Source organism: Microbacterium sp., from assembly GCF_017305435.1.
Classification (GTDB): domain Bacteria; phylum Actinomycetota; class Actinomycetes; order Actinomycetales; family Microbacteriaceae; genus Microbacterium.
On the sequence record NZ_JAFKIP010000004.1, the window covers coordinates 400,431 to 456,266 of the forward strand.

The window sequence follows — 55,836 nt, forward strand, 5'->3', positions numbered from 1 at the left end:
CAACGTCATCGCCGGCAACGTCATCGGCTACGGTGCGACGCAGGGGAGCCTCTTCCTGCGCGGTGTCGTGGGGGAGCGGTTCCTCGTGCGCAACTCGGGAGCGACGGCGGTGGTCGAGGGCGTGGGAGACCACGCGCTCGAGTACATGACCGGCGGTCTCGCCGTGATCCTCGGACCCACGGGGCGCAACCTCGGCGCCGGCATGTCCGGCGGCGCGGCGTACGTCTACCGGCTCGATCGCGACCTCGTCAACCGCGAGGCGCTCGCGTCGGGCGAGCTCGATCTGCTGGGACTCGGCTCCGGTGACGCAGAGATGCTGCGCGACCTCCTCGAGCGCCACGTCGCCGAGACCGGGTCGACGCTCGCCGCCGCCCTGCTGGAGGACTTCGAGACGGAGGCCGACAACTTCGTCCGTGTCGTGCCGCGCGACTATGCCGCGGTGCTCAAGACCCGTACCGACGCCGCCGCCGAGGGGCTCGACCCCGACGGCGACGTCGTCTGGACCCGCATCCTGGAGGTGACCGGTGGCTGACCCGAAGGGCTTCCTGAAGACCACTGAGCGCGAGCTCCCGGCGCGCCGGCCGGTTCCCGTGCGCATCATGGACTGGAAAGAGGTGTACGAGCCGGGCGACTCGGCCGTACTCCGTCGTCAGGCGGGGCGCTGCATGGACTGCGGCATCCCGTTCTGCCACAAGGGATGCCCCCTGGGCAACCTCATTCCGGAGTGGAACGACCTCATGTGGCGGGGCGAGGGCCGCGCCGCGATCGAGCGCCTGCACGCGACGAACAACTTCCCGGAGTTCACCGGGCGGTTGTGCCCCGCTCCGTGCGAGTCGTCGTGCGTCCTGGGGATCAACCAGCCCGCCGTCACGATCAAGCAGATCGAGGTCACGACGATCGACGACGCCTTCGCGAACGGCTGGGTCGAAGCGGAGCCGCCGGCGCGCCTGACCGGCAAGACCGTCGCCGTCGTCGGTTCGGGCCCTGCGGGTCTCGCCGCCGCTCAGCAGCTCACGCGCGCGGGGCACACCGTCGCCGTCTTCGAGCGGGACGACCGCATCGGCGGCCTCCTTCGCTACGGCATCCCCGACTTCAAGATGGAGAAGCGTCACCTCGAGGCGCGGCTGCGCCAGATGCAGGACGAGGGCACGCGCTTCCGCGCCGGCGTCGAGATCGGCCGCGACATCACATGGGCCGACCTGCGCGCGCGATACGACGCCGTCGTCATCGCGACCGGCGCGACGGTGCCGCGCGAGATCGCCATCCCGGGGCGTGACCTCGAAGGCGTGCACTTCGCGATGGAGTACCTCGTCGAGTCGAACAAGGCCGTCGCCGGCGACCAGGTTCCGCACCAGATCCACGCCGAGGGCAAGCACGTCATCGTGATCGGCGGCGGCGACACGGGTGCCGACTGCATCGGCACGGCGCACCGTCAGGGCGCGCTCAGCGTGACCAACCTCGCGATCGGCAAGCAGCCGCCCACGGCGCGACCCGATCACCAGCCGTGGCCGACCATGCCGACGCTGTTCGAGGTGTCCTCTGCACACGAGGAAGGCGGCGATCGGACCTACCTGGCGTCCACGGTCGAGTTCCTCGGCAACGACGCGGGCGAGGTCCGCGCGCTGCGCCTCGCGGAGACGGAGTACCTGCCCGACGGCCGGCGTGTGCCCAAGAGCGGCACCGAGCGGGAGATCCCCGCCGACCTCGTCCTCATCGCGATGGGTTTCACCGGCCCGGAGCGCAGCGCGCTCGAAGACCAACTGGGTACCGTGTTCACGGGCCGCGGCAACGTCGAACGCGGCGACGACTACCAGTCGACCGCTCCCGGTGTGTTCGTGGCCGGCGACGCCGGTCGCGGACAGTCCCTGATCGTCTGGGCGATCGCCGAGGGGCGGGCCGCGGCGGCCGCCGTGGACGAGTACCTCATGGGCCGGACGGCTCTCCCGTCGCCGGTGCGCCCGACGGACATGGCCATCGGCCTGCAGCCCGCGTAGGCTGAAAACACCCCCGAAAAACCGAAGACAGACCGGAGAACAGTCAGTGAGACGCGCGAAGATCGTCGCCACCCTGGGCCCCGCCACCGAGTCGTACGAGATGATCCGCGCGATCATCGACGCCGGCGTCGACGTGGCCCGCCTGAACCTGAGCCACGGCTCGTATGCCGAGCACGAAGTCCGTTTCGCCAACGTGCGCAAGGCGGCCGACGACGCCGGCCGCGCCGTCGCGATCCTCGTCGACCTGCAGGGCCCCAAGATCCGCCTCGGAAAGTTCAGCGACGGCCCGCACGACCTCGCCGTGGGCGACATCCTGCGGATCACCACCGAGGACGTCGTGGGAACGCGCGACCTCGTCGGCACGACGTTCAAGGGCCTCGCCGGCGACGTCAAGGCGGGCGATTTCCTCCTGATAGACGACGGCAAGGTACGCGTCCAGGTCGAGAGCGTCGACGGGCCGGTCGTGACGACCCGCACCGTGGTCGCGGGAACGGTGTCCAACAACAAGGGCATCAACCTTCCCGGCGTAGCCGTGAGCGTCCCCGCCCTTTCCGAGAAGGACGAGGAGGACCTGCGCTGGGGCCTCAAGGCCGGCGCGGATCTCATCGCGCTCTCGTTCGTGCGGGATGCCGCGGACATCACCCGCGTGCACGAGATCATGGCGGAGGAGGGGCGCAAGGTCCCCGTCATCGCGAAGATCGAGAAGCCGCAGGCCGTCGACAACCTCGAAGAGATCATCGACGCGTTCGACGGCATCATGGTCGCTCGTGGCGACCTCGCGGTCGAGCTGCCGCTCGAGGCGGTCCCGGTCGTGCAGAAGCACGCCGTCGAGATGTGCCGTCGCATGGCGAAGCCCGTCATCGTCGCGACGCAGATGCTCGAGTCGATGACGCACGCACCGGTGCCCACGCGCGCCGAGGCATCCGACGTCGCCAACGCGGTCCTCGACGGCGCCGACGCGGTCATGCTGTCGGGCGAGACGAGCGTCGGCGACTACCCGGTCGTCACGGTGCAGACCATGGCGCGCATCGTCGAGTCGACCGAGGAGCACGGTCTCGAGCGCATCCGGCCGTTCAGCGCCAAGCCGCGCACGCAGGGCGGCGTCATGACGCTCGCCGCCAACGAGGTGGCGGAGTTCATCGAGGCGAAGTACATCGCGATCTTCACCGAGTCGGGGGACACGGCGCGACGGATGTCGCGCCTGCGGCCCGGCATCCCCATGATGGCCTTCGCCGTCGACCCCGCGATCCGTCGGCGGATGGCGCTCACCTGGGGTGTGCAGTCGACACTCGTGGAGCACGTCGCGCACACCGACCTCATGTTCATCCAGGTGGACGAGTTCTTCCTCGGCAAGGGTCTGGCGAAGGAAGGCGACAAGGTGGTGGTGATCTCGGGCTCCCCTCCGGGAATCATCGGCGGCACGAACGATATCCGCGTCCACCGGATCGGCGACGCCGTGCACGGCAACGCGCCGATCTATCAGGCCGAGAAGTAGGCCGAAGCCGCGGAAAGGGCGGATGCCGGGGTGTGAACCCCGGCATCCGCCCTTCGTCGTGCCGGTGGTGGGAGTCGTCCCCACGCCCCCTCCACCCGCCGCTGCGCGGCGCGCGGAGCCTCCGGCCGCGTGGGCCCACCCACACGTGGGTTCTCCGCCGCACCGCCGTGACGACCGAAGCGCCGCCCCTTGAGAAGCAGGGGACGGCGCTTCGCTCGTGCCGGTGGTGGGAGTCGAACCCACACGTCCGAAGACAACCGAGTTTGAGTCGGTCGCGTCTGCCATTCCGCCACACCGGCGCACGCGCATTCGAGACTATCGCAGGTGCGCCTCTCTCCTGGCTCTAGGATGGACGGGTGACTGAGCAGGAACTGAGCCCCGCGTCGAACCCGACCTCCCCGCGCCGCGTCGTCGTGGCCGAGGACGAGTCGTTGATCCGTCTCGACATCGTGGAGATCCTCCGTGACAACGGCTTCGACGTGGTCGGCGAGGCGGGCGACGGCGAGACCGCCGTCCAGCTCGCGACCGAGCTGCGGCCCGATCTCGTCATCATGGACGTGAAGATGCCCGTCCTCGACGGCATCTCCGCCGCGGAGAAGCTCAGCAAGAACCACGTCGCCCCCGTCGTGCTGCTGACGGCCTTCAGCCAGAAGGAGCTCGTCGAGCGGGCGAGCGAGGCCGGCGCCCTCGCGTACGTCGTGAAGCCCTTCACCCCCAACGACCTGCTGCCGGCGATCGAGATCGCCCTGGCCCGCTACGAGCAGATCATCACGCTCGAAGCCGAGGTCGCCGACATGGTCGAGCGCTTCGAGACCCGCAAGCTCGTCGACCGCGCCAAGGGGCTCCTGAACGAGAAGATGGGCCTGTCCGAGCCGGAGGCGTTCCGCTGGATCCAGAAGGCATCCATGGATCGTCGCCTCACGATGCAGGACGTCGCCAAGGCCATCATCGAGCAGCTCTCGCCGAAGAAGGCCTGACCGCGCCGTCCACTCCGCGTCGAGCTCTCAGCGGTCCTTGATCATGTTGGTGATGCGGATCGTGGAGCAGCGGCGGCCCTGATCGTCGGTCACGGCGATCTCGTGCACGGCGAGCGAGCGGCCGAGGTGCACGGGCGTGCAGACGCCGGTGACGAGGCCGCTCGTCGCCGATCGGGTGTGCGTCGCGTTGATGTCGACGCCGACGGCGAGGCGGCCGGGACCGGCGTGCAGATTCGCCGCCATCGATCCCAGCGACTCGCCGAGGACGACGTACGCGCCGCCGTGCAGCAGACCCACGGGCTGCGTGTTGCCCTCCACGGGCATCGTCGCAACGGCCCGCTCGATCGTGAACTCGGTGAACACGATCCCCATCTTCGTGGCGAGCGCGCCCATGCCGCGTTCGCGTACCCAGGCCATCCCGTCGATCTCGGTGGGGGAGGGTTCAGCGGTCATCGTCCACCTTCGGATGCCATCGGATGCAGGGAGGTCCGTGTCTCACCCCGCGTCTAGGCTGGCAGGGTGACGGACACCTCGAAGCCTACCCTTCTCGTCGTCGACGGCCATTCGCTGGCGTACCGCGCCTTCTTCGCGCTGCCGGTCGACAACTTCTCCACGAAGGACGGGCAGCACACGAACGGGATCTACGGGTTCCTCTCCATGTTCGTGAATCTCGTGAAGGCCGAGCAGCCGACACATCTGGCGGTCGCCTTCGACACGTCCCGGCACTCGTTCCGCACCGATGAGTACCCCGAGTACAAGGCGAATCGATCCGAGTCGCCGGCGGAGTTCTCGGGGCAGATCCCGCTGTTGCAGGAGTGCCTGGCCGCGATGAACGTGCGCGTCCTCACGAAAGAGGGCATCGAGGCCGACGACATCTTGGCGACCCTCGCGACGGAGGGCGCGGCTCAGGGCTTCGACGTCCTCGTCTGCTCGGGGGATCGCGACACGATCCAGCTCGTCACGGACGACGTGACGCTTCTCTATCCGAGCGTGCAGGGCGTCTCGCAGCTGAAGCGCTACACGCCCGATGCCGTCGTCGAGAAGTACGGTCTGCCCCCCGCCAACTATCCCGACATCGCCGCCCTCGTCGGTGAGACGAGCGACAACCTGCCGGGCGTTCCGAAGGTGGGGGAGAAGACCGCCGTCAAGTGGCTGACGCAGTGGGGCAGCCTCGACGCGCTCATGCAGAATGCCGACAAGATCACAGGCGTCGTGGGGGGGAACCTCCGCGACCACCTCGACGACGTCCGCCGCAACCGCTCGCTCAACGCTCTCCTGCGTGACGTCGAGTTGCCCGTCGGGCCTGCCGACCTCGCGCTGCAGCCGATCGACGCGCAAGCGGTCCGCGATATCTTCGCGCGGCTCGAGTTCCGCACGCTGCTGCCGCGGGTCTTCGACGCCATGGCGGCGGATGCCGAGGACATCGCCGCCGCGTCCGCCCCGGCGGTCACCGCTCCGACACCCGCCGAACTCGAGGCCAACACCTTCGCCGCGTGGCTCGACGACCATCAGGGCGAGCTCGCCCTGCATGTGACCATCGAGGGCGGCCTGCCCGCACGCATCGGGGTCGCCGCGCCCGATGCCGCTGCGGAGGTCACCTGGTCCGACGACGTCCGGGCGGCCCTGCGCCCGTGGCTCGAGGGTGAGAGCGCCAAGATCGTCACCGATGCGAAACCCCAGGTCAAAGCCCTGCGCCGTGCAGGCGTGCGCCTCGGCGGGCTCGCGTTCGACCCGATCCTCGCCGGTTGGCTCCTGCGGCCGAGTTTCCCCGACAAGGGGCTCGGAGATCTCGTCGACCGCTACCTCGACGAGAAGCTCCCCGAAGCCGACCCCACTCAGCTCGTGCCGGAGACCGAGGGGGCGACCCCCGCGCAGCTCGCGTGGTACGCGCTGCGGGTGAGCGCCGAGATCCGCGAGGAGATGCCGGAGTCCGTGGCATCCGTGCTCGCCGACATCGAGCTGCCGACGCTCGACACCCTCGCCGACATGGAGCTCGCGGGTGTCGCGATCTCGCACGCGAAGTTGTCGGAGTTCTCCAGCGAGCTCGCCGCCCGCGCCGACGACATCGCGCAGCGCGCCTACGCCGAGATCGACCGCGAGGTGAACCTCGGCTCGCCCAAGCAGCTGCAGGAGGTGCTGTTCGAGCAGCTGCAGCTGCCGAAGACGCGCAAGACGAAGACCGGCTACTCGACGGACGCCGCGGTGCTGGCGGATCTGCAGGAGTCGAACCCGCATCCGTTCCTGGATCTTCTCCTCCAGCACCGCGAGGCGACGAAGCTGCGTCAGATCATCGAATCGCTGGACGTGTCGATCGCGGCCGACGGCCGAACCCGCACGACGTACCTGCAGACGGGCAGCCAGACGGGGCGTCTGTCGAGCACGGATCCGAACCTGCAGAACATCCCGATCCGCAACGAGGAGTCGCACCGCATCCGTGCGGCCTTCGAGGTGGGCGAGGGGTACGAGACGCTCCTCACGGCGGACTACTCGCAGATCGAGATGCGCATCATGGCGCATCTCTCCGGCGATGCGGGCCTCGTCGAGGCCTTCAACTCGGGCGAGGATCTGCACCGCTTCGTCGGTGCGCGGGTCTTCGGCGTCGAACCGACCGATGTCACACCCGCGATGCGGACGAAGGTCAAGGCGATGAGCTACGGCCTCGTCTACGGCCTTTCGGCCTTCGGGTTGTCGAAGCAGCTGCGCATCGAGCAATCCGAGGCGAAGCAGCTCATGATGGAGTACTTCGCCCGGTTCGGCGCGGTCCGCGACTACCTGCGCGAATCGGTGCAGCAGGCGCGTGTCGACGGCTACACCGAGACGATCTTCGGCCGCCGCCGCCCGTTCCCGGATCTCGGCAGCCCGAATCGGGTCCTGCGCGAGAACGCGGAACGCGCGGCGCTCAACGCTCCGATCCAAGGGTCGGCCGCCGACATCATGAAGATCGCCCTGTTCCACATCCACGACGAGCTGCGCGCGCACGAGCTGCGCTCGCGCGTGTTGCTGCAGATCCACGACGAGCTCGTCGTCGAGGTGGCACCGGGGGAGTGGGACGCGGTGGAGAAGATCGTCACGGAGCGGATGGGCGACGCCGCGGACCTCACGGTGCCCCTCGACGTGCAGATCGGCCGCGGGCCGGACTGGGATGTCGCGGGCCACTGACACCCGCACGTGCCGGCGCCGGGGGTGACCGGCGCCGGCACGCGGTCTCACCGCCCCTGGGATTAGGCTCGAGGAATGACTGACGCACAGCGCACCCCGACGCCGATCGATCAGATCGCCGAGGCGTGGGTCGACACCGTCGCCGAGCTCTCGCCGTCGACGGCCACCTACATCGGGCGCAGCGAGCACAATCGCCGCCTGGACGATCTTTCGCCGGCCGGCCACGAAGCGCGCCGCGCCGCTGCGGCGGCGACGCTCGAGGCGCTGGAGGCCACGGAGCCGATCGACGACGTCGATCACGTCACCCGGGCCGACCTCGCCGCCGACCTCCGCCTGCAGCTCGCCCTTCACGACGCCGGGGCACACCTGCGTGACGTCAACGTGATCGCCTCGCCCGTCCAGGAGGTGCGGAGCGTCTTCGACCTCATGCCCACCGACACGGTGGACGACTGGGATGTCATCTCCGACCGCCTGCGCGCCGTGCCGGCGGCGCTCGGCGGCTACGTGCAGACCCTGCGCGAAGGCATCCGGACCGGTGTCGTCCCCGCGCGCCGCCAGGTCCGCGAGGCCGTCACGCAGATCGGCCGCTACACCGCCGACAGCGGCTTCTTCGCAGAGTTCGCCCGCGAGGCCGCTCCCGCCGAGGGTCACCTCCCGGCGTCCCTCGCTCGCGCGCTCTCCGAGCACGCCGGTGCCGCACGCGTCGCCTATGACGAGCTCGCGGACGTCCTTCGCGATGAGCTGCTTCCCGCGGCGAGCGAAGCGGATGCCGTCGGCCGTGAGCTGTACGCGCTGCACTCCCGCCGCTTCCTCGGCGCGGAGATCGATCTCGACGAGACGTACGAATGGGGTGTCGCCGAGCTCGCGCGCATGGTCGCCGAGCAGGAAGCCATCGCGAACGAGATCCTCCCCGGCGCGAGCGTCGAAGAGGCCGTCGCGTTCCTCGAACAGGATGAGAGCCGCAAGCTCCACGGCACCGCGGCGCTCCAGGCGTGGATGCAGGAGACGAGCGACCGCGCGGTCGCCGAGCTCGGTGAGACCCACTTCGACATCCCGGCCCAGATCCGTCGCCTCGAGTGCATGATCGCGCCGACCAACGAGGGCGGCATCTACTACACCGGGCCGACCGACGACTTCTCCCGTCCGGGCCGGATGTGGTGGTCCGTGCCCGAGGGCGTCGACTCGTTCGACACGTGGCGCGAGCTCACGACGGTGTACCACGAGGGCGTCCCCGGTCACCACCTGCAGATCGCGCAGGCCGTCTACAATCGCGCCGAGCTCAACTCCTGGCGCCGACTGCTCGCGGGGTCGAGCGGCCACGCGGAGGGATGGGCGCTGTACGCCGAGCGCCTCATGGAGCAGCTCGGCTACCTCGATGACCCGGCCGATCGGCTCGGCATGCTCGACGGCCAGCGCATGCGGGCGGCCCGCGTCGTCCTGGACATCGGCGTGCACCTCGGCAAGCCGCGCCTCGACGGCGAAGGGACGTGGGACGCGGAGTACGCGCTCGAGTTCATGCGACGGAATGTCAACATGTCGGACGAGTTCATCCAGTTCGAGGTGAACCGCTATCTCGGGTGGCCGGGGCAGGCCCCGTCGTACAAGGTGGGGCAGCGCATCTGGGAACAGATCCGCGACGACGCCGCCGCGCGGGAAGGCGGCGACTTCGACATCAAGCGCTTCCACATGCGCGCATTGCGCCTCGGCGGTGTCGGGCTCGACACCCTTCGGATGGCGCTGGCCGAATGAGCCGGGGATGCCGGGAATGCGGCATCCGTCTCGGTGGTTCCCATTCACATGCATGAAGTGAAACTGGGCCTGCACACGTTCGGCGACATCACCCTGAACGATGACGGCACGCGCACGAGCGATGCGCAGACGATCCGCAACATCGTCGATGAAGCCGTGCTCGGCGATGAGCTCGGGCTCGCGTACTTCGGCGTGGGGGAGCATCACCGGCACGAGTTCGCGGTGTCGAGCCCCGAGATCGTCCTCGCGGCGGCTGCGTCGCGCACTCGGAACATCCACCTCGGCACGGCCGTCACGGTGCTCTCCAGCGATGACCCGGTGCGCGCGTACGAGCGCTTCGCGACGCTCGATGCGGTCTCCGGAGGCCGCGCGGAGGCGATCGTCGGGCGCGGCTCGTTCACGGAGTCCTTCCCCCTGTTCGGCTACGACCTGCGTGACTACGAGGTCCTCTTCGAGGAGAAGCTCGACCTCTTCGCGCGGCTTCGCGACGAGCGGCCGGTGACCTGGGAGGGTACGACGCGCGCCGCGCTCGCGGACGCCGACGTGTACCCGAAGACGGAGAACGGCTTCCCGGTATGGGTCGGCGTCGGCGGCACTCCGGCGTCGGTCGTGCGGACGGCGCGGTACGGCTTCAACCTCATGCTCGCCATCATCGGCGGCGCACCGGCACGGTTCCGCCCCTTCGTCGACCTCTACCATCGCTCGCTCGAAGAGTTCGGACGGGACCGCCTTCCGATCGGCGTGCACTCACCGGGGCACATCGCCGACACCGACGAGCAGGCGTGGGAAGAGCTCTACCCGGCGATGGAGGCGAACCGCAATGCGATCGGCGCCGAGCGCGGCTGGCCGCCCTACAGCCGACTGCAGTTCCAGCACGATGTCGGTCCCGACGGCGCGCTGTTCGCCGGTTCGCCCGAGACCGTGGCACGTAAGATCGCCGCGGCCGTCCGCGTGCTCGACGTCGACCGGTTCGACCTCAAGTACGCGAACGGAACGATGCCCCACGCGATGCTGATGCGCTCGATCGAGCTCTACGGCACGACGGTCGCGCCGATGGTGCAGGACCTGCTGCGGGACGCCTGAGTAGCATTCCCTCATGACGGATGCTCCGACCCGCGCCGACGCCTCGATCGGCGTGCGCCTGGACGCGCTGCCTTTCACGCGCGCACACGCGAAGGTGCTGACCGGCTCCGGCCTCGGCTGGGCGCTCGACGCGATGGACGTCGGCCTCATCTCGTTCGTCATCACGGTGCTCATCGCGCAGTGGTCGCTGACGGGGGAGCAGGCGTCGTGGATCGCGTCGGCGGGCTTCGTCGGCATGGCGGTCGGCGCGAGTGTCGGCGGCCTCCTCGCCGATCGGTTCGGCAGACGCTCGGTGTTCGCCGTCACACTGCTCGTGTACGGCGTCGCGACGGGTGCGAGTGCGCTCGTCGGCGGTCTGGCGGCGCTCATCGCGCTGCGCGTCGTCGTGGGGCTCGGACTCGGAGCGGAGCTTCCCGTCGCGAGCACGTATGTGAGCGAACTGGCGCCGGCGCGGATCCGAGGCCGGGTCATCGTGATCCTGGAGGCGTTCTGGGCCGTGGGGTGGACCGCGGCGGCGCTCATCGGCTACCTCGTGATCCCCGCCGGCGCGGAGGGGTGGCGGTGGGCATTCGCGCTCGGCGCGATCCCCGCGGTCTACGCCCTCATCGTGCGCTGGGGTCTGCCGGAGTCGCCGCGCTGGCTCGCGCGGCGCGGGCGTCTCGCCGAGGCCGACCAGGTCGTGGCCCGGTTCGAGGCGGCGGCGCTCGGGACGCCGGCTTCGGCCACGCCGCCCCCGTCGCTGCGACCCGCGGCGCCCGCGCCGCGACCGGATGCCGCGACGACCACGACCGCCCGGCGACTCGTCTCGTTGTGGACGCCGGAGTTCCGCGTCCGCACCGCATCGCTCTGGATCGTCTGGTTCTGCGTCAACTTCGCGTACTACGGGGCCTTCATCTGGATCCCCTCGATCCTGTTCGCGCAGGGCTACGACCTCGTGAAGTCGTTCGGGTTCACCCTGGTGATCACGCTCGCGCAGCTGCCCGGGTACGCCGTCGCGGCGTGGCTCATCGAGGTATTGGGACGCCGTACGACGCTGTCGGTGTTCCTCGCGGGTGCAACTGCGTCAGCCGTGCTCTTCGGCACGTCGGTAGGGGAGGGTGCCGTCATCGGCGCGGGCATGGCGCTGTCGTTCTTCACACTCGGCGCCTGGGGCGCGCTCTATGCCGTCACGCCGGAGAACTATCCGACCTCCACCCGGGCAACGGGTGCGGGTTGGGCCGCCGGGGTCGGACGCATCGCGTCGATCATCGCACCGCTCACGGTTCCCGGTCTCCTTGCGCTCGGCGGCACGCCGCTGCTGTTCACGGTGTTCGCCGCGTTCTTCCTCGTGGCGGCAGGGGCGGCCTGGGGGCTCGCCGACCCGCGCGGCCTGGCCCTCGACGAGCGCTGAGACGACGTGATCCGTTCCCGCCGGCACCGCGCGTAGGCTCGTCGGGTGGCATCCATTCGTTTCGTCGCCATCGGCGACTCGTTCACCGAGGGCGTCGGGGATGAGCTTCCCGACGGCACCGTCCGAGGCTGGGCCGACCTCGCCGCGCAAGGATGGGCCGACGCGCGCGGAGAGGCGATCGCCTACGCGAACCTCGCGATCCGCGGCAAGCTCGTGTGGCCGATCGTGACCCAGCAGCTGGAGCGCGCCCTCGCACTGAAGCCGACGCATCTGTCGTTCAACGGCGGCGGAAACGACATGCTGCGCCCCCGCACCTCGATCGCGCACATCGCGGATGCCTTCAGCCAGGTCCTGCGTCGGTGCGACGAAGAGGGCGTGCGCCTCATCCTCCTCTCCGGCGCGAACCCGTCCGCGCAGCTGCCGCTCAGCCGTGTGATCCAGCGGCGCGGCGACCTCATGTCGGCCGCCGTCGTCGCGCGGATGGAGGAGCGCGAGGACGTCGTCCAGGCGCTCAACTGGCCGGATGCCGAGCTGTCGGACCCGTCGTACTGGTCCGAGGATCGCCTGCACATGAACAGCCGCGGACATCACCGCGTGGCCGCGCGCGTGCTCGAAGCGCTCGGTGAGCGGGTTCCCGACGGCTGGTGGTCGCTGCCGGAGCTTCCTGAACCCATCCGTCTCGCACAGCGCGACTACTTCCGCGAGCACCTCGGACCGTGGGTGCGACGCCGGCTCACCGGCACGTCGTCAGGCGACGGCCGGGAGCCCAAGTTCGGCGGGGAGTGGATCGAGGTCGCGCCGCGCTGAGGGTCGGCCGGTGCTCAGCGCGGATGCCGCGGCGGGTCGATCCCCAGGAGGACGCGTGTCTTGCGGCGTTCGATCACGATGAACGTCCAGCCCAGTGCCCACAGCGGGAACTGCGTGAGGAAGGCGATGCGGAAGGCCTCCAGGCGGTAGGTGTCCGGCGTGCCCGCGCCCTGCAGGTCGAGTGCGAGTCCGATCGCGAAGATCGCGATGAGCGCAGCGAGGAAGCCGCCCACGTTCGTGATCCCGGTGGCGGTCGACAGGCGATGGGCCGGGTTGTGCGTGCGCGCATGGTCGAACGCGATCATCGACGCGGGGCCGCCCATCGCGAGTGCGAAGGCGAGCCCGTACAGCAGCCACAGCGGAGCGGCGCCGGGCCACAGCAGGACGGCCGTCCACCCGACGGCCTGCGTCGCGACGGCGGGAAGCACGAGCGCGCGTGAGCGCCGGTGGGGGATGCGGCGGGAGAGGTCGCCCATCACGGGGCCGAGAACCATGCCGACGACGACGTAGACGGACAGCACGCCGGCGGCCTGGCCCTTCTCGAGCCCTTCGCCGGCGGTGAGGAACGGCATGCCCCAGAGGAGCACGAAGGCGGTCCCTGCGAACGGTGTCGTGAAATGCGACCAGAAGGCGAGCCGGGTGCCGGGGTGCGCCCAGGCGGCCCGGATGCCGACGCCGGTGTCCATCGCGGAGCGGACGACACGAATCGCACCGGTGTCGGTGTCGACCGAGACGTCCGCCGGCAGCTCCGGCGGATGATTGCGGATGCACGCGTAGACCAGCACGGCGAACAGGACGCAGAGGGCCGCGATGCCGCCGAAGACGATCTCCCAACTTGTGGCGTGCAAGAGGGCTGCGAGCGGGGCGAGCGCGAGGAGCTGCCCGGACTGGCCCACGAGACCGGTGAGCTGGCTCATGAGCGGACCGCGCTGCGCCGGGAACCAGGTCGCGATCAGACGGAGCACGCCGGGGAACACGGCGGCGTCGCCGGCGCCGAGGAGGACGCGTGCGAAGATCGCGACGCCGACGCTGGGGGAGACGGCGAGAGTGAGCTGTCCGACGGCCATGAGGAGCATTCCGATCGCCATGATCGGGCGCGCACCATAGCGATCGAGGAGGAGTCCGACCGGGATCTGCATGCCGCCGTATACCGCGAGCTGGACGACGGCGAACATCGACAGCGTCGCGGCATCCGCGCCGAAACGCTCTGCCGTGTCGATCCCGACGGCCGACAGCGAGGAGCGGTTGACGACGGCGAGCATGTAGGCGGCGACGCCGACGCCCCAGATGAACCAGCCGCGCCATCCAGGCCCCGCGACGGCGGCGCGGAGAGGATCGAGGGGCACCCGTCCACGCTACTCCTGCGCGTCGGTGGACTCGTCCGAGGTCGGTCCGGGATCATGAGTGCATGACGAAGCTACGCGCCCACAACATCGCCGTCTCGCTGGACGGCTTCGCGACGGGGGAGGGGCAGTCGCTCGAGACCCCGTTCGGGCACGCCGGCGGCCGCCTGATGCAGTGGTTCTTCCCGACCCACACCTTCGTGAGCACGTCGGGGCACGAGTCGGAGGCGGTGGGAGCGGGAACGCGGGGCGTGGACGACGCATTCGCCGCGGCATCCTGGGACGGCATCGGCGCCGAGATCATGGGGCGCCGGAAGTTCGGACCGCAGCAGGGGGAGTGGGAGGACGAGTCCTGGCGGGGCTGGTGGGGCGAGGAGCCGCCGTTCCACACGCCGGTCGTCGTGCTGACCCATCATCCGCGTCGTGATCTCCGCGTGGGGGACACGACCTTCCTCTTCCGGGATCTTGCCCCGGCGGACGCACTCGCCCTCGCGACGGAGGAGGCGCGGGGCGCCGACGTGCGTCTGGGCGGCGGGCCGAGCGTCATCCGTTCCTTCCTCGAGGCCGACCTCGTCGACCACCTGCACGTCGTCGTCGTGCCGATCCTGCTGGGGCGCGGCGTGCGGCTCTGGGAGGGTCTCGAGGGGATCGACGAGCGCTTCGACACCGAGGCGACCGCATCGCCCTCGGGCGTCGTGCATCACGTGTGGACGCGCAAGCCCGGCTGATCGGAGTCCTCAGGAACCTTCGACGGCGCGCGGATACTCCGACGCGTCGCCCTCTTGCGGACATGTCCGCTAAGGGATGTTGCGGATGCCGCGGGGACGCTCTGACAATGAGTCGAACCCAGGAGAGCGCCGATGCCCGATCTGTCGATCCCACCCGTCCGTGCAGTCGAGGATGCCGCCAGGCCCCAGCTGACCCGAACGCTCGGTGGCTTCCAGGTGTTCGCCATCTCGTTCGCGTTCATCTCCGTCGCCGTCGGCGTCTTCGCAACGTACGGCGAGATGCTGCAGACGGCAGGCCCGGTCGGCATCTGGCTGTGGGTCGCCGCCGCGGTCGGGCAGACCTTGGTCGCACTGGTGGTCGCGCAGTTCGCGGCGCGGATCGCCCTGAGCGGTTCGTCCTACCAGTGGGCGTCGCGTCTGGCGACCCCTCGCGTCGGGTGGTTCTTCGGCTGGCTCAGCTTCTGGTACCTCGCGATCGCCGTGGTGACCATGGCGAATGCGATGGCGAGCCAGGCGGTCATGCCGATGCTGGGCATGGAGGCGAGCGAGGAGACCGCACGCGTCCTGACACTGGGCATTCTCTGCGTGCAGGCGGTACTGGTCATCCTCTCCACCCGGCTCTTCGCACTGATCACCTCCGCCGCCGTCGCCGTGGAGCTCGGGATCATCGCCGTCCTCGTCGTCGTTCTGCTGATCGTGATGAGCGTCACGGGCTCGGCAGAGCCGTCCAACGTCGTCTCGCGCGGAGTCGCGGCGACGGATCCGCACTATCTCGCGATCGGTGGCGGACTCATGGCCGGAGCGCTCATGGGCCTGACGACCTTGGTCGGTTTCGACTCCGCCGCCAACCTCGCGGAGGAGGCGAAGAACCCCTTCCGCAACGTTCCCCGCGCCATCGTCTGGTCCGTCGTCGCGGCGAGCGTGGCAGGGCTGGCGTTCCTCGTGGTCCTCACCCTCGCGATCCCCGATATCGCCACGATCACCGCGGATCCCTCGCCGGTGGCCGCGATCATCCGCAGTCAGCTCGGTCCGGTCTGGGAACGGATGCTGCTCGGAGGCATCGTGTTCGCCTTCTTCGGCGCGGGACTGGTCATCATGGCGGCGGGGGCGCGGCAGGCGTTCGCGATGGCACGAGATGGCCGGTTTCCGCTGGGGGTGCTGATGAGCCGGGTCAACCGCCGCACGCGCACGCCCGTGTTCGCGACCGTCGTGATCGTCGTGATCGGCGTGATCCTCATGCTCGCGTTGCCGGGGGAGGCCCTGAACCAGCTGATCGTGGCGGGGACGCTCCTGCCCGCGCTCATGTACGGCGCGATCGTCGCACTGTACCTCGCCGTCCGTCGACGAATGGAACGCCGCGAAGGCGGGTTCTCGCTGGGACGGTGGGAACGACCCATCGCCGTCCTCGCACTGATCTGGGTTCTGCTGGTGCTCGTCGTCCTTCTGACGCCCGCCGATGCGTTCATCCCCGGTCTCATCGTGCTGGGGCTGATCCTTGCCGGAGGCGCCTACTTCATCTGGCTCTCGCTGGCGCGTCCGGCCGTGCTCGATCGCGAGCCGGGAGGGGGAGACGCAGTCGAGGCCGATTCGTCAACGAGCTGACATAATGTGCATTATCGGTGATTGCGCGATCGCCGGGAGGTCACGCGCAATAGCATCGAAGGATGCTGGAGACGCTCACCGGGTTCGCCGTCGTCGGTGTCGCGATCCTCCTCGGCTACGTGCTGGGGCGCATCGATCTGCTCGGACCGCACGCGCGACACGTCCTCAGCAGGCTGACCTTCTTCGTCCTCTCGCCGTTCCTGCTGTTCGTCGTCCTCGCACAGGCCGACGTGCACACGCTGTTCAGCGCACTTCTGCCGGTCTCCGCGATCGCCGCGCTGGCGGTCTTCGTCGTCTACGCCGTCGTGGCCCGGACTGTGTGGCGTCGGAACGTCGCGGAGACGCTCGTCGGCACGCTGGCCGCCGGTCAGGTCAACTCCAACAACATCGGCATCCCGCTCTCGCTCTACCTCCTCGGCAGCGCCGCGTACCCGGCGCCCGTCATCCTGCTGCAGCTGCTCGTCTTCACGCCCGTCACGATGGCGATCTTCGAGGCAGTCACGACGGGACAGCGTCGACCGTTCCCGATCCTGCGCCGCACGCTCACGAACCCGATCGTCGTCGGATCCGTCCTCGGCGTCGCGGTGTCTCTGTCCGGATGGAAGCTCCCGCCGATCGTCCTCGACCCCGCCCAGCTGATCGCGGATGCCTGCGTGCCGATCCTCCTCATCAGCTACGGCATCTCGCTGCACGGACAGCGTGTGCTCGGGCCGTCCGGACGACGACGGGACATCGTCCTCGCATCGGCGCTGAAGCTGTTCGCGATGCCGCTCATCGCGTGGGCTGTCGCCCGGTTCCTCTTTCAGCTGCCCGCGCACGACGTACTCATCGTGACGGTGCTCGCCGCTCTGCCCACTGCGCAGAACGTCTTCAACTACGCCCAGCGTTTCGATGTCGGCGAGACGATCGCGCGCGATACCGTCTTCGTCACGACACTCGGCTGCGTGCCGATCCTCATCGGGATCACGGTGCTTCTGGGGTGACGGCGGCTCCCCCGTCACCGCGCGTCATGTGTGCTCGGTCGGCGGGCGGCGCGATACTCTGAGCACATCTCTTCGTTCAGGAGATTCTCAGAAAGGGGTCGTCATGACCGCTGAACCGTCCCTCGAGAAGACCGCGACCAACGGCATCCGCACCGCTCTCGGTGTCGGGGGCGTTCTTTCGCTCGTCCTCGGTATCCTCATCCTCGTCTGGCCCGGCAAGACCGCCATGGTCGTCGCGGCCATCATCGCGATCTACGCGATCGCTGCCGGACTCGTATATGCCGGTCTCGGAATCTTCGCCGCCGGCAAGGGCGGCTGGGCCCGCATCGGCTATGTCCTGCTCGGCGTTCTGTTCATCATTGCCGGAATCGTCGCGTTCACGAACCTCAGCGCGACGGCCGTCTGGCTCGCCGCGTTCCTCGGCATCCTCGTCGGCATCATGTGGATCATCGAGGGCGTCGTCTCCCTGTCGACGCTCGACCTCGCCCCGTCGCGCGGATGGACGATCTTCTACGCGATCATCTCGCTGATCGCCGGCGTCACGCTGCTCTTCTCGCCCATCTGGGGCGCGCTCGTGCTGTGGTGGCTGCTGGGCATCTCGGCGGTCGTGATGGGCGTGATCCAGATCTTCCGCGCCTTCTCGTTCGGCAAGTAGCCCGTACAGCGAAGCTCCCCGCGATCAGCCGATCGCGGGGAGCTTCGTCGTCGGTGCGGGATGCCGCGGGCTCACTCGCCCGCGAACGAACTCACGTCGCCGACGAGACGGGTGTTGTCCTGTGGGATCGGTTCGACGGCGGCGAGGGCGACCTCGGCCGCGAACTCCGCGACGTTGTAGAGTTTGCCCGCGGACTCGCGCCGATCCGCGATGGCGCCGGGGTTCGCGCGTTCGAGCAGCGTCGCCGTGATCGTGCCCTCGATCATGTCGCCCGAGACGACGACGAAGTCGATCCCCTGCGCAGCGAGCGCGGGAATGCGCTCGCGCAGGGCGTCCTCACCGGCGCGCTTGGAGAGTGCGACGGGCTCGTACTCGGGCATCGTCGGGGTCGTGCGGATGAAGTGCGCCTGGTGGCTCGTCACGAACACGACGCGCGATCCCCCGCGCCCGTTGTCCTCGTGCAGGAGCGGCAGCGCGGCGTCCAGCACCTGGAGCTGAGCGTCGCGGTTGAGGACGAGCGCGTAGTCCTCCCCCATGCCGCTCTCCATGCCGCCGGAGGCGTTGAGCACGAGCAGATCGAGCGTTCCGAAGGCCTCCTTCACCTGCGTCATCATCTGGGCGACGGATGCCGCGTCGGTGAGGTCCGCGCCGACGACGAGCACCTCGACGCCGAGCTCGCGCAGCTGGGTGGCGAGCTTCTCGGCCCGCGGCGCTTTGTTGCGGTAGTTGATGACGACGTTGGCGCCGGCCTGCGCGAGGTAGGTGGCGGTGTCGGCGCCGATGCCGCGGGAAGATCCGGTGACGAGGGCGGTCCGACCGCTGAGCGAGCCGGCGGGGATGGGCTGGGACATGAGACTCCTGCAGTGAATCGGGGGCCGGTACGCGGCGCGCGGCGGCGTTTCGACCCTACAGGCCGACCTCGCGTCGGAGGGCGATGTTAGGGTGCAGACAAGGCGCTGAAGGAGCAGAGCGATGTTGCCGGATCTGACTCAGTACATGTGGATCGCGTGGATCGTGCTCGCCCTCGTGTTCGTGATCATCGAGCTGCTGACCCTCGAGTTCACATTCCTGATGCTCGCCGGTGGCACGCTGATCGGCGGTCTGGGAGTGAACCTCCTCGGCGGCGACTGGTGGCTGCAGGTGCTCGCCGCCGCCGCCGTCTCCGCGCTGCTCCTCTTCACGATCAGACCGTTGCTGCTGCGTGCGCTGCATCGGTCGAGCGTCCTGCACCCGACCAACGTCGACGCGATCCGGGGGCTCGGCGGAAGACTGACGGCGCCGTTCACCGGAGATGTCGCCGCGGCGCGACTCGACAACGGGGAACTGTGGTCGGTCTCCCGCGGGCCCGGCAGCGACGCTCTCGCCGTCGGGGATCGCATCATCGTGACCGCCGTGCGCGGCGCCATGGTCGAGGTGGCCCTCGCCACGGCATCCGAATCCCCCCTCCCCACCGACAGGAGCACCGACTGATGGTCGACATCGGCGCCTTCGCGGGACAGATCTTCGTGATCGTCCTGCTCGTTGTCATCGCGATCTTCGTGATCGTCGTCCTCTTCCGCTCGATCCGCATCATCCCGCAGGCGTATTCGGGCGTCGTGGAGCGTCTGGGCCGTTACCAGCGCACCCTCTCCCCCGGTCTGAACCTGCTGGTCCCCTTCATCGATCGGCTGCGACCGCTCGTCGACATGCGCGAGCAGGTGGTGTCGTTCCCGCCGCAGCCGGTCATCACCGAGGACAACCTCGTCGTGTCGATCGACACGGTCGTCTATTTCCAGGTGACGGACGCGCGGGCAGCGACCTATGAGATCGCGAACTACCTCTCCGCCGTCGAGCAGCTGACGACGACGACCCTCCGCAACGTCGTCGGCGGACTGAACCTCGAAGAAGCCCTGACGAGCCGTGACAACATCAACGGTCAGCTGCGCCTCGTCCTCGACGAGGCTACCGGCAAGTGGGGGCTGCGCGTCTCGCGCGTCGAGCTGAAGGCGATCGACCCGCCGCACTCGATCCAGGACTCCATGGAGAAGCAGATGCGGGCCGAGCGCGACCGTCGCGCCGTCATTCTCACCGCCGAGGGATCGAAGCAATCGCAGATCCTCGAAGCCGAGGGGCGTCGCCAGGCGGCGATCCTGAACGCGGAGGGCGAGAAGCAGGCCGCGATCCTCCGCGCCGAGGGCGAGGCGGCGGCGATCCAGAACGTCTTCGATGCGATCCATGCGGGTCGTCCCGACGACAAGCTGCTCGCCTACCAGTACCTGCAGACGCTGCCGAAGATCAGCGACGGGGGCGCGAACAAGCTCTGGATCATTCCGAGCGAGTTCACCGAGGCGATGAAGGGCATCGGAACGGCGTTCGCAGCCGGAGTCGGCGGGGTGGCGTCCGCGACCCCGGGCGCCGTCGTCGCACCGTCGGAGCCCGAAGGCCCCGCGGGCGACGCATCGGCTGCTGGCGCGGCCGCCGCCTCGTGACGCACCCGTGGTTCCTCGGGGCGCGGACACCCCGCGTGCTCGCGCACCGCGGTTTCGTCCCGCCCGACGCGGACGGGATGGTCGAGAACACGCTCGCTGCCATCGCCGCGGCGCACGCGGTCGGCGCAGAGTATGTCGAGTCCGACTGCCATCTCACGCGTGACGGGGCCGTCGTGCTCTTCCACGACGCCGACCTCACCCGCGTCACGGGCGACCCGCGCGCCGTCGCGGACGTGCGGTACGCCGAACTCGCGGCCATCATGGCGGACCGCGGCGGACTCGTGACGGCCGCCGAGGCGCTCGAGGCCTTCCCGACGCTGCGGTTCAACCTGGATGTGAAGGCAGAGGATGCCGCGCTACCGCTCGGCCGCGTGATCGCGGCGCATGCGGACCGCGTTCTCGTCACGAGCTTCTCCGACCGCCGTCGCCGCCGCGCCCTCGAGGCCGCGCGCGCGGCGGGCGGTGACCCGGCGACATCGGCAGGCCAGGCGACGATCGCGCGCCTGCTCGCCGCCGTCGCGACGGGGTCACGGGGACTCGTGCGACGAACGCTGGCGAACGTCCAGGCGATCCAGGTCCCCGAGCGGGCCGGCGCCGTCCGCATCGTGACGCCGCGGCTGGTACGCGCCGTCCACGCCGCAGATGTCGAGATCCACGTGTGGACCGTGAACGACTCGGAACTCATGATTGCGCTGCTGAACGCCGGAGTCGACGGTCTCGTCACCGATCGCGCCGACGTCGCGCTCGAGACCATCCGACAGCGTCGCGTCTGAGCGTCCTCGACGCACCCTCTCGGCGCACCGCGACAGGCCTGAGCATCGGCTGTGAAACGGCGTCCGAGGCTGCTCGTTCGGATGATGCACACAGGTGAGCGCGTTATACCTGATGAGACGAGAGGACCACACAATGGCAGATCGCAGCCTGCGCGGCATCCGACTCGGCGCCTCGAGCCTACAGAGCGAAGAAGGCGTCGTGTTCCACGAGCGCGCCAACCACACGTACGTCTGCACGCAGTGTGCGCGCGAGACCGTTCTGACCTTCGCGGCCGACGCCGAGGTTCCGGAAGCATGGGAGTGCCGCACGTGCGGTGCGGAAGCCGTGCTCCGTATCGGCGACACCGTCGTCGAGGTCGACCACTCGGGAGACAAGGTCGCCCGCACCCACTGGGACATGCTGATGGAGCGCCGCACCATCCCCGAGCTGGAGGAGCTTCTCGAAGAGCGCCTCGCTCTCCTGCGCGCGCGCCGCGGCACGACCGATTCGGCGCGCCTCAGCGCCTGAGTCCGCACTCCGCGTCGACGAATCCCCGGACGTCGGCCTCCGAGCTAATCGGAGGCCGACGTCGTCGTCGTGCCCGCGCGCGGCGCACCGGCGCGGATGCGGCGTGAGCGCACCCGAGACCACACCCCCACGAGCACGAGGATGAGCACACTCCCCCAGCCGAGAGCAGTCTGGACCGCCGTCCCGGCGATCATCGCCGGAGTGAGGCCGGTGCGCAGCGGCACCGTCGTGACCATGGCACCGGGCTCGTCGGCGGGCAGGCTGTCGATCGTCTGCCCGTCCGCTCCGATCACCTGGCTCGTTCCGACCGTGGAGAGGTTCACGACGGCGCGGCCCGACTCGATCGCGCGCATGCGCGCGAAGGCGAGCTGCTGCAGGTTCTCGTCCGTCCCGCGGAAATCGGCGTTGTTCGTCTGGAACATGAACACCTGCGCACCCGCCTGCGCCCCGTCGCGGATGACGTCGTCGTAGATGACGTCGAAGCAGATCGCGAGCCCGACCGGCACTCCGCCCACGTCGACAGCGGGTATCGCCGTGCCGGGTGTGTACTCGCGCCCGATGAGGTCGATGAGATCGGGGGCGAACTGACGCCAGAACGGGCGGTCGGGCACGTACTCGCCGAACGGCACCGGATGCCGCTTGTCGTACGTCGCGACGGGGTTGTCGGCGCCGCGTTCCCAGACGAGTGCGGAGTTGAAGTACTCGTCGCCGCGCTGCGTCACCGCGCCGATCAGCAGCGGGGCGTCCACCCGGACGGCGAGTGAATCGAGCTCGCGCGCCACAGAGGCGTTCTGAGTGGGATCGGCGTCGACGCCGCCCTCGGGCCACAGCAGGACGTCGACGTCGTCCCCCTCGATGGGGCGCGTCGCCGCGAGCTGGGCACGGAACACGTCGTAGGGTTCACGAACGTCGAAGTATCCGGCCGGTCCGTTGCCCTGCACAGCGCTGACGCGCATCGTCCCGGCATCCATCGTCGGGAACTGAGGCGTGACGACGAGGACGGCGAGCGTGACGACGGTCGGCACGAGGCCGCGAAGGTCGCGGAACGCGCCGCGCCGGATGTACTCGAGCGCGGCGGCGCAGGCGAACACGATGAGGAAGGTGAGCCCGCTCATGCCCGTCCAGGACGCGACCTCCGCGAGCGGCGAGGATGCCTGGGTCACGCCGAGCCGTGCCCACGGGAACCCCCCGTACGGGAACGTGCCGAGCAGCTCCTCCCGAGAGACCCAGAGCCCCGCCACGAGGGCGGGAAGGGCGATCAGGCGGCCCCAGGGGCCCGGCGCGAGCCGCGGCATCCATCGATACGCCCAGGCGATGGGCACCGCCATCACCGCCGTGAGCGCCGCCTCGAGCGTCGACAGGGCGATCCAGGGGATCGGGCCGAGATAGCGCGCCGTGAAGGACAGGTTCACGAAGAACAGGGTCGCCCCGAAGGCGAAGCCGACGAGTACCGCCGCCCACGCGCGCCTCCCGATGAGGGCGACGAGAGCGAGCGGTACGGCGACGAACACCGCCGCCCACCAGGACAGGGCCGGGAACGCCGTCGTGAGGACGAGTCCGCCGGCCGCGGCCGAGAGCACCGCCCCCCACAGCGGCAGGACCGGACGCGGCAGGGGCGTGCCGCGCGGCGTGAGGCCCCTCACAACGACCCGTAGACGACGATGCCGCGGCGCACGGACTCGAGCGCGGTGCGAGCGGTCGCGGCCACGGGCCCCTCGGCGACGAGCGACAGCTGGTCGAGCAGGTCGATCGTCTGCTTGCACCACCGCACGAAATCGCCCGCGGCGAGATCCGCCTCGTCGAGGACACGGTCCAGGCTCGCCCCGCGCGCCCAGGAGTGCATCGCCGTCGCGAGACCCATCGAGACGGGCTCGGTGCCCGGCAGGCGATGGTCCTGCTCGAGGTCGTCGAGACGCGCCCACAGGGTCTGCGTCTCGCTGAGCGCCTGTCGGAACGCGCCGCGGGGCAGCCCGTGCTCTCCGGGACCGGCCTCATCACGGCGCGGCTCGTAGACGAGACAGCAGGCGAGGGCGGCGAGCCCGGGCGCATCCAGTGAGGCCCACAGCCCCTGGCGGAGGGCCTCGGCGACGAGCAGGTCGCGTTCGCCGTAGATACGCTTCATCGTCGCGCCTGCCGCCGTGAGCATCGTCCCGCCGTCGGCGCCGACACGCACGTAGTCGAGCGCCGCGAGGACGTCCACGACACGGTCGAAGACGCGCGCGACGGTCCCGGTGCGCGCCTCGATCTGGCGCCGGTTCTTCTCGACGCGACGCTCGAGCTTCGCGTACCGCTCCCCCCAGCGCGCGTGCGCCTCGCGATCGGGGCAGGAATGGCAGGGATGCCGCTGCAGGCGCGTCCGGAGCGCCTGGATCTCACGCGAACGTGCGTCGCGGATCCGCGCGGGTGCCGTCCGGTCGGCGCGGTTCAGCTTCTCGAGGTCGCTGAGTTCGCGGCGCATGCCGGCGTAGGCGACGAAATCCCCGCGGTCGCACTGCATGGCTTTCGCGTAGCCGGCGAGCGACTCTTCGGCATCCTTCACCTCGCGAGCGAGGCCCACGACCGCCCGGTCGGCCTGGAACTGCGCGAAGGAGGACTCCAGAATCTCTCTCGCGCGCTCGCGCCCGACCTGGTCGATGAGATTGACGGCCATGTTGTAGGTCGGCCGGAAGCTCGAGTTGAGCGGATACGTGCGGCGGGATGCGAGAGCGGCTACCGCCTGCGGATCGAGAGCCTCGGTCCACTGGATGACGGCGTGCCCCTCGACGTCGATGCCGCGGCGACCCGCGCGGCCGGTGAGCTGCGTGTACTCCCCCGAGGTGATCGCGACCCGCGCTTCGCCGTTGAACTTCTCGAGCTTCTCGAGGACGACGGTGCGGGCGGGCATGTTGATGCCCAGCGCGAGCGTCTCGGTCGCGAAGACGACCTTGACGAGCTTTCGCCGGAAGAGCTCCTCGACGACCTCCTTGAACGCGGGCAGGAGCCCCGCGTGGTGTGCGGCGATGCCTCGCTCGAGGTTCTCGCGCCACTCCCAATAGCCGAGCACCTGCAGGTCGTCCTCCGCGAGCGTGCGGGTGCGCTCGTCGACGACGCGTCGGATCTCGTCGCGCTCCTCGCGTGTCGTGAGGCGCAGCCCCGATCGCCGCACCTGCTGTACGCCGCCGTCGCAGCCGGCACGGCTGAAGATGAAGAAGATCGCGGGCAGCAGGTTCGCGCGCTCCAGCAACTGGACGACCTGGGGGCGGTCCAGTCGCTCGATGCGCTGCACATTCGACGACCGCACGGGGCGGCGCCCGCCGCGCGGCGGCCGCTTTCCGCTCTCCCGGCCCCCGGCAGAGCGGTACTGCTGCGCCTGCCGGTTGTTCTCGTAGCGCGAGCCGCTGCCGCCGCGGATCCGCATGAGCTCCTGGTTGACGAGTGCGGTCGCGACGCCCGCGCGATCGTCGAAGAGGGGCAGCAGGTCTCCGCGCACGAGCACGTGCTGCTCGAGCGGGACGGGCCGGGTCTCCGAGACGATCACCTCGGTATCGCCGCGGACGGTACCGAGCCAGTCGCCGAATTCCTCCGCATTGGACACCGTGGCCGAGAGCGAGACGAGACGAACATGCGGCGGGAGGTGGATGATGACCTCTTCCCACACCGCCCCGCGGAACCTGTCGGCGAGGTAGTGCACTTCGTCCATGATGACGTAGCGCAGCCCCCGGAGTGCCGCCGCGTCGGCATAGAGCATGTTCCGGAGCACCTCGGTGGTCATGACGACGACGCGCGCTCCGCCGTTGATGTTGGTGTCGCCGGTGAGGAGCCCGACCTCGTCCTCGCCGTAGACCTCCTGGAGCTCACGGAACTTCTGGTTCGACAGGGCCTTCATCGGCGTCGTGTAGAACGCCTTCTCCCCCGCTGCGAGCATCGCGAGATGGATCGCGAACTCTCCGACGATCGTCTTGCCGGCGCCCGTCGGGGCGGCGACGAGGACGCTCCGGCCGTCCTCGAGCGCGTGGCACGCCGCGATCTGGAAGGGGTCGAGCTCGAAGCGCTGCGTGGCGGCGAATGCCGCTGTGAACGGGTGCGCACGGAGCGCCTGGGCCTGTGCGTACCGCGTCGCAGGATCGGTCGGCTCTCCGGCTGTCATGCGATCGGCCCGAGCTCGGCCCGGGCGCGCTTGGCGCGGCGGCGGTCGAAGAGCATCGACAGCCCGGCAGCCGCGAAGAAGAGCACGACGAGGATGCCGGCGAGCAGCAGCATGCTCACGACGTCGGCAGCGGGCGTCGCGAGCCCGGCGAACCCGACGGCGATGAGCACGGCGACGCGCCACGCCTTGAGGATCGCACGGCCGGTCATGATGCCGGCGAGGTTGAGCGCGACGAGGAAGACCGGCACGACGAAGGAGACCCCGACGACGATGACGAGCTTGAAGACGAAGTCGTAGTAGTACTTCGCCTGGAACCAGTTCGCCGCGCCCTCGGGCGTGAACGACGCCATGATCTCGACGATGTGCGGCATGACCCACCAGCCGACGAAGCAGCCCGCGAAGAACAGCGGGATCGCAGCGGCGACGAAGCCGATCGTGTAGCGGATCTCCTTGCGGGTGAGCCCGGGCATGAGGAATGCCCACAGCTGCCAGAGCCAGATCGGAGCGGAGATGATGATGCCGACCGCGAATGAGATCCGCAGGCGCAGATCGAACGCGCCCGTGACGGTGTCGATCATGAGGCCGACGTCCTCGCCGCGCTTCTCCGCAACGACGCGGATGGGCTCGGTCATCGCCCAGATGATCCAGTCGGTGAGGAAGTACGCCGCGACCATTCCGACCACGAGCGCGACGAGCCCGATGATGAAGCGCTTGCGCAGCTCGGTGAGGTGCTGCCCGAGCGACATGCGCTTGTCGCGGCGCGGCGGATCTTCCGTTCCGAGCGGCGGGTGTTCGGCCGTGGCCACGGGTCCGGTCAGGAGGTGGTGTCCGGCGCGGCCGGCTTGGCCGGTTCGGACGCCGGCGCGGGAGGCTGGGCGACGTTCTGCGCGACGCCGGGTGCGGGAGACGCGGTGCTGTCGGTGGATGCCGCGGCATCCGCGTCGTCGCTCTTCATCGCCTTCATCTCACCCTTGAAGATGCGGGCGGACTGCCCCATGCTCTTCGCGAGCGCCGGGAGCTTGGCCGCACCGAACAGGAGCAGGATCACGATCAGGAGGATCCACAGGTGCGGACCGGCGAACAGGTTTCCCATCATGTCCCCTTTTCGGAAGCTTTCGGTCAGTCTACCCGCCGATGCGATGAGTACGCCCAGCGCCACTCATCGATACTGCTCGAGCGCTGCCCGTGCCCATTGGGCCGTCGCGTCGCGGACGTCCGTGGGCCCCAGGATCTCGAGTTCGCCGCCGAGACGGGTCGCGAGCCGCTTGAGGCTGCGCGCATCGCCCACGCGGATCCGCGCCGTCCGTGCATCGCGGGCGCCCGCGGGAGCGCCGCCTCCGGGCTCGACGACGAAGTCGTGGAGCAGCGGTTCGGCGCCGGGTCGATAGCGCACGTCGACGGCGACATCCGTCTCGGTCGGCTCGAAGAGCGCGGGAACGGCGTCGGCGGCGTGAGCGATGGGGATCTCCGTCAGCCGCACGTCCGACACGCGGTCGAGGTGGAAGGTGCGCATGGCCTCTCGCAGGTGGCACCAGCCCTGCAGGTACCACTGCCCGTTCGCGATGTGCACCTTGACGGGATCGACGGTGCGGATCGTCTCGGGGGCGTCCGGCGCGCGGTAGCCGAATGAGACGGCGACACCGCGTCGGACGGCCTCGGCGACGGCGACGCGCACGTCGTCGACGGCCTCCGGCGCGACGATCACGTCCGCCGGCGTCGTGGATGCGCCACGGGCGAGCTTGGCGAGAAGCCCGTGCACGACGCCGGAGTCGCCGACACCCGGCAGGGATGCCGCGAGCTGCAGACCCGCGAGGAGGGCCGCCGCCTCCCGGGCACTGAGCCGAGGCGTGCGCTCGAGTCCGACCGAGTTCGTGATGACGATGACGTCCTGCTGATCCAGCAGGTCCCAGTCGATGTCGAAGAGGTCGTTGGCCATCTGCCAGAAGCCGCCGTCGCCGGGCAGACCGATGACGGTGAGCTTCTCGACCATCGCGCGCATCTGCTCCACCGTGACGTCGAAGTCCTCCGCCGCTTCCGCGAGGGTCACTTCGCCCTTGCCGATGAGGTAGGGCACGAGCTGCAGGATGAGCGCCGCGCGGTCGGTCGCGAGGAGTGGGCGGGCGTTCATGCGGCGCTCCCACCGGGCTGGTGCAGTGCGAGGACGCGCTCGAGCCGTGCGACGACTTCGGCACGGAGCGTCTCGGGCTCGACGACGCGCACCTCCGGACCGTAGGAGGCGAGTTCGTCGGCGAGGATGTGGACGTCGACGTACGGGACGTGGAAGCCCTGGCCCGCCGGCAGCGCGCGGCGGCTCAGCCGGAGCGCCGCCTCCGATCCCGGCGCGATCTCGACGAGGGCGCGCTGGCGCGCCGCGAGGGCGTCGAGCCCGGCGAGAGCGCGTTCGCCGGCGCCGTCGCGCTCCGTGAGGTCGAACGCGGTCTTCGTGACGTCCACGTCCGACGTGATGCGCGCGAGCAGGAACGTCCGCGGCTCGCCCTGATCCAGGTCGAACCCGTACACGTGCCAGCGCGCTTCGTATTCGACGAGGGCGAGCGGTCGGATGCGGCGCCGCTGCGCGGCATCCTCCCCCGCCTTCAGATACGAGAAGATCACGACGCGCCCCTGCTCGATGGCGCTCTGCAGCGGTACGAACGCCGCCTCACGCAGATTGATCCGCGGCGAGTAGCCGATGATGGGAGCATCGACATCGCCCCCGAGCGCGCGGATCTTGCGGAGACCGCTCCGGGCGTCCGCCGACATGGAGCTCTCACTCCACACGCCTCCTGCGAGGTTCAGGACGGCGATCTCCGCGGGGCTGAACTCGATGTCCGCGGGGAGTTCGTACTCCGCCGTCGGGATCCGGTAGCGCGCCTCGCGCAGATCGTCGGGGTCCGCGTAGTCGCCGATCGTCTCCACCTGGATGCCGAGGCCGCGGAGGGTCTGCTTGTCGCGCTCGAACATCTTCTCGAGGGCGTCCTTGGAAGCCCCGGCGCTTGCCTGCTCGCGGTACCCCGCGACCGACGCGAGGATCGTCTCCTTGGTGAGCCCGGATTCGGTCGCCATCAGCGCGACGACGAGGTTCACGAGGCGCTCCTCGGGCGCGGTGCGGGACGGACTCTCGGTGGGCACTCGCCCATCCTAGGCGTCGGCTGTATGCCCCGGGGTGGCGCCGCCGGCGGCGACAGCGCGTCGTGTCCGCGTCAGCCCGCCGCGGCCACCGGATCGATCCCCAGGATGTCGACGACGTACGCGGTCGCCGCCGCTCCGGCGGATGCCGCGGGTGCCACGACGAGCAGCTGTGAACCCACGGTGGCGCCGAGGAGCTGTCCCGCGAACGGCAGCTGCGAGTCGGTCGTCACTGCCTGTGAGGCGCCGTCCTCCCACGTCGAGGAGGTGACCTTGCGGGTGGTCCAGTCGACAGCGGTGTACTGCACGCGCACCGTGTCCTTCGCGGTGATCTCCGCGCCGGTGCCCTTCTTCAGCGTCTCGGCGGTGAGCTCGGCCGGCGCCGTGGCATCGGGGATGATGACGCCGGGGCGGCCGTCCGGTGCGAGGACCACCGAGGGCATTCCGCGGCGGTCGTTGTACTGCGACGCGCCGTCGGCGGCGGCGAGGTAGACCTTCGTCAGGTCGAGCGTCATGACGATCGACTGGTCGGCGCCGATCCCCCAGCTCTGGGCGGCCTGCTCCGAGAGGCCCGACGCAGGAATCGCGGCGACGATCCGCGAGCCTTCTGTCGCGCACATCATCGCGTCGGCCAGCCCGGCGTAGTTCTCGCGCCACGCCGTCAGCGACTGGATCTGACCGCTTCCCGCCGCCACTGCCTTGCCCGAGGCGCCGTCCACGATCGAGACGCTGAAGAAAACGTCCTGCGCGTCGGAGGTGACGCGCCGCCCGTCGCCGACCGTCTCATCCGTGAACGTCGTCTTGTCGACGTTCACGGGAGCGTTCAGGGTCGTCTCGGGCGTTCCGAAACCGCCCGACGCGTGCACGACGTCGAAGATCGACGAGTCGGAGTCGACGCGGTCGCACGAGGCGATACCCGGTGCGGACGCGCATGCGGCGAGGGTCAGGGCGGACAAGCCGAGGACGGCGATGACGGCAGGGATCCGAAGCACCGGATCAGTCTACGTCCGGCGCGGCATCCACCCCGTCGCCGGTGCCCTGATCCGCCTGCCCCGCCGCGACCCTCGCCCCGTCGACGGCGCGCTGCGCCTCGCGGACGCGCTTGCGCAGGTTCTTGTCGGTGATCTCGCGGTCCCCGACGGCGCCGGGCGTCCACGCCTCGACATCGGCATCCGCATAGCTCGGCTTCTTGAGCGCGCGCTTGCGGACGTCGGGGGGCACGGCGCCGGGCGCGAGGCGGCGGGCCGTGATGAGGAAGCCGGTGTGCGCGACCATGCGGTGGTCGGGGCGCACCGCGAGGCCCTCGACGTGCCAGCCGCGGACCATCGTCTCGGTCGCCTCGGACTCGGTGAACAGTCCCGTCCCGCGGATGTACTCGGCGACGCGACTCAGCTGCGTCGCCGTCGCGACGTAGCAGAGGACCACGCCGCCCGGCGTCAGGACGTCGGCGACGGCGTCGATGCACTCCCACGGGGCCAGCATGTCGAGTACGACGCGATCGACCGAGCCCGGCTCGACGGCCGTGGGCAGCTCCTCGACGAGGTCGCCGACGACGACGCGCCAGGTGTCCGGCTCGTGACCGAGGAACGTCTCGACGTTGGCCTGCGCGACCTGGGCGAACTCCTCCCGCCGCTCGAACGAGACGAGGTGTCCTTCCGCGCCGATCGCGCGGAGCAGCCACAGCGACAGCGCGCCCGAGCCGACGCCGGCCTCGACGACCGTCGCGCCCGGGAAGATGTCGGCGGATGCCAGGATCTGCGCGGCATCCTTCGGGTAGACGATCGCGGCGCCGCGCGGCATGGACATGACGAAGTCGCGCAGAAGGGGCCGGAGCGCGAGGTACTCGTGCCCACCCGAGTTCGTCAGGACCGAACCGTCGGGCTGACCGACGATCTGCTCGTGCTTCAGCACGCCGTGGTGCGTGTGCAGTTCGCCGTGCTCGCGCAGCGTCACGGTGTGCAGGCGGCCCTTCGGGCCGGTCAGCTGCACGCGGTCCCCCAGGCGGAAGGGGCCGCTCGGTCGCAGATCGGCGTTCACGCGTGCACCTCGTGACGGCTCGTGCGGCGTGCTGCATGCGCGGCGCTGAGGTCGTCGGTCGTGCGGCCTGCCAGCGTCGGCCACAGCACGTGCGCCCCGGCGCCGTCGAGCGGCACCATCAGCGGCACGCCGATCGTCGTCACACCCGCGGCCGCCGCCGCACGTACACCGGTCGGCGAGTCCTCGATCGCGACGGCGTCGTCGGGGTCCACGCCGAGCGCCGTGCATGCCTGGAGATAGGGGTCGGGGAAGGGCTTCGGGCGAGTGACGTCGTCGCCCGCGACGACGAGGTCGAAGGCGTCGAACCCCATCTGCCCGGCGACGGTCAGCGCCATGTCGCGCAAGGACATCGTGACGAGCGCCGTGCGGACGCCAGCCGCACGGAGGTCCTGCAGCAGCTCCACGGCGCCGGGCCGGAACGGGTTCCCCTCGGTGGACAGGCGCGCTGCGACGACCCGGGTCAGATGCGCGACGATGTCGGGGACGGCCATCCGCACGCCCGCGTCCTGAAGGATCTCGCCGGAGCGGTCGAGGCCGCTCCCCACGAGCGTGAGCGCCTGCTCGTGCGTCCAGGTGCCGCCGAAGCTCTCGACGAGAGCGGTCTCGGCATCCATCCAGTAACCCTCCGTGTCGACGAGGGTGCCGTCCATGTCCCACAGCACGGCGGCGGGGAGCGGCGGGGGTGTGAGAGGCGGCGCGGACGCGGAGGCGGAGCCGGGTGAAGACATCGTTCCATGCTACGGCGTCGCCGCCCGCTTCCCGCGGCCCGCGCGTATCGTAGGGTGATCGGTTCACGGACGATGAGGAGCGGTGTGGACGAACTGGGTCAGCGGGTTCTCGTGGTCGCCTTCGACGGATGGAACGACGCGGGCGAAGCCGCATCGGCGGCCGTCGCGCACATCCGCGAGTCGAGTGAGTACCGCGAGGTGTTCGCGGTCGACCCCGAGCTCTACTTCGATTACCAGTACACGCGTCCCCAGGTGCGTCTGGATGCCGACGGCTCACGCAGTCTCGTCTGGCCCGATGCGACGCTGTGGCGCCCGCTGCAGGAGGCCGACGGAGCACGACTGTGGCTCCTGAGCGGCTACGAGCCCGCGCGCGCCTGGCAGGCGTTCGTCGCCGAACTCATCGATGCGGCGCTGCGCGAGGACATCACGGGCATCATCGCGCTCGGATCGATGATGTCGGATGTCCCGCACACGCGGCCGATCTCGGTGTTCGCCGGGAGCGAGAACGACGCGCTGCGGACCGCGCTCGGGCTCGAGAAGCCCACCTACGAGGGTCCGGCGGGCATCCTCACGGTGCTGTCCACCGCCGCTGAGGCCGCCGGCATCCCGTGCGCCGCCCTCTGGGCGAGCGTGCCGCACTACGTCGCCGGTCACACGCCCTCCCCCAAGGCGACGCTCGCTCTCCTCGATCGTCTCGGCGAGCTCACCGGCGCGGTCGTCCCGCGCGGCGAACTGCCCGCGCAGTCGCTCGCGTGGGAGGCGTCGATCGATGCGGCGGCATCCGACGACGAGGAGATGACGGAGTACATCCATCAGCTCGAGCAGACCCGTGACACGTGGGACTCGCCGGAGGCGTCCGGCGACGCGATCGCGCAGGAGTTCGAACGGTACCTCCGCCGCGGCGGCGACGGACACGGCAAGGGGCCGGGCGCCGCCGGGCGCGATTCGGACGGCCCTCGTCGGCAGTAGCCGCGGGGCGCTCAGTACGCCTGCAGCACGCCGAGGCTCAGCAGGATGATGAGGACGATGCCGAGCACCACGCGGTAGATCACGAACGGCAGGAAGCTGCCGCGCTTGAGGTACTGCATGAGGAACGCGATGACGGCGAGGCCGACGACGAAGGCGATGACGGTCGCGATCGCCGTCTCGGCGCCGCTGAACACTGACGAGCCGGGGTCCTTGATCGAGTGGTAGAGCTCGTACAGCCCGCTGCCGAACACGGCCGGGACGGCCAGCAGGAACGCGACCTCGGCGGCGACCGGGCGCGTGTAGCCGAGGGCGAGGCCCATCGTGGTCGTCGCACCCGAGCGGGACACGCCCGGGATGAGCGCCAGCGACTGCGCGAGTCCGAGAGCCAGCCCGTGCGGGTAGGTCAGCTCCTCCTCGTTGCGCGTGCGGCGCCCGAGCGCGTCGGCGGCGCCGAGGATGAGGCCGAACACGATGAGGACGATCGCGACGAGCCAGAGATTGCGGAACGTGTCTCGGATGACGTCCTGGAAGAGGAATCCGAGGATGCCGATCGGGATCGTGCCGATGATCACGATCCATCCCATGCGGGCGTCGGGGTCGTTCCGGGGCACGCGCCCCGTGAGCGAGCCGAACCAGCGCCCGATGATCCGGACGATCTTCTTCCAGAAGTACACGAGCACGGCGAGCTCGGTGCCGAGCTGCGTGATCGCGGTGAAGGTCGCGCCGGGGTCGACGGCGGAGGGGAGGAACTCGCCGATGATGCGCAGGTGCGCACTCGAGGAGATCGGCAGGAACTCGGTGAGTCCCTGCACGATTCCGAGGATGATCGCGTCGAACAGCATGGATGCCTCTCCGGATGGGCGGGTCGGTGTCGGGAACCGGGACGTCAGTACGTGCGGAGGAGATCGACCAGTACGCGCTGGCCGAACACCAGCGCGTCGATCGGGACGCGCTCATCCACTCCATGGAACATACCCGTGAAGTCCAGGTCTCGCGGAAGGCGCAGCGGCGCGAAACCGTAGCCAGCGATGCCGAGCTCTGCGAGTGCCTTGTTGTCGGTGCCGCCGCCCATGAGGTAGGGGATGACAGGGATGCCGGGGTCATGGCGCTCGAGGGCTCCCACCATGGCATCCACGAGCTCCCCCGCGAACGGCACCTCGAGCCCGATGTCGCGGTGCACGATCTCGATCGCGACGTCGTCGCCGACGATGCGCTGGATCTCCGCGAGCACCGTGTCCTCCTGCCCGGGGAGCGTCCGCACGTCGATGGCCGCGGCGGCGGCATCCGGGATCACGTTGTGCTTGTAGCCCGCGGTGAGACCGGTCGGGTTGGTCGTCGTGCGGAACGTCGAGCGGAGGAATCCGGCGGCGGGTCCCGTGCTGTCGGCGACCGCGTCCGGGTCGATCGCGTCGTCGCAGCTCGTGCCGCCGACGCCTGTGCCGTCGCTTCCCGCGCAGAGGGCGGCGAGGCCCGCGACGGTCTGGCGCGTCGTGTCGGTGAGCTCGATCGGCCACACCGTGCGTCCGAGGGCCGCGACGGCTTCGGCGAGACGTGTGACGGCGTTGTCCGGGTGGAACCGGCTGCCGTGACCGGCCGTGCCGTGCGCGCGCAGGCGCATCCATACGAGCGCCTTCTCCCCCACCTGCAGCAGGTACGCGCGGCCCTCGCCCACCCCGATCGAGTAGCCGCCCACCTCGCTGATGGCCTCGGTCGCGCCCGCGAACCACTCCGGGCGATCGCGGACGACCAGTTGAGAGCCCTCGACGCCGCCGTTCTCCTCGTCGGCGAAGAAGACGACGATGAGGTCGCGCTCCGGGCGCTCGCCCGCCCGGAGGAGCTCGGCGACGGAGGCCAGGATCATGGCATCCATGTCCTTCATGTCGACGGCGCCCCGCCCCCACAGCATGCCGTCCTTGACGACGCCGGCGAAGGGGTCGACGCTCCAGTCCTCGGCGACCGCGGGGACGACATCGAGGTGCCCGTGCAGGATCAGCGCAGGTTTGCCGGGGTCACGACCCGCGACGCGCGCGACGACGTTGGTGCGCCGAGGGACGGGCTCGTAGTACTCGACCTCGAGCCCGAGCGCCTCGAGGTACGCGCCGACGTACTCGGCGGCCTCGCGCTCGCCGTGGGCGCGGCCTTCGCCGTAGTTCGTCGTGTCGAACCGGATGAGATCGCGCGCGATGCGGGCGACCTCCGGCAGCGGGGAGACGTCGGGGGATGTCATGGGGATCACGCTACCCCGCCACGCGATGCGTCGCCGCCGCGTGCCATACGGTGTCATCTCAACGGAAAGACCCCCGACCCGGAGTCGAAACTCCCGGTCGAGGGTCTTTTTCCTGCTGTGCGCGAGGGGGGACTTGAACCCCCACGCCCTATACGGGCACTAGCACCTCAAGCTAGCGCGTCTACCTATTCCGCCACCCGCGCGAGGTGGTTTCGGTGCTTTCGCAACCGAGGATCGACATTACCACGTCGTGCGGCGAACCCGGAATCCGGCCTCCCGCCCGGGCGCGTCATCCTGCGGAGACGCCGAAGAGAAGACCGAGGAGGTACGTCACCGCGGCGGCGCCGAAGCCGATCGCGAGCTGGCGGAGCCCTCGACGCAGCGGCGGCGCTCCGGAGAGGAGACCCACCATGGCCCCGGTCGCGACGAGCGCGATGCCCACGAGCGCGAGCGCGAGCGCGACGGCGGCGAAGCCGGTGAGCCCGAAGATCCACGGGAGGACGGGGATGATGGCCCCCGAGGCGAAGAAGAGGAAGCTGGAGCCCGCGGCTCCGAGGGCGCTGCCCACGACCTCGTGGTCGCCGCCCACGCGCACCGGACCGGTCGCGGGATCCGCGTCGGGAGTGCGGGCCGCTTCCAGCACGCGCCGTGCCCGCTCCTCGGCTTCCGGTTCGGGGATGCCGCGGGTGCGGTAGACGAGTGCAAGCTCGTTCGCGTCCAGGTCGAGATCGGGGTAGGACGCGTCGGCGTAGTCGCTCGGCTCGGTGGCATCCAGCAGCTCCCGCTGCGAACGCACCGACACGTACTCCCCCGCGCCCATCGACAGGGCGCCCGCGAGGAGGCCCGCGACGCCGCTGAACAGCACGAACTGGGGGGCGACGCCCGTCGCCCCGATGCCCATCACGAGTGCGAGATTCGAGACGAGGCCGTCGTTCGCGCCGAAAACGGCGGCGCGGAACGTGCCGGACAGGCGGCGGCGTCCGCGGGCGGCGAGTCCGCGGACGACTTCGCGATGCACCTTCTCGTCGGCAGCCATCTGCGGGGTGGCGTAGGGCTCGGTGTCGTACGGCGAGCGGCCCTCCGCGTTCTGCGCGAGCGCGAGCACGAAGATGGATCCGAACCGACGCGCCATCCAGCCGAGGCTTCGGGAGGAGAGACTCGGTGCGGGCAGCCGCGCGGGCTCCGCGCCGAGGAGATCGAGCCAGTGCTGCTCGTGCCGGCCTTCGGCATCGGCGAGGGCCAGGAGGATCTCGCGCTCCTCGCCGTCGCGGCGGCGGGCGAGGTCGCGGTAGACCTGCGCCTCGGCGCGCTCGTCGGACAGGTAGCGCGCCCAGCGCCGCCGATCGGCGCTCGTCGGGGTCGGGGTGGCAGGGGCTATGGTCACTCATCCACGGTAACGAGCCGTCGCCGCGCGACCGGCGTCCTCCGCGACATTGCCAGCATTTCGGGGATCCGAAGCGTGAGTTCAGCGGATGGCGCCCCGGAAGCCCCGTTCACCACGACGCATGACGAGCGTGTGTGCCACGACGAACGCGGGCCGTAAGACCGGTCCGGTGATCCGCATCCATGCGCGTCGGGTCTCCACCTCCCACGTCCAGATGAGCGCGGCGCCGTGCTCGTCGCGCGCGATCTCGAGAGACCCGCGCCCGGCGAGGTCGCCGGCGCTCACGGCCACCAGCCGCCGCGGCGGCGCGACGTCGACAATCGTCAGGTCGAGGCGGAGGCGGTACCCGAAGACGCTGCGCACCTCGAGAGCGAGCCGATCCCCCGCGCGCGGATGCGGCGGCGCCGCCAGGACGCGTACGGCCGGCCACCAGGCGAGCCGCCCCGGAACGAGCGACCGCTCGAGCATCGACCAGACGGCCTCGCGCGAGGCCGGGACCCGCCAACGCGAGACGAAGCGGTAGTCGTGCCGCATGAGCGCGAGTGTACGCGCGCTCAGGAATGCACGCGTCGGCGCAGCACCTCGATGCGCGACTGCAGCTGGGCGACCGTCGCCCGCGCGACCTCCGGCCCGCCGCAGATGCGGCGAAGCTCCGCGTGGACCTGCCCGTGCGCCTCTCCGCTCTGACGCGCGTAGAGCCCGACGAGGCTGTTGAGCAGCTGCCGCTGTTCGCGCAGCGTGCGGTGGAGCGCGGGCGGGAGGCCGGGGTCGACCGCCGAGCCGTCGTCAGAAGGTGCCGCTCCGGCTCCTTCTCGGGCCTCGCGGACGCGCCGGTGCCGGCTCTGCCGGGCTTGGCGCTGCATGAGCAGATCGTGCACGTGCTCGGGTTCGAGCAGGCCCGGAAGCCCCAGGAACTCCTCCTCCTCCGGCGTTCCCGGTACCGCGAGCTGGCCGAATTCCCGCCCGTCGAACAGCACCCGGTCGAAATGAGCGACGGACCCGAGTGCTTGATAGCTGAACTCTTGTTCGAGCTCGTCGGATGCCTTGTCCTCGCGCTCCGCGTCGGCGAGGAGCGTGTCCTCCAATCCGTCGTCGTCGCCCGACTCGCGATCGAGCGCGTGGTCCCGCTCCCGCTCCATCTCGCCGGCGAGCCCCAGCAGGACCGGCACGTTGGGCAGGAACACGGATGCGGACTCGCCCCGGCGACGCGCTCGCACGAAGCGGCCGATCGCCTGCGCGAAGAAGAGCGGCGTCGACGCGCTCGTCGCGTACACCCCGACGGCGAGACGGGGCACGTCGACCCCCTCCGAGACCATGCGGACGGCGACCATCCAGCGTGTCGTCGCGCCCGCGAACTGCTCGATGCGACCGGACGCCGCCTTGTCGTCGGAGAGGACGACGGTGGGCGGCTCCCCCGTGATCCGGTGCAGGATCGCGGCATACGCCCGCGCGGCGGTCTGATCCGTCGCGATGACGAGCCCACCGGCATCCGGGACGTCCTGACGCACCTCGGTGAGGCGCCGATCGGCGCTCGAGAGCACCGCGGGGATCCAGTCCCCCTCGGGGTCGAGCGCCGTCCGCCAGGCCTGCGCCGTCACATCCTTCGTGTTGTCCTGCCCGAGGTGCGCCTCGAGCTCATCCCCCGTCTTCGTGCGCCAGCGCATCTTGCCGGCGTAGACGAGGAACAGGACCGGCCGCACGACGCCGTCCGCCAGCGCGCGGCCGTACCCGTAGTTGTAGTCGGTGCGCGAGAGGCGGATGCCCTTCTCGTTCGGGTGGTACTCGACGAACGGGATCGGCGCCGTGTCGCTGCGAAACGGCGTGCCCGAGAGGAGCAACCGCCGCGTGGCCCTGCCGAACGCCTCCCGCAGCGCCTCGCCCCAGCTGAGCGCGTCGCCGCCGTGGTGCACTTCGTCCAGCACGACGAGTGTGCGCTTCTCATCGGCGAGGAAGCGATGCACGGATGCCTTGACCGCCACCTGCGCGTACGTCACCGCGACCCCGTGGTACTGGCGGGCATGCGTGCGCTGGCGGTTGCTGAAGCGCGGGTCGAGCCGGATGCCGACGCGCGCTGCGGCATCCGCCCACTGGGTCTTCAGGTGCTCGGTCGGCGCGACGACGATGATGCGCTCGATGACACCGCGGCGCAGCAGCTCGGACGCGAGACGCAGCGCGAACGTCGTCTTACCGGCGCCGGGAGTCGCCGCGGCGAGGAAGTCGCGCGGGCCGCGGCCGATGCCCTCCGGTCCGTCGGCGCCGAAGTAGGCCTCGAGGGCTTCGGCCTGCCAGGCGCGGAGGTTCTGCGCCGTGCCCCAGGGGGCGCGCTGCGGGAACGCGGGCGACAGGTGCTCGGCGGCGAAGCTGCCGAAGTGCTCCTGTTCCGCCGCCCGTTCGTCCTCCGTCACGAGTGACCACCCTAAACGACCCCGCCGACAGGGCGGCGCCGGTAGCCTCGATGGGGACCACGAGTCAGGAGAGTCATGCGGGAGAACGAATCGAGCCCCGACGAGCACCGCTCGCCGTACGTGCCCAACGAGAGCGCGCACCCCTGGCGGCGCATGGTCGCGATCGGGGACTCGTTCACGGAGGGCATCGGCGACCCGATCCCGGGCGGGGACGGGCATCGCGGCTGGGCGGACCGCGTCGCGGAGGTCCTCGGGGCTCAGGTCGACGACTTCGCCTACGCCAATCTGGCCGTCCGCGGAAAGCTCATCGCGCAGATCGTCGCGGATCAGATCGAGCCCGCGCTCGCCCTCGCGCCCGACCTCGTGACGTTCTCCGCGGGCGGGAACGATGTGATCCGGCCCGGCGGCGACCCGGACCTGGTCGCCGCTCAGTTCGAGGATGCCGTCGCACGGCTGAGCTCGCAGGGGGCGACGGTCGTTGTCTTCACGGGCATCGACACCGAGTTCACGCCGGTGTTCCGTGGCATCCGGGGTCGCGTCGCGATCTACAACGAGAACATCCGCGCCATCGCGGACCGCTACGACTGCATCGTCGCCGACCAGTGGGCGCTCAAAGAGGTACAGGACCCGCGGTTCTTCGACGACGATCGGCTGCACTACAACGCCCTCGGCCACCACGAGATCGCCCGGATGGTGTTGCGCGCCCTCAACGTCCCGAACGACCTGCAGCCGATGCAGCCCGACCCGCTCCCGACGCTCACGTGGCGCGAGGCGCGGACGAACGACCTCGTGTGGGCGCGTGCGCACCTCGTGCCGTGGGTGCTGCGGCGCCTGCGTCACCAGTCATCGGGCGACCACATCACGGCCAAGCGCCCCGATGCGCTCCCGGTGATCACCGAGGCGCCCGGACGCGACCGCGGCGCGCAACCGGGTCAGCCGGTCTGAGGCCCGTCAGCGCAGCGCCCACAGCGCCACGGCCGCCGCGGACGCGACGTTGAGCGAGTCCACACCCCCGGCCATGGGAATGGTGACGACGGTATCGGCGGTGTCGATCGCGCGACGCGACAGTCCGTCTCCTTCGGTCCCGAGGACGAGCGCGACCCGCTCGGGGCGGTCGGCCGCGAAGACGTCGAGCGGGACGGCACCGTCTGCGAGGGCGAGGGCGGCGAGGTGGATGCCGGCGTCCCGGAACACCTCGCGACTGGCGACCCACGGTCCGCCGCGCCCCTCCGGCAGCCGGGTCCACGGCACCTGGAAGACCGTCCCCATGCTGACCCGGACGCTCCGCCGGTAGAGCGGATCGGCGCAGCGAGGCGTCACGAGCACGGCGTCGGCGCCGAGGCCCGCCGCCGCGCGGAAGGCGGCGCCGACATTCGTGTGATCGACGATGTCCTCGAGGATCAGGACGAGGCGGGCGCCCGCGATCACGTCGGCGACCGTCCGCAGGGCCGGGCGGTGCATCGCCGCGAGCGCGCCGCGGTGGATCGCGTACCCGGTGAGCTCCTCCGCGACGGCATCCGAGACGACGTAGACGGGCGCGTCGGGGGCGAGGTCCTCGGCATCCGACCGCCACTTCTCCTGCACGAGCAGCGACCGAGGCCGGTGACCCGCGGCCAGTGCGCGCGCGATGACCTTCGCGGACTCGGCGATGTAGAGGCCCTCGGCCGGTTCGGTCACGCGGCGCAGGGCCACGTCGGTGAGGTCGCGGTAGTCGGAGAGCCGCGGATCGGCCGGGTCGTCGATGCGGATCGCGGGCATGCTCCATGCTCGCACGTCGACGCACCGGAGAATCGACACGGCCGTCCGGGGCGGGCTCCGCGTAACCTCCCGGAAAAGCACGAGGCGTACGCTCGATCATGGAGGCCCCCCATGACGACCGTCTTGGAATTCGACACGCCGACTGCGGCGACGGTCGGGCGTGCTGTCGACGCCCTCGCCGGCCGGCGCATCGCGGTGCTCACCGGCGCCGGTGTATCGACCGATTCGGGAATCCCCGACTACCGCGGCAAAGGGGCGCCGGTGCGCACGCCGATGACGGCGCAGCAGTTCCTCTCCAGCGACGCCGCGAGGCGCCGGTACTGGGTCGGCAGTCACCTCGGGTGGCGGGCATTCGCGGCGTCCCACCCCAACGGCGGACACGATGCCCTCGCGGCGCTCGAGCGCGCCGGCATCGTGACGGGTCTCATCACGCAGAACGTCGACGGCCTGCACGTGCGCGCCGGGAGCCGCCGCGTCGTCGAGCTCCACGGCACGATGCGCCGCGTGCTCTGCACGCACTGCGGCCAGGTCTTCGACCGTCGTGACCTCGCCGTGCGCGTCGAGCGCGACAACCCCTGGATCACCGTGCCGGATGCCGTCGAGCTCGGCCCCGACGGCGATGTGCTGCGGTCCTCCAGCGAGGGCTTCGTGGTCCCCGCGTGCAGCGTGTGCGACGGCATGCTCAAACCCGACGTCGTGTTCTTCGGCGAGTACATCCCCGCGCTGAAGTTCACCGAGGCCGAGCAGCTGGTCGCGGCGAGCGATGCCCTCCTCATCGCCGGATCGTCGCTCGTCGTGAACTCCGGCATCCGCCTGCTCGAGCGCGCGCGGCGTCGTCGACTGCCGATCGTGATCGTCAACCGCGGCGAGACGCGGGGAGACAGCCGGGCGACGGTGAAGGTCGACGCCGGGACGACCGAAGTGCTGCAGGCGCTCGCCCACGCGCTCCCCGCGGCAGGCTGAGCGGTGCTCCGCTGAGCGGCGTCGGAGGGGAAAGCTCCCAGGCGGGGGCCCGTAGGCTCGAAGCGTGACGACACTGCTTCTGGTACGCCATGGCGAGACCGACTGGAATGCCGCGCGGCGTATCCAGGGGTCGACCGACATTCCCCTCAACGAGACCGGGCGTACGCAGGCGCGGGCGACGGCGGCGGTGCTCGCAGAGCGGATGTTGCAGCAGCACGGGGGCGCGCGTCCCCTCATCGTGTCGAGCGATCTCTCCCGCGCCCGCGAGACGGCGCAGATCATCGCCGCAGAGTTCGGCACCCACGTCACCCGCGCGTACCCGCAGTTGCGCGAGCGCTCCTACGGCGTCGCCGAAGGCCTGACGATCGACGACTACCGGGCCCGGTTCGGCGAGTTCAACCGCGACAACGTGCCGGAGGCGGAGAACGACGAGGCTCTGCGCGCGCGGGCGGTGGATGCCGTCCGCCGCGTCGTCCGCGACGCGCGCCGCCACCATGCGCCGGCCGACGTCCCGGTGATCGCGGTGTCGCACGGCGCGTTCATCGGGCAACTGATCCGGCACGCCAGCGCCGGCGAACTGCCCCTCGCCGGCGAGCGACTGGCCAATGCCTCGACGCACGCCTTCCGCGTGGAGCGGGACCGATTGAGCGTGCTGTCCTATATGGCCGTTCCGGTCGGCTGACCCCTCACGCCGCCGCGCCGCGCGTGAGGCCGAGGGCGCGCGCGAGCACGAGCAGCTGCACTTCGGTCGTCCCCTCGCCGATCTCGAGGATCTTCGAGTCACGGAAGTGCCGTGCGACGGGGTACTCGTTCATGAACCCGTTGCCGCCGAAGATCTGCGTGGCATCCCGCGCGTTGTCCATCGCGGCGTCCGACGCCGTGAGCTTCGCGATCGCCGCCTCCGGGCCGAACGGGCGGCCCGCGTCACGCAGGCGCGCGGCGTGGATCCATGCGAGGCGCGCCGTGTGCACGCGCGCCTGCATGCGGGCGATCATGAACTGGATCGACTGGCGCGAACCCAGTCGTTCCCCGAACACCTGACGACTCTGCGCGTAATCGAGGGCCGCATCCAGGCACCCTTCCGCCGCTCCCGTGGCGAGCGCTGCGATCGCCACTCGACCCTCGTCGAGGATGCTGAGGAAGTTCGCGAATCCGCGCCCGCGCTCCCCGAGCAGGTTTCCCTCGGGCACGCGCGCGCCCGTGAAAATCAGCGGGTGCGTATCTGAGGCGTGCCAGCCGACCTTGTCGTATGCGGGTCCGACCTCGAACCCCTCGGTCCCGTTCGGAACGATGATCGTGGAGATCTCCTTGCGGTCGCCGCGACGACCGGTGACGGCCGTCACCGTGACGAATCGCGTGATGGCGGTGCCGGAATTCGTGATGAACTGCTTCGCGCCGTCGATCACCCAGTCCCCGTCCTCCAGCCGCGCCGTGGTCCGGGTGCCGCCGGCATCCGATCCCGCCTCCGGCTCGGTGAGGCCGAACCCCGCGAGGGCGCGTCCGGCAAGGAGATCGGGCAGGAGCTCGGCACGCTGGGCATCGGTGCCGAAACGGAAGACCGGCATGGCGCCGAGGCTGACGCCGGCCTCGAGAGTGATCGCGATCGACTGGTCGACGCGCCCGAGGCCCTCGATCGCGAGACCGAGCGCGACGTAGTCGCCTCCCTGCCCGCCGACCTCCTCGGGGAACGGGAGCCCGAACAGCCCCAACTCCCCCATCGCCGCGACGACGTCGAGCGGCAGGGTCTTCGTCCGATCGGCCTCGTAGGCGCGCGGCGCCACGTGCTCGTCGGCGAATGCGCGGACCATGCCGGCGAGCTCGCGTTCCTCGTCGCTGAGCCCGTAGGCCGCGACATCCAATACGCCCATGCCATCTCCTTCGATGCGCTCCGCGTCACGATCGGATCACGGGCCCCGCTCACGCTGGCACCGCAAGGATGCGCCGGGTTAGTGTTCCTTAACCGAATCAGTCCAGGTTAGCGAGGATTAACTGGGATGGCAACGCATACCCCCATCGAGCCGGCGACCGGGCGTGACCGGGCGAAGGCCGAGCGCTACGACGCCCTGCTCCAGGAGGCGGCGCGGCTCTTCGCCGCGCACGGGTTCGACGGTGTGAGTCTCGAGGACCTCGGTGCCGCCGTCGGGATCACGGGACCCGCCGTCTACCGTCACTTCTCCAGCAAGAAGGCGCTCCTCGGAGCCGTCCTGCGCCGCGCGAGCGAGGGGCTGCTGACGGGAGGGCGGCGCGTCGTCGCCGTCGACGGCGAACCGGTAGCCCAGCTGCGCGATCTCATCGACTTCCACGTCGAGTTCGCGTTGGCCGATGCCGACGTCATCCGCGTGCACGACCGCGACCTCGCGCGTCTCAGCGACGACGACCGGCATGTCGTCCGCCGGCTTCAGCGCGAGTACGTGGAGCTCTGGACCGACGTCCTCGAGCGTCTCCATCCCGACCGCGACGCCGCCGACCTCCGTGTGCGCGCTCATGCGGGGTTCGGTCTGATCAACTCGACCCCGCACTCGGTGCGCGGTCTGCGCGATGTCCCCGACGACGCCGTGGTCCACGACATCCTCGCCGACATGGCCTTCGCCGCACTCGCCGCGCACTGACGGCCCGGCGCGCCACCGCTCCCGGTGGGGATGCCGCGTCGGCGCTCCTCCACCGGGTGCGGTCGCGCTCAGGCGAGCAGCATCGCCCGGCCGGGCTCGCGCAGCACGTCGCCGACCGCGGCGAGGAAGCGCGCGCCCTGCTCGCCGTCGACGAGACGGTGATCGAAGGACAGGCTCAGCGTCAGGACATCGCGCAGCGCGATCTCGCCGTCGTGCTCCCACGGACGGCGACGCACCGCACCGATGCCGAGGATCCCCGCTTCCGGCGGATTGAGGATCGGCGTGCCCGCATCGACGCCGAACGTGCCGAAGTTCGTGATCGAGAACGTCCCGCCGCTCAGCGCCGACGGAGCGGCACGTCCGGCGCGCGCGGTCTGAGCGAGCCCGCGGATCGCGTCGGCGAGCCCGGCGAGCCCGAGCGCCTGTGCGTCCGGGATGTGCGGGACGATGAGCCCGCGCTCGGTCGCGGCCGCGATGCCGAGGTTGACGTAGTGGTACTGGACGATCTCGCCCGCTTCGTCGTCCCAGCGCGCATTGAGCGACGGCTCGGCGCGCAGCGCCAGGCACACCGCCTTCGCGACCACGGCGAGGATGCCGATGCGGTGTTCGGCCAAGCGCGCATCGGCGCGCAGGTGCTCGACGAGCCGACTGGTCTCGGTGACGTCCACCTCGAGGAAGCACGTGACATGCGGCGCCGTGAAGGCGCTGCGCACCATGGCGGCCGCCGTCGCCTTCCGCACGCCACGGATCGGCAGCCGCGTCTCCCGCTCGCCGGTGACGGACGATGACCCGTCGACGGCGGTGGGCGTCGCTGACGGCTGCACCGGAGCGACCGTCGCGGGCGCGGCATCCCTCACTTGCGCGGCGAAGTGCTCGACGTCCTCGCGGCGGATGACTCCCTCCACACCCGACGCCTCCACGAGGGCGAGATCGATGCCCAACTGCTTCGCGAGCAGGCGCACGGGGGGCGTCGAGCGCGGGCGCTCGCCCCGCGCATCGATCGGCGGGGCCTCGGGAACGTCATCGTGCGGCGCGGCCTCGAGGACGGACGTGTCGGATGCCGCGGCGACGCGGCCGGTCCGGGCCCGACGCTGCGGCCGTTGCGATGTGCGCGGCGCGGCGCCGTAGCCGACCAGGTTCGGCACGGCGCGCTCCGGCTCGTCCTCCTCCCTCGCCGTCGCCGCGTCGGTGGTCGGCGATGCCGCATCCAGAGCCTCCACGCCAGCGACCTCGATCGCGATCAGAGGACTCCCGACCTCGACGACGGCGCCGGTCTCGGCGTGGAGCCGACGGACGGTGCCGGCGAACGGCGAAGGCAGCTCGACGATCGCCTTCGCCGTCTCGACCTCGGCGATCGGCTGATTGAGGGTGACGGCGTCGCCTTCAGCCACGAGCCATTGCACGATCTCGGCTTCCGGCAGCCCCTCGCCGAGATCGGGCAGGCGGAACTCCGAGATCACGGGTTCACCCCCGACAGACTGTGGGGTCGATCCAGAACCCGGTCCACCGCGTCGAGGAGGCGATCGAGGTCGGGGACGTGATGACGTTCGAGCTTCGCCGGCGGGTAGGGGATGTCGTGGCCCGTGACCCGCACGGGAGCCGTCTCCAGGTGATGGAAGCACTGCTCGGTGACGCTCGCGATCAGCTCGGCGCCGACGCCGGCCTCGCCCGCCGCCTCGTGGGTCACCACGACGCGCCCGGTCTTGCGCACGGACGCCGTGACGGTGCGGTAGTCGACCGGTGAGAGCGAGCGCAGGTCGATGACCTCGATCGACACGCCCTCGTCCTCGGCGGCGGTCGCGGCATCCAGCGCCGTCACCACCTGCGCGCCGTACGTCAGGAGTGTGACATCCGTCCCCTCGCGAGCAACGCGGGCGAGCCCCATCGGAGGTGCATCCGCGATGTCGGCGTCCGTGTCGACCTCGCCCTTGGTGTGGTAGAGCCGCTTCGGCTCGAAGAAGACGACCGGGTCGTCGCAGGCGATGGCCTGCTGCAGGACGGTATGGGCGTCCTGCGGGTTCGACACCGCGACGACCCGCAGTCCCGCGGTGTGGACGAAGTACGCCTCGGGCGACTCGGAATGGTGCTCGGCCGCGCCGACGCCTCCCGCCCAGGGGATGCGGATCGTGATCGGCATGGTGACTCGCCCGCGCGTGCGGTAGTGCAGCTTCGCCACCTGGCAGACGATCTGGTCGAAGGCGGGGTACACGAAGCCGTCGAACTGGATCTCCACGACGGGACGGAAGCCGCGATAGGCGAGACCGACCGCCGTACCGACGATGCCGGACTCCGCGAGCGGCGTGTCGATGACCCGCTGCGGACCGAACTCGTCGAGCAACCCGTCGGTGATGCGGAAGACGCCACCGAGCTTGCCGATGTCCTCCCCCATGACGAGCACGCGGTCATCGCGCGCCATCGCACCGCGCAGGCCTGCGCCGAGCGCCTTGCCCATGGTCAACTGGGCCATCTCACGCCTCCTCGTCCGCGAAGCCGTCGAGGTAGGCGGCGAAGCGTTCCCGCTGGCGAGCGATGCCCGAATGCGGCTCGGCGTAGACGTCGTCGAGGACCTCGATCGCGGGCCGGGTCGTCGCGGTGAGAACGGCATCGCGCATCTCGGCGGCGAAACGGTCGCCGGCGGCGGTGACCTCCGCGCCGAAGGCATCGTCGAAAGCGCCGATCCGGCGCAGGTACGACTCGAGGCGGAGCAGCGGATCACGCACGCGCCAGTGCTCCACCTCCGCCGTGTCGCGGTAGCGGGTCGGGTCGTCGGAGGTCGTGTGGGGGCCCATCCGATAGGTCACGGCCTCGATGAAGACCGGCCCTCCGCCCTGCCGCGCGTGATCGAGCGCCCAGCGCATCGCGGCCGTGCAGGCCATGACATCGTTGCCGTCGACACGCAGACTCGGGATGCCGAAGCCGGGCGCCCGTCCGGCGATCGGGAACCGGGATTGCACCGTCACGGGCTCGGAGATCGCCCACTGGTTGTTGGAGCAGACGAAGACGACGGGCGCCTGGAACGACGATGCGAACACCATCGCCTCGTTGACGTCGCCCTGGCTCGTCGCGCCGTCGCCGAAGTAGGCGACGGCGACCTGATCGCCGCCGTCGCGCTGGATGCCCATCCCGTAGCCCACCGCGTGCAGCGAGTGCGCGCCGATGATGATCTGCAGAGGCGCGAGGTGGAGCTCGCGCGGGCCGTACGTCGAGTGGACCTCTCCGCGCCACGCGAGGACGAGCTCGGCGGCGCGCGCGCCGCGACTGAGGAGGACGCCCAGCTCGCGATACGACGGGAAGAGGAAGTCGTCGGGGCGGCAGGCGCGCGCGCTCCCGATCTGGATCGCCTCCTGGCCCTGCGCGGGGGCCCAGAGCCCGAGGTGTCCCTGCCTCTGCAGTGCGACGCCTTCGACGTCGGCGCGACGGGCGATCGCCATCCGACGGTACAGATCACGCAGCTGGTCGACGTCGATGTCCTCCACCCACTGATCCAGGCGGGTATCGTGCACCCGTTCGCCGTCGGGGGTCAGGAGCTGGGCGAGGTCGTCGGTGTCCTGCGCGGGCGCCGGGGCAGTGATCAGGGTGTGCATCGTCGTCATCCCTTCGGGGTGCGCCGAGGCTTCGTGGGCCGCGGCACGTCCGGACGTCGGCTTCGTCGCCGATTGGGTTTGAGAGTACGGGCGACTCGCACCTCGCTCAAGCATTCGAAGGCATGCTGAGCATGTTGCGCAGTCGCGTCACCGGAGCGCTGTTAGTATTCAGCACTATGGGTTCTCTAGATCGCGTCGACCTCGAGCTGCTGAGCGCACTGGCCGACGACCATCGCGCCACCGTCGTGGCCCTCGCCGACCGTCTCGGGCTGTCGCGCAACACCGTCCAGGCGCGCATGCTCCGGCTGGAGCGGTCTGGAGTCTTCCACTCCTACGAGCGCGCCATGTCGACCAAGGCGCTGGGGTTGCCGATCGAAGCGATGGTGAGCGTCATGGTGCGCCAGGCTGACCTTCCGCGCATCACGACCGCGATCGCCGAGATCCCCGAAGTGGTTCAGGCCCACGGCATGAGCGGTGAGGTGGATCTCCTCGTCCGCGTGGTCGCGCGCGACACCCAGCACCTCTTCGACGTCGACGCACGGATTCTCGCGATCGAGGGCGTCGAGCGCACCGAGACCTCCCTCGTCATGGGTGAGGTCATCGGTTACCGCGTGCGTCCTCTGCTGGAGGTGTCGAGCCGGGACCCGGCTCTGCGGGAAGCGGCTCGACGGGAATCATAGCGGCGCGCGCGAACTCGCCCTCGGCATCGACGCGGCCGCGGTCACCGGCATCCTGCCGGACCAGGACGACGCCCACGAGCAGCACGACGCCGCCGACGAACTGGATCGGGCCTGGCGTCTCCCCGAGGAGCAGCCATGCGAAGCCGAGGGCGAAGAGCACCTCGCTCAGCCCGATGAACGAGGCGAGCCGCGACCCGACGCGGGGAACGGCCATGACGCCCAGCGCGTAGCCGAGCGTCGTCCCCACGGCGCCGACCCAGAGGATCGGAAGGATGCCGGGGACCTCGACGCCGCGGAATGCGACTGTGACGGCGGGGGCAGAGAACGGCAGGGCGCCCGTCACCGCGAGAAGGCCCATGAACGCAGCCCCGACGAGGAGGCCGCCGGAGGCGAGCGCGAGCGGGGGCAGGTCATCGCCCGTACGTTCGCTCATCACGAAGTACACGCAGACGGTGATGGCGGCTCCGAGGGCGAGAAGCGTGCCGAGCAGGTCGAAGCGCGCCCCGGAGATGTCCACGACGAGCACGAGGCCAACGATCGCGACGATCGATCCCACGATCACGAGCCGCGACGGCGCTCGTCGAGTGCGGATCCACACGAACACGACGAGCAGGACGGGCGCGAGGTACTGGATGAGCAGCGCGACCGCGACCGGCATCCGCTGCATCGCAGAGAAGAAGAGCAGCTGGCACCCCGCGACGGGAATCAGGCCGAACATGACCAGGGAGCGCCAGTGCCGGCGAAGGAAGGACCGCTCGCGACGCACGGCCGCCACGAGTGCCGGCGACAGGACGAGGCCCGCCAGCCCCATGCGGACCACGAGGGCCGCCGAGAGCGACCAGCCGGCTTCCAGCAGCGGCTTGACGAGAGGCCCGCTCGACGAGAAGGCGAGCGCGGAGGTCACGGCCATGACGATGCCGACCGTACGTGCCCGCGCCGGGGAGTGGGGGGCACGTCCTCCTGCGCCGGTGGCGCGGTGCGCCGCGGGGAGGTCTCGCGCGGCGGATGGGATGATCTCGAGCGGGGCGGTGTGCGTCACCGACGGTCCTGTCATGAGTATTCGGTCTCTACACTGGTGACAGTACTGCCCGAATCAGTCAGGAGTCAATGTGGTTTTCATCCATGACACCGAGCAGTCGCTGCGCGCGGCCGCGGCGCTCGTGAACACGTTGCCTCACGTCGGCACCGAGGCCGTCGATCAACTCGTCACGCAGGCCGATTTCGACGCCTACCTCGACGAGTACGCGTACACCGGGACCTTTCACCGCGACGACGAGGAGCTCGACGCGGTGCGCGCGAACCGCAGCCGGCTGCGCGGACTCTGGGATGTCGATCGCGATGCGGCCGTGCCGATCGTGAACGCGATGCTGCGGGACGGGAACGCACTCCCCCAGCTCGTCATCCACGACGGATTCGACTGGCACATCCACGCGACCGAGTCCGATGCGCCGCTGTCCGTGCGCATGCTCGTCGAGGCGGCGATGGCGTTCGTCGACGTCATCCGCGCCGACCAGTGGGACCGCGTCCGGATCTGCGAGGCGGATGACTGCGACGCCGTCTACGTCGACTTCTCCAAGAACGGGTCGAAACGCTACTGCGACACCGGCAACTGCGGCAATCGGATGAATGTCATCGCGTATCGCCGCCGGAAGGCCGAAGAAAGCGCCTGATCTCGACGGCCGCGCGCTCCGGGGTCTCGTAGTGGATGAGGTGACCGACGTCCGGGATCTCGACGAGCTCGGCGTCGGGGAAGAGCGTCCGCAGGTGTCGCTCCGCCTCGATCGGCGTGATGTCGTCCTTCTCCGCCGCGATGAGCAGCGTCGGCTGGTCGATGCGCGGCGCGAACCGGCGCACGTCGTTCGACACGGACGCGAGGAAGCCCTCGTGCAGCACGTCGCGATCGCCGAAGAGCGAGAAGTACGCATCGTGCTGGTCGTGGATGAAGGCTCGCAGGCGCTTGTCGCGGGTCTTCGCCATGGACACGCTCATGACGCGCACGATCAGGCGAGCGCGCAGGAGGGCGTCGCCGAGGCGTCGCGGCAGCTTCGCGCCCGCCCAGTAGTAGAAGACCGCGAGACGGGTGAGGATGCCGCGCGGCCCCTCGAGCGCCGGCGCCCCGATCGGATTCACGAGGATCACTCGCGGCGTGTCGAGGCCACCGGCGACGGCGGCGGCGACGACGATCGAACCGAACGAGTGGCCGAGCACGGGCGCACCCGGGGCCACCGCGGCGGCGAACTCGGCGAGCCAGTCCGCGTACGCGTCGATGTCGTGGACCACGCCGTGGAGCGGTGCCGTCTCGCCGAACCCCGGCAGGTCGGGAGAGATGACGCGCACGCCCTCGAGGAAGGCGACGACCGGTTCGAGCCCGTGGTGGTCGCCGCGATAGCCGTGCACGGCGAGCAGAGTCACGGATGCCTCGGCATCCCCGTACTCCCAGTATGCGGTCGTGCCGTTGCTGAGCTCTACCGTGCGACGGACGATCGGGATCGCGGCGAGCCGGTCGGCATAGGGCGAGCGCGCGGTCATCCCTCGAGTCTACGAGCCCCGCGAGCCTGCGACACGATGTCCGAGGCGTCGCATACCTTCGGAGGCATGAGTCAGTGGCAGGTTCCGCTCCCCCTCTGGGGCGATGACGCCCTCGACATCGTGGCGGAACCCCGAGAGCGCGACGACACCCCGGTCGGCCTCGCCGCGGCAGCCTCGTCCGGCGGCTGGGCGGATGCCGTCGGCGTGTTCGATCTCGAGACGACGGGCGTCGATGTCGAGCACGACCGGATCGTGACGGCCCACGTCGGGCTCCTCGATGGCACCGGCACCGCCCTGCGCTCGCGCTCGTGGATGGCTGACCCCGGCATCGAGATCCCCGAGGGCGCCACGGCCGTCCACGGCATCACCACCGCCCACGCGCGTGCCGAGGGACGCCCCGCCGCCGAGGTCATCGCCGAGGTGGTGGCGGAATTGCGAGAGCTCTTCGCCGGCGGCGTACCCGTCGTCGCGTACAACGCCCCCTACGACTTCTCCCTGCTTAAGTACGAGTCCCTGCGCCACGGCATCCCGCCGATCGACGCCCCCGCGCCCGTCGTCGATCCGCTCGTCCTCGACAAGGCCCACGACCGCTTCCGTAAGGGCAAGCGCACACTCGAGGTCGTCGCCGCCCACTACGACGTCGCGCTCGTCGGCGCGCACGACGCCGCCGCGGACGCGATCGCGGCCGGGCGGGTCGCGCAGGCGCTTGCACGGCGCTTCGCGCTCACGGGCCCGGTCCACGAGCTGCACACTCAGCAGATCGCCTGGGCCCGCGCGCAGGCCGAGAGCCTCACGGAGTATTTCGTCCGCATCGGGCGCATCGATCCCGAAGACCGCATCGACGGCGCCTGGCCGATCCGTTGACGGTGCACTGCGCCGGGAAACGACGAATGCCCCGCCGAGGCGGGGCATTCGTGCGGCTCGGACTTACTTGGAGCCGAAGTTCTTGAAGCGCTGGTTGAACTTCTCGACGCGACCGGCCGAGTCCATGATGCGCTGCTTGCCCGTGTAGAACGGGTGCGAAGCCGAGGAGATCTCGACGTCGATGACGGGGTAGGTCTCGCCGTCGAGCTCGATCGTCTTGTCGCTCGTAACCGTCGAACGGGTGAGGAAGGTCTCGCCGGAGCCGAGGTCGCGGAACACGACCGCCTGGTACTCGGGGTGGATGTCAGTCTTCATGGGGTTCCTTACGTGGTGCCCTGGATTTTGCCAGGGCGAGGGAAGTCTGTGATGCAGAGTGCACCAAGGATCGATTCTACCAGCCGAACGCGCGGTTCAGGAAACCGCGGTCGCGCGCGCCGCGAAACGACCGTCCTCGCTCGAGAGCGCGATCGGCATCCCGAAGGTGTCGGAGAGGTTCTCTGCCGTCAGCGCCTCGGCGATCGGACCCGCCGCGACGACGCCCCCGTCGCGCAGCAGGAGGACGTGCGTGAAGCCGACGGGAATCTCCTCCACGTGGTGGGTGACCATCACCATCGCGGGCGTCGTCGGCGCCTGCGCGTACCCGCCGAGGAGGGCGAGCAGCTCCTCGCGCGCCCCGAGGTCGAGACTCGCGGTCGGCTCGTCGAGGAGCAGCAGCTCGGGGTCGGTCATCACGGCGCGCGCGATCTGCACACGCTTCTGCTCGCCGTCGGAGAGGGTGCCGAACGTGCGCTCGGCGAGGTGCGCGAGCTTCCATTCGCCGAGCACGCGGTGCGCACGCTTCTCGTCGATCGCCTCGTACTGCTCGTTCCACCGGCCCATGACCGAGAAGGCCGCTGTCATCACGGCATCCAGCACGGTCTCCTCCGGCGGCATCCTGCGCGCCATCGCCGAGGATGCGAAGCCGATGCGCGGGCGCAGTTCGAAGACGTCGGCGCGGCCGAGCGTCTCGTCCAGGATCGACACACGTCCGGAGGTGGGGTGAACGAGCGTCGCGGCGAGTTGGAGGATCGTCGTCTTCCCCGCGCCGTTGGGCCCGAGGATCACCCAGCGCTCGTCGTCGTTCACGCTCCACTCGACGTGATCGACGATGTTTCGGGCGTTGCGGCGGACGACGACATCGGCGAGTTCGAGCACCTGAGGCATGTCCCCCAGCCTATCGGGACGCGTCGGCGACCTCGCGGTAGAGGGCGCTCGTGGTGTCGGCGATCGCCTGCCAGCTGAACGCCGATGCGGCGCGTTCCCGACCCGCGGCGCCGTACGCCCGCGCGCGCTCGGGGTCGGAGACGACCTCGGTGAGAGTTGCGGCCAGATCGGCGACGAACCGGTCGGGATCGGTCGGCGTGCCGGTGCCGTCCTGCACCTGCTCGATGGGCACGAGGCGGCCCGTGACGCCGTCGACGACGACCTCGGGGATGCCGCCGGTCGCGGTTCCGACGACCGCCGCCCCGCACGCCATCGCCTCGAGATTCACGATCCCCAGCGGCTCGTAGACGCTCGGGCAGACGAACGTCGTCGCGGAGGTCAGGATCGCGCACAGCTCATCGCGCTGGAGGAACTCGTCGATCCACACGACGCCGTCGCGCGTCTGCTGCAGGTCGCGGACGAGGCCTTCCACCTCCGCCATGATCTGCGGGGTGTCCGGCGCGCCGGCGCACAGCACGATCTGCACGTCCTTCGGCAGCAGGGCCGCGGCGCGCAGGAAGTACGGCAGGCCCTTCTGCCGCGTGATCCGTCCGACGAAGACGACAGAGGGGACGTTCGGGTCGATGCCGAAGCGCTCGAGGAGGGCGTGATCGGTGCGCGGTCGCCACGCGTCGACGTCGATCCCGTTGTAGATCACGCGGACCTTGTCCGGGTCGAGGTCCGGGTAGCTGCGCAGGATGTCGCGACGCATGCCGTCGCTCACCGCGACGACCGCCGCAGCGCTCTCGTACGCGGTCTTCTCGATGTAGCTCGACACGGCGTACCCGCCCCCGAGCTGCTCCGCCTTCCACGGACGCAGCGGCTCGAGAGAATGCGCGGTCACGACGTGCGGGATTCCGTGCAGGAGCGAGGCGAGATGCCCGGCGAAGTTCGCGTACCACGTGTGCGAGTGCACGACGTCGGCCCCGGCGACATCGCCCACGATCTCGAGGTCCACGCCGAGGGTCTGCACGGCGGCGTTCGCAGACTGCAGCTCGACCGGCACGGCGTAGGACATCGTGCCGTCCTCGTCGCGGTCGGCGCCGAACGCGTGAACGCGCACCTCGAGGCTCCCGCGCAGGGCGCGGACGAGCTCGGTGACGTGGACACCCGCCCCTCCGTAGATCTCGGGCGGATACTCCTTCGTGACGATGTCGACGCGCATGTCAGGAACGGTAGTACAACCGGGATTGAGGACATAGTGTGGTGCCATGCCTGCAGCGCCGAAGGTCTTCGGAATCATCCTCGCCGGCGGCGAGGGCAAGCGCCTCATGCCCCTCACCGTGGACAGAGCCAAGCCCGCGGTGCCGTTCGGAGGCCAATACCGCCTGATCGACTTCGCGATCTCGAACCTCGTGAACTCGGGCCTCAGACAGATCGTCGTGCTGACGCAGTACAAGTCGCACAGCCTCGATCGGCACGTGTCGCAGACGTGGCGGATGTCGGCGCTGCTCAACTCCTACGTCACCTCGGTGCCGGCCCAGCAGCGCCTCGGCAAGCGGTGGTTCTCGGGTTCGGCCGATGCGATCCTGCAGTCGTTGAACCTCATCTACGACGAGAAGCCCGACATCGTCGTGGTGATCGGCGCCGACCACGTCTACCGCATGGACTTCGAGCAGATGATCGACGCGCACATCGCTTCGGGCGCGAAGGCGACCGTCGCCGGCATCCGTCAGCCGATCGGCCTGGCGAACCAGTTCGGCGTCATCGACCTCGACCCGGACGACAACGTCACGATCCGCGACTTCCTGGAGAAGCCGCAGAACCCGACGGGTCTCGTCGACGATCCTTCCCAGGTACTCGCCTCGATGGGCAACTACATCTTCGACGCCGATGCCCTGATCGCCGCCGTCGAAGAGGACGGCGAGCTGCCGACCTCGGGGCACGACATGGGCGGCGACATCATCCCCTACTTCGTGAAGCGCGGCGAGGCAGCCGTCTACGACTTCAAGGCCAACGACGTGCCCGGCTCGACCGATCGCGACCGCGACTACTGGCGCGACGTGGGTACGATCGACTCCTTCTTCGACGCGCACATGGATCTCATCTCGACGCTGCCGATCTTCAACCTGTACAACATGGATTGGCCGATCCACTCGCAGGCAGTGAACTCGCCCCCCGCGAAGTTCGTGCGCGACGGCGTCGGGCGGATGGGCAACGCGATCGACTCGATCGTCTCGCTCGGGTCGGTGCTGTCGGGAACGCACCTGGAGCGTTCGGTCGTCGGGCCATGGACGCTGTCGGCGGGCGGAGCGACGATCACCGATTCGGTGCTGTTCGATCACGTCGACGTCGGCGCGGGTGCGCGCGTGCACCGCGCGATCCTCGACAAGAACGTCGTGCTCGAACCGGGCGCGACCGTCGGCGTGGATCGCGCGCTCGACATCGCACGCGGGTTCACCGTGACCGACAGCGGCATCACGGTCGTGGGGAAGAACTCCCGCATCACGAGCTGAGCGGGCGGGGCCGGACGACCGGCTAGGTTGGTCGGGTGCCTGACGCCCGCTTCCTCGTCGTGTTCGACGCCGACTCCACCCTGCTGCGCAACGAAGTGATCGAGCTCATCGCCGACGAGGCGGGGCGCGGGGCGGAAGTCGCCGCCGCGACGGAGGCCGCCATGCGCGGCGAGGTCGACTTCGCGACGAGTCTCCGATGCCGCGTGCAGGCGCTGCAGGGCGTGCCTCTGAGCGCATTCGAGCGTGTCCTCGCGCGCGTCGAGCCGACGCCCGGTGCCGTTGAGCTCGTCGCCGAGATCCACGCGCGCGGGGGGATCGCGGCGGTCGTCTCGGGGGGCTTCCACGAGATCCTCGACACCGTCGCACCGGCGCTGGGCCTCGACATGTGGCGCGCGAATCGGCTCGCTTCGGACGGGACGGTGCTGACCGGCGTCG

At 70.1% G+C, this 55,836-nt stretch carries 54 protein-coding genes and 2 tRNA genes (2 of these 56 running past the window's edge); 27 read left to right on the forward strand and 29 right to left on the reverse strand.

The annotated features are described in order from the left end of the window. The 3 genes in view from gltB to pyk are tightly spaced (at most 46 nt apart) and all read left to right on the forward strand, a layout consistent with a single transcriptional unit that may run on beyond the window. Positions 1-532, forward strand: the end of a protein-coding gene (gene gltB, locus J0I43_RS08000) for a glutamate synthase large subunit (RefSeq protein WP_292861652.1). It extends 4,055 nt beyond the left edge of the window; the window shows 532 of its 4,587 coding nt (coding positions 4,056-4,587); its start codon lies beyond the left edge, outside the window; the stop codon is at positions 530-532. Next, positions 525-1,994: a glutamate synthase subunit beta gene (locus tag J0I43_RS08005; protein ID WP_292861655.1), complete on the forward strand. Its 1,470-nt coding sequence runs from the start codon at positions 525-527 to the stop codon at positions 1,992-1,994. The genes gltB and J0I43_RS08005 overlap by 8 nt, the downstream gene beginning before the upstream one ends. 46 nt (positions 1,995-2,040) lie before the next feature. Next, on the forward strand, positions 2,041-3,489 hold the full coding sequence (gene pyk, locus J0I43_RS08010; protein ID WP_292861658.1) for a pyruvate kinase: 1,449 nt from the start codon (positions 2,041-2,043) through the stop codon (positions 3,487-3,489). Between the two features lie 218 nt (positions 3,490-3,707). Here the strand turns inward: pyk and J0I43_RS08015 are convergent. Next, positions 3,708-3,788, reverse strand: a tRNA-Leu gene (locus J0I43_RS08015). Positions 3,789-3,845: 57 nt separating this feature from the next. On the opposite strand from J0I43_RS08015, the gene J0I43_RS08020 reads away from it, so the two are divergent. Continuing rightward, the gene (locus J0I43_RS08020; protein WP_292861662.1) at positions 3,846-4,466 is read left to right on the forward strand and encodes a response regulator; all 621 of its coding nucleotides are present in this window, start codon (positions 3,846-3,848) and stop codon (positions 4,464-4,466) included. Between the two features lie 27 nt (positions 4,467-4,493). Here the strand turns inward: J0I43_RS08020 and J0I43_RS08025 are convergent, their stop codons facing one another. Next, positions 4,494-4,919, reverse strand: coding sequence for a hotdog fold thioesterase (locus J0I43_RS08025; protein WP_292861665.1), 426 nt, complete (start codon positions 4,917-4,919; stop codon positions 4,494-4,496). A gap of 66 nt (positions 4,920-4,985) precedes the next feature. Between J0I43_RS08025 and polA the strand changes: the two genes are divergently transcribed. From polA to J0I43_RS08050, 5 genes are all read left to right on the forward strand, one after another. Further along, positions 4,986-7,625 carry a DNA polymerase I gene (polA, locus tag J0I43_RS08030; RefSeq protein ID WP_292861668.1) on the forward strand — a complete coding sequence of 880 codons (2,640 nt, stop codon included), beginning with the start codon at positions 4,986-4,988 and terminating at the stop codon, positions 7,623-7,625. 75 nt (positions 7,626-7,700) lie between these two features. After that, positions 7,701-9,374 (forward strand): DUF885 domain-containing protein, encoded by a 1,674-nt coding sequence (locus tag J0I43_RS08035; protein WP_292861671.1) that lies wholly within the window; start codon positions 7,701-7,703, stop codon positions 9,372-9,374. Between the two features lie 48 nt (positions 9,375-9,422). Further along, the gene (locus tag J0I43_RS08040; protein WP_292861674.1) at positions 9,423-10,457 is read left to right on the forward strand and encodes an LLM class flavin-dependent oxidoreductase; all 1,035 of its coding nucleotides are present in this window, start codon (positions 9,423-9,425) and stop codon (positions 10,455-10,457) included. A 13-nt stretch (positions 10,458-10,470) separates the two neighbouring features. Beyond that, positions 10,471-11,847, forward strand: a complete 1,377-nt coding sequence (locus J0I43_RS08045; protein WP_292861677.1) for an MFS transporter — start codon at positions 10,471-10,473, stop codon at positions 11,845-11,847. Positions 11,848-11,892: 45 nt separating this feature from the next. Continuing rightward, a complete protein-coding gene (locus J0I43_RS08050) occupies positions 11,893-12,654 on the forward strand; it encodes an SGNH/GDSL hydrolase family protein (RefSeq protein ID WP_292861680.1) in 762 nt (253 codons plus the stop codon). A 14-nt stretch (positions 12,655-12,668) separates the two neighbouring features. Here the strand turns inward: J0I43_RS08050 and J0I43_RS08055 are convergent, their stop codons facing one another. Further along, the gene (locus J0I43_RS08055) at positions 12,669-13,916 is read right to left on the reverse strand and encodes a nitrate/nitrite transporter (protein WP_292861977.1); all 1,248 of its coding nucleotides are present in this window, start codon (positions 13,914-13,916) and stop codon (positions 12,669-12,671) included. Positions 13,917-14,062: 146 nt separating this feature from the next. Here J0I43_RS08055 and J0I43_RS08060 point away from each other — a divergent pair, with 146 nt between their 5' ends. The 4 genes from J0I43_RS08060 (at position 14,063) to J0I43_RS08075 (ending at position 17,965) form a co-directional block, all read left to right on the forward strand. Next, positions 14,063-14,725, forward strand: a complete 663-nt coding sequence (locus J0I43_RS08060) for a dihydrofolate reductase family protein (RefSeq protein WP_292861683.1) — start codon at positions 14,063-14,065, stop codon at positions 14,723-14,725. A 132-nt stretch (positions 14,726-14,857) separates the two neighbouring features. Further along, positions 14,858-16,327, forward strand: a complete 1,470-nt coding sequence (locus J0I43_RS08065) for an APC family permease (RefSeq protein WP_292861686.1) — start codon at positions 14,858-14,860, stop codon at positions 16,325-16,327. A gap of 62 nt (positions 16,328-16,389) precedes the next feature. Next, positions 16,390-17,310, forward strand: a complete 921-nt coding sequence (locus J0I43_RS08070; RefSeq protein WP_292861689.1) for an AEC family transporter — start codon at positions 16,390-16,392, stop codon at positions 17,308-17,310. A 103-nt stretch (positions 17,311-17,413) separates the two neighbouring features. Next, complete coding sequence (locus tag J0I43_RS08075; protein WP_292861692.1) at positions 17,414-17,965, forward strand: HdeD family acid-resistance protein; 552 nt, start codon at positions 17,414-17,416, stop codon at positions 17,963-17,965. A 71-nt stretch (positions 17,966-18,036) separates the two neighbouring features. Here the strand turns inward: J0I43_RS08075 and J0I43_RS08080 are convergent, their stop codons facing one another. After that, the gene (locus J0I43_RS08080; RefSeq protein ID WP_292861694.1) at positions 18,037-18,816 is read right to left on the reverse strand and encodes an SDR family oxidoreductase; all 780 of its coding nucleotides are present in this window, start codon (positions 18,814-18,816) and stop codon (positions 18,037-18,039) included. Positions 18,817-18,937: 121 nt separating this feature from the next. Between J0I43_RS08080 and J0I43_RS08085 the strand changes: the two genes are divergently transcribed. The 4 genes from J0I43_RS08085 (at position 18,938) to J0I43_RS08100 (ending at position 21,714) form a co-directional block, all read left to right on the forward strand. Continuing rightward, a complete protein-coding gene (locus tag J0I43_RS08085) occupies positions 18,938-19,435 on the forward strand; it encodes an NfeD family protein (RefSeq protein WP_292861696.1) in 498 nt (165 codons plus the stop codon). Continuing rightward, positions 19,435-20,433 (forward strand): SPFH domain-containing protein, encoded by a 999-nt coding sequence (locus tag J0I43_RS08090; RefSeq protein ID WP_292861699.1) that lies wholly within the window; start codon positions 19,435-19,437, stop codon positions 20,431-20,433. Before J0I43_RS08085 ends, J0I43_RS08090 begins: the two co-directional genes overlap by 1 nt. Further along, positions 20,430-21,206 carry a glycerophosphodiester phosphodiesterase family protein gene (locus J0I43_RS08095; RefSeq protein ID WP_292861702.1) on the forward strand — a complete coding sequence of 259 codons (777 nt, stop codon included), beginning with the start codon at positions 20,430-20,432 and terminating at the stop codon, positions 21,204-21,206. Before J0I43_RS08090 ends, J0I43_RS08095 begins: the two co-directional genes overlap by 4 nt. A 133-nt stretch (positions 21,207-21,339) precedes the next feature. Beyond that, positions 21,340-21,714: an RNA polymerase-binding protein RbpA gene (locus J0I43_RS08100; protein WP_292861705.1), complete on the forward strand. Its 375-nt coding sequence runs from the start codon at positions 21,340-21,342 to the stop codon at positions 21,712-21,714. A 44-nt stretch (positions 21,715-21,758) separates the two neighbouring features. Here the strand turns inward: J0I43_RS08100 and lnt are convergent, their stop codons facing one another. From lnt to J0I43_RS08145, 9 genes are all read right to left on the reverse strand, one after another. Beyond that, positions 21,759-23,357, reverse strand: coding sequence for an apolipoprotein N-acyltransferase (gene lnt, locus J0I43_RS08105; RefSeq protein WP_292861708.1), 1,599 nt, complete (start codon positions 23,355-23,357; stop codon positions 21,759-21,761). Then, complete coding sequence (locus J0I43_RS08110) at positions 23,354-25,840, reverse strand: DEAD/DEAH box helicase (RefSeq protein ID WP_292861711.1); 2,487 nt, start codon at positions 25,838-25,840, stop codon at positions 23,354-23,356. Before J0I43_RS08110 ends, lnt begins: the two co-directional genes overlap by 4 nt. Beyond that, entirely contained in the window at positions 25,837-26,586 is a 750-nt protein-coding gene (tatC, locus tag J0I43_RS08115; RefSeq protein WP_292861980.1) for a twin-arginine translocase subunit TatC, read from the reverse strand. Before tatC ends, J0I43_RS08110 begins: the two co-directional genes overlap by 4 nt. Before the next feature lie 68 nt (positions 26,587-26,654). After that, entirely contained in the window at positions 26,655-26,936 is a 282-nt protein-coding gene (gene tatA, locus J0I43_RS08120) for a Sec-independent protein translocase subunit TatA (RefSeq protein WP_292861714.1), read from the reverse strand. 63 nt (positions 26,937-26,999) lie between these two features. Further along, a complete protein-coding gene (locus J0I43_RS08125) occupies positions 27,000-27,968 on the reverse strand; it encodes a YafY family protein (RefSeq protein ID WP_292861717.1) in 969 nt (322 codons plus the stop codon). Next, entirely contained in the window at positions 27,965-28,969 is a 1,005-nt protein-coding gene (locus tag J0I43_RS08130) for a WYL domain-containing protein (protein WP_292861720.1), read from the reverse strand. Before J0I43_RS08130 ends, J0I43_RS08125 begins: the two co-directional genes overlap by 4 nt. 71 nt (positions 28,970-29,040) lie before the next feature. Further along, entirely contained in the window at positions 29,041-29,958 is a 918-nt protein-coding gene (locus J0I43_RS08135; RefSeq protein WP_292861723.1) for a peptidylprolyl isomerase, read from the reverse strand. A 4-nt stretch (positions 29,959-29,962) separates the two neighbouring features. Continuing rightward, positions 29,963-31,003, reverse strand: a complete 1,041-nt coding sequence (locus J0I43_RS08140) for a tRNA (adenine-N1)-methyltransferase (protein WP_292861726.1) — start codon at positions 31,001-31,003, stop codon at positions 29,963-29,965. Continuing rightward, on the reverse strand, positions 31,000-31,731 hold the full coding sequence (locus J0I43_RS08145; protein WP_367267548.1) for an HAD family hydrolase: 732 nt from the start codon (positions 31,729-31,731) through the stop codon (positions 31,000-31,002). The genes J0I43_RS08140 and J0I43_RS08145 overlap by 4 nt, the downstream gene beginning before the upstream one ends. An 84-nt stretch (positions 31,732-31,815) precedes the next feature. Between J0I43_RS08145 and J0I43_RS08150 the strand changes: the two genes are divergently transcribed. Beyond that, the gene (locus J0I43_RS08150) at positions 31,816-32,700 is read left to right on the forward strand and encodes a proteasome assembly chaperone family protein (protein ID WP_292861729.1); all 885 of its coding nucleotides are present in this window, start codon (positions 31,816-31,818) and stop codon (positions 32,698-32,700) included. Positions 32,701-32,711: 11 nt separating this feature from the next. Here the strand turns inward: J0I43_RS08150 and J0I43_RS08155 are convergent, their stop codons facing one another. The 6 genes from J0I43_RS08155 to J0I43_RS08180 form a co-directional block, all read right to left on the reverse strand. Beyond that, positions 32,712-33,542 carry an undecaprenyl-diphosphate phosphatase gene (locus J0I43_RS08155; protein WP_292861732.1) on the reverse strand — a complete coding sequence of 277 codons (831 nt, stop codon included), beginning with the start codon at positions 33,540-33,542 and terminating at the stop codon, positions 32,712-32,714. A 44-nt stretch (positions 33,543-33,586) separates the two neighbouring features. Beyond that, on the reverse strand, positions 33,587-34,927 hold the full coding sequence (locus J0I43_RS08160; protein WP_292861735.1) for a M20/M25/M40 family metallo-hydrolase: 1,341 nt from the start codon (positions 34,925-34,927) through the stop codon (positions 33,587-33,589). A 118-nt stretch (positions 34,928-35,045) separates the two neighbouring features. After that, positions 35,046-35,130, reverse strand: a tRNA-Leu gene (locus tag J0I43_RS08165). An 86-nt stretch (positions 35,131-35,216) separates the two neighbouring features. Continuing rightward, entirely contained in the window at positions 35,217-36,311 is a 1,095-nt protein-coding gene (locus J0I43_RS08170; RefSeq protein WP_292861738.1) for a VIT1/CCC1 family protein, read from the reverse strand. An 81-nt stretch (positions 36,312-36,392) separates the two neighbouring features. Beyond that, the gene (locus tag J0I43_RS08175; protein ID WP_292861741.1) at positions 36,393-36,845 is read right to left on the reverse strand and encodes a hypothetical protein; all 453 of its coding nucleotides are present in this window, start codon (positions 36,843-36,845) and stop codon (positions 36,393-36,395) included. A 20-nt stretch (positions 36,846-36,865) separates the two neighbouring features. Then, the gene (locus J0I43_RS08180) at positions 36,866-38,716 is read right to left on the reverse strand and encodes a DEAD/DEAH box helicase (RefSeq protein WP_292861744.1); all 1,851 of its coding nucleotides are present in this window, start codon (positions 38,714-38,716) and stop codon (positions 36,866-36,868) included. Positions 38,717-38,791: 75 nt separating this feature from the next. Between J0I43_RS08180 and J0I43_RS08185 the strand changes: the two genes are divergently transcribed. Continuing rightward, the gene (locus J0I43_RS08185; protein WP_292861747.1) at positions 38,792-39,661 is read left to right on the forward strand and encodes an SGNH/GDSL hydrolase family protein; all 870 of its coding nucleotides are present in this window, start codon (positions 38,792-38,794) and stop codon (positions 39,659-39,661) included. Positions 39,662-39,667: 6 nt separating this feature from the next. On the opposite strand, the gene J0I43_RS08190 is transcribed toward J0I43_RS08185, so the two are convergent. Beyond that, positions 39,668-40,474, reverse strand: coding sequence for an RNA methyltransferase (locus tag J0I43_RS08190; RefSeq protein WP_292861750.1), 807 nt, complete (start codon positions 40,472-40,474; stop codon positions 39,668-39,670). Between the two features lie 111 nt (positions 40,475-40,585). On the opposite strand from J0I43_RS08190, the gene J0I43_RS08195 reads away from it, so the two are divergent. Next, positions 40,586-41,437, forward strand: coding sequence for a Sir2 family NAD-dependent protein deacetylase (locus tag J0I43_RS08195; protein ID WP_292861753.1), 852 nt, complete (start codon positions 40,586-40,588; stop codon positions 41,435-41,437). A gap of 64 nt (positions 41,438-41,501) precedes the next feature. Further along, the gene (locus J0I43_RS08200; protein WP_292861756.1) at positions 41,502-42,119 is read left to right on the forward strand and encodes a histidine phosphatase family protein; all 618 of its coding nucleotides are present in this window, start codon (positions 41,502-41,504) and stop codon (positions 42,117-42,119) included. A 4-nt stretch (positions 42,120-42,123) separates the two neighbouring features. Here J0I43_RS08200 and J0I43_RS08205 read toward each other — a convergent pair whose 3' ends face one another. Continuing rightward, a complete protein-coding gene (locus J0I43_RS08205; RefSeq protein ID WP_292861759.1) occupies positions 42,124-43,305 on the reverse strand; it encodes an acyl-CoA dehydrogenase family protein in 1,182 nt (393 codons plus the stop codon). A gap of 126 nt (positions 43,306-43,431) precedes the next feature. Here J0I43_RS08205 and J0I43_RS08210 point away from each other — a divergent pair, with 126 nt between their 5' ends. Next, complete coding sequence (locus J0I43_RS08210) at positions 43,432-44,046, forward strand: TetR/AcrR family transcriptional regulator (protein WP_292861762.1); 615 nt, start codon at positions 43,432-43,434, stop codon at positions 44,044-44,046. Between the two features lie 68 nt (positions 44,047-44,114). On the opposite strand, the gene J0I43_RS08215 is transcribed toward J0I43_RS08210, so the two are convergent. From J0I43_RS08215 to pdhA, 3 genes are read right to left on the reverse strand one after another with little or no spacing between them, the layout of a single operon-like run. Then, a complete protein-coding gene (locus tag J0I43_RS08215; protein ID WP_292861765.1) occupies positions 44,115-45,506 on the reverse strand; it encodes a dihydrolipoamide acetyltransferase family protein in 1,392 nt (463 codons plus the stop codon). Further along, positions 45,503-46,513, reverse strand: a complete 1,011-nt coding sequence (locus J0I43_RS08220; protein WP_292861768.1) for an alpha-ketoacid dehydrogenase subunit beta — start codon at positions 46,511-46,513, stop codon at positions 45,503-45,505. The genes J0I43_RS08215 and J0I43_RS08220 overlap by 4 nt, the downstream gene beginning before the upstream one ends. Position 46,514: 1 nt before the next feature. Then, positions 46,515-47,630, reverse strand: a complete 1,116-nt coding sequence (pdhA, locus tag J0I43_RS08225; protein ID WP_292861771.1) for a pyruvate dehydrogenase (acetyl-transferring) E1 component subunit alpha — start codon at positions 47,628-47,630, stop codon at positions 46,515-46,517. 176 nt (positions 47,631-47,806) lie between these two features. Here pdhA and J0I43_RS08230 point away from each other — a divergent pair, with 176 nt between their 5' ends. Beyond that, entirely contained in the window at positions 47,807-48,310 is a 504-nt protein-coding gene (locus J0I43_RS08230) for an Lrp/AsnC family transcriptional regulator (protein WP_292861773.1), read from the forward strand. On the opposite strand, the gene J0I43_RS08235 is transcribed toward J0I43_RS08230, so the two are convergent. Continuing rightward, positions 48,228-49,349: a DMT family transporter gene (locus J0I43_RS08235; RefSeq protein WP_292861775.1), complete on the reverse strand. Its 1,122-nt coding sequence runs from the start codon at positions 49,347-49,349 to the stop codon at positions 48,228-48,230. The genes J0I43_RS08230 and J0I43_RS08235 overlap by 83 nt on opposite strands. Positions 49,350-49,419: 70 nt before the next feature. On the opposite strand from J0I43_RS08235, the gene J0I43_RS08240 reads away from it, so the two are divergent. Next, a complete protein-coding gene (locus J0I43_RS08240; RefSeq protein ID WP_292861778.1) occupies positions 49,420-49,980 on the forward strand; it encodes a CGNR zinc finger domain-containing protein in 561 nt (186 codons plus the stop codon). On the opposite strand, the gene J0I43_RS08245 is transcribed toward J0I43_RS08240, so the two are convergent. Further along, positions 49,940-50,839 carry an alpha/beta hydrolase gene (locus J0I43_RS08245; RefSeq protein WP_292861781.1) on the reverse strand — a complete coding sequence of 300 codons (900 nt, stop codon included), beginning with the start codon at positions 50,837-50,839 and terminating at the stop codon, positions 49,940-49,942. The genes J0I43_RS08240 and J0I43_RS08245 overlap by 41 nt on opposite strands. A 36-nt stretch (positions 50,840-50,875) precedes the next feature. On the opposite strand from J0I43_RS08245, the gene J0I43_RS08250 reads away from it, so the two are divergent. After that, positions 50,876-51,703 (forward strand): exonuclease domain-containing protein, encoded by an 828-nt coding sequence (locus J0I43_RS08250; protein ID WP_292861785.1) that lies wholly within the window; start codon positions 50,876-50,878, stop codon positions 51,701-51,703. Positions 51,704-51,766: 63 nt separating this feature from the next. On the opposite strand, the gene J0I43_RS08255 is transcribed toward J0I43_RS08250, so the two are convergent. From J0I43_RS08255 to glgA, 3 genes are all read right to left on the reverse strand, one after another. Further along, complete coding sequence (locus J0I43_RS08255; protein WP_292861788.1) at positions 51,767-52,018, reverse strand: type B 50S ribosomal protein L31; 252 nt, start codon at positions 52,016-52,018, stop codon at positions 51,767-51,769. 96 nt (positions 52,019-52,114) lie between these two features. Beyond that, positions 52,115-52,906, reverse strand: a complete 792-nt coding sequence (locus J0I43_RS08260; protein ID WP_292861791.1) for an ABC transporter ATP-binding protein — start codon at positions 52,904-52,906, stop codon at positions 52,115-52,117. A gap of 10 nt (positions 52,907-52,916) precedes the next feature. Beyond that, positions 52,917-54,110: a glycogen synthase gene (gene glgA, locus J0I43_RS08265; protein ID WP_292861794.1), complete on the reverse strand. Its 1,194-nt coding sequence runs from the start codon at positions 54,108-54,110 to the stop codon at positions 52,917-52,919. Between the two features lie 46 nt (positions 54,111-54,156). Here glgA and glgC point away from each other — a divergent pair, with 46 nt between their 5' ends. Continuing rightward, complete coding sequence (gene glgC, locus J0I43_RS08270; RefSeq protein ID WP_292861798.1) at positions 54,157-55,401, forward strand: glucose-1-phosphate adenylyltransferase; 1,245 nt, start codon at positions 54,157-54,159, stop codon at positions 55,399-55,401. Between the two features lie 35 nt (positions 55,402-55,436). Further along, positions 55,437-55,836 carry the 5' portion of a phosphoserine phosphatase SerB gene (gene serB, locus J0I43_RS08275; protein ID WP_292861802.1) on the forward strand. It continues 236 nt past the right edge of the window, so 400 of the gene's 636 nt are visible here — the first part of the coding sequence; its start codon is at positions 55,437-55,439; its stop codon lies beyond the right edge, outside the window.

Excerpts from the sequence above, each read along its gene's own strand:
- pdhA (WP_292861771.1), bottom strand. The coding sequence starts at position 47,630 with ATGCACACCCTGATCACTGCCCCGGCGCCCGCGCAGGACACCGACGAC.
- glgC (WP_292861798.1), top strand. The coding sequence starts at position 54,157 with ATGCCTGCAGCGCCGAAGGTCTTCGGAATCATCCTCGCCGGCGGCGAG.
- glgA (WP_292861794.1), bottom strand. The coding sequence starts at position 54,110 with ATGCGCGTCGACATCGTCACGAAGGAGTATCCGCCCGAGATCTACGGA.
- J0I43_RS08065 (WP_292861686.1), top strand. The coding sequence starts at position 14,858 with ATGCCCGATCTGTCGATCCCACCCGTCCGTGCAGTCGAGGATGCCGCC.
- J0I43_RS08175 (WP_292861741.1), bottom strand. The coding sequence starts at position 36,845 with ATGCGGCACGACTACCGCTTCGTCTCGCGTTGGCGGGTCCCGGCCTCG.
- tatC (WP_292861980.1), bottom strand. The coding sequence starts at position 26,586 with ATGTCGCTCGGGCAGCACCTCACCGAGCTGCGCAAGCGCTTCATCATC.
- J0I43_RS08070 (WP_292861689.1), top strand. The coding sequence starts at position 16,390 with ATGCTGGAGACGCTCACCGGGTTCGCCGTCGTCGGTGTCGCGATCCTC.
- J0I43_RS08160 (WP_292861735.1), bottom strand. The coding sequence starts at position 34,927 with ATGACATCCCCCGACGTCTCCCCGCTGCCGGAGGTCGCCCGCATCGCG.
- J0I43_RS08090 (WP_292861699.1), top strand. The coding sequence starts at position 19,435 with ATGGTCGACATCGGCGCCTTCGCGGGACAGATCTTCGTGATCGTCCTG.
- J0I43_RS08080 (WP_292861694.1), bottom strand. The coding sequence starts at position 18,816 with ATGTCCCAGCCCATCCCCGCCGGCTCGCTCAGCGGTCGGACCGCCCTC.
- J0I43_RS08260 (WP_292861791.1), bottom strand. The coding sequence starts at position 52,906 with ATGCCTCAGGTGCTCGAACTCGCCGATGTCGTCGTCCGCCGCAACGCC.
- J0I43_RS08100 (WP_292861705.1), top strand. The coding sequence starts at position 21,340 with ATGGCAGATCGCAGCCTGCGCGGCATCCGACTCGGCGCCTCGAGCCTA.
- J0I43_RS08210 (WP_292861762.1), top strand. The coding sequence starts at position 43,432 with ATGGCAACGCATACCCCCATCGAGCCGGCGACCGGGCGTGACCGGGCG.
- J0I43_RS08075 (WP_292861692.1), top strand. The coding sequence starts at position 17,414 with ATGACCGCTGAACCGTCCCTCGAGAAGACCGCGACCAACGGCATCCGC.
- J0I43_RS08230 (WP_292861773.1), top strand. The coding sequence starts at position 47,807 with ATGGGTTCTCTAGATCGCGTCGACCTCGAGCTGCTGAGCGCACTGGCC.
- J0I43_RS08085 (WP_292861696.1), top strand. The coding sequence starts at position 18,938 with ATGTTGCCGGATCTGACTCAGTACATGTGGATCGCGTGGATCGTGCTC.
- J0I43_RS08125 (WP_292861717.1), bottom strand. The coding sequence starts at position 27,968 with ATGAACGCCCGCCCACTCCTCGCGACCGACCGCGCGGCGCTCATCCTG.
- J0I43_RS08255 (WP_292861788.1), bottom strand. The coding sequence starts at position 52,018 with ATGAAGACTGACATCCACCCCGAGTACCAGGCGGTCGTGTTCCGCGAC.
- J0I43_RS08040 (WP_292861674.1), top strand. The coding sequence starts at position 9,423 with ATGCATGAAGTGAAACTGGGCCTGCACACGTTCGGCGACATCACCCTG.
- J0I43_RS08190 (WP_292861750.1), bottom strand. The coding sequence starts at position 40,474 with ATGCCCGCGATCCGCATCGACGACCCGGCCGATCCGCGGCTCTCCGAC.
- J0I43_RS08245 (WP_292861781.1), bottom strand. The coding sequence starts at position 50,839 with ATGACCGCGCGCTCGCCCTATGCCGACCGGCTCGCCGCGATCCCGATC.
- J0I43_RS08185 (WP_292861747.1), top strand. The coding sequence starts at position 38,792 with ATGCGGGAGAACGAATCGAGCCCCGACGAGCACCGCTCGCCGTACGTG.
- J0I43_RS08025 (WP_292861665.1), bottom strand. The coding sequence starts at position 4,919 with ATGACCGCTGAACCCTCCCCCACCGAGATCGACGGGATGGCCTGGGTA.
- J0I43_RS08250 (WP_292861785.1), top strand. The coding sequence starts at position 50,876 with ATGTCCGAGGCGTCGCATACCTTCGGAGGCATGAGTCAGTGGCAGGTT.
- J0I43_RS08155 (WP_292861732.1), bottom strand. The coding sequence starts at position 33,542 with ATGCTGTTCGACGCGATCATCCTCGGAATCGTGCAGGGACTCACCGAG.
- tatA (WP_292861714.1), bottom strand. The coding sequence starts at position 26,936 with ATGATGGGAAACCTGTTCGCCGGTCCGCACCTGTGGATCCTCCTGATC.
- J0I43_RS08145 (WP_367267548.1), bottom strand. The coding sequence starts at position 31,731 with ATGTCTTCACCCGGCTCCGCCTCCGCGTCCGCGCCGCCTCTCACACCC.
- J0I43_RS08195 (WP_292861753.1), top strand. The coding sequence starts at position 40,586 with ATGACGACCGTCTTGGAATTCGACACGCCGACTGCGGCGACGGTCGGG.
- J0I43_RS08110 (WP_292861711.1), bottom strand. The coding sequence starts at position 25,840 with ATGACAGCCGGAGAGCCGACCGATCCTGCGACGCGGTACGCACAGGCC.
- J0I43_RS08045 (WP_292861677.1), top strand. The coding sequence starts at position 10,471 with ATGACGGATGCTCCGACCCGCGCCGACGCCTCGATCGGCGTGCGCCTG.
- J0I43_RS08220 (WP_292861768.1), bottom strand. The coding sequence starts at position 46,513 with ATGGCCCAGTTGACCATGGGCAAGGCGCTCGGCGCAGGCCTGCGCGGT.
- J0I43_RS08205 (WP_292861759.1), bottom strand. The coding sequence starts at position 43,305 with ATGGGCGTATTGGATGTCGCGGCCTACGGGCTCAGCGACGAGGAACGC.
- J0I43_RS08055 (WP_292861977.1), bottom strand. The coding sequence starts at position 13,916 with ATGCTCGCCGTCGTCAACCGCTCCTCGCTGTCGGCCGTCGGGATCGAC.
- J0I43_RS08035 (WP_292861671.1), top strand. The coding sequence starts at position 7,701 with ATGACTGACGCACAGCGCACCCCGACGCCGATCGATCAGATCGCCGAG.
- J0I43_RS08060 (WP_292861683.1), top strand. The coding sequence starts at position 14,063 with ATGACGAAGCTACGCGCCCACAACATCGCCGTCTCGCTGGACGGCTTC.